Source organism: Pseudomonas sp. SJZ080, from assembly GCF_007828295.1.
Lineage (GTDB): Bacteria > Pseudomonadota > Gammaproteobacteria > Pseudomonadales > Pseudomonadaceae > Aquipseudomonas > Aquipseudomonas migulae_A.
The window spans coordinates 57672-114146 of sequence record NZ_VIUK01000018.1; the positions used below are offsets into that span (position 1 = coordinate 57672).

Consider the following 56475-nt stretch of genomic DNA (forward strand, 5'->3'; position numbering starts at 1 on the left):
GGTGGATGGTAGAGCAGCACGCAATGGCTGGCGGCGCTGCCTCGACCGACACGGCCGCGCAATTGGTGCAGCTGCGCGAGGCCGAGGCGTTCGGGGTTTTCGATGATCATCAGGCTGGCGTTGGGGACGTCCACGCCGACTTCGATCACGGTGGTGGCGACCAGCAGTTGCAGGTTGCCGGCCTTGAATTCGGCCATCACGGCGGCTTTCTCGACAGGCTTCATGCGGCCGTGAATCAAGCCGACCTTCAACTCACCGAGGGCGGCGGTGAGGTCCTCAAAGGTGGTTTCGGCGGCCTGGCAGGTCAGCTCTTCCGACTCTTCGATCAGCGTGCACACCCAATAGGCCTGGCGCCCTTCGGCACAGGCGCCGCGCACCCGTTCGATGACTTCGACGCGCCGGGTGTCGGTGACCAATACGGTGTTCACCGGGGTTCGGCCGGGTGGCAGTTCGTCGAGGATCGAAGTGTCGAGGTCGGCGTAGGCGCTCATGGCCAGCGTCCGAGGAATCGGCGTGGCGGTCATGATCAGCTGATGCGGGCACATCCGCCCGCCGACGCCTTTCTGCCGCAATGCCAGCCGTTGCTGCACGCCGAAACGGTGCTGTTCGTCGATGATGACCAACGCGAGGTTCTTGAACTGCACTTCGTCCTGGAACAACGCGTGAGTGCCGACCACCATCGGCGTGCCACTGGCGATCTGCTCGAGCGCAGCCACGCGGTTCTTGCCTTTGAGCTTGCCGGCCAGCCACGCGACTTCAATGCCCAGCGGTTCGAGCCAGCGCTTGAAGGTGATGAAGTGCTGCTCGGCGAGAATCTCGGTCGGCGCCATCAACGCGACTTGGTAACCCGCTTCCAGTGCCTGAAGCGCGGCGAGGGCGGCGACCACGGTTTTACCCGCGCCGACGTCGCCCTGAATCAGCCGCAGCATCGGTTCGTGCTGACTGAGGTCGTAGGCGATTTCGTTGCCGACGCGTTGTTGGGCGCCGGTCGGTGCGAAGCCGAGGTTGGCCAGATACTTGGCCGGAAGCGTCGTGGCTTTCGGCATCGCCGGCGCACGCAGTGAACGCATGCTCTCGCGCAGGCGTTGCTGCGACAGTTGATGGGTCAGCAGTTCTTCAAAGGCCAGACGGTGCTGCGCCCAGTGATGACCGAGGGCCAGTTCGTCGACGTCGGCATCGGCGGGCGGGTGATGCAAGTAACGAATCGCATCGGCCAGCGGCGCCAGTTGATAGTCCCGCGCCAACTCTGTCGGCAGCCAGTCGGGCAGGCTGGTCGGGCCGAGCATCGTCAGGGTTTGCATGCACAGTTGGCGCAAACGTTGTTGGGTCAGGCCTTCGGTGAGCGGGTACACCGGCGTCAGGGTTTCATCCACCGGCGGCGGCTCGTCGCCGGTGATGGCGCGGTATTCCGGGTGGTAGATCTCCAGCCCCGAGGCACCGGGCCGCGCTTCGCCGTAGCAGCGAATTCGCGTGCCGCGTTTGAGGCCTTCTTTCTGGGCGTTGCTGAAGTGGTAGAAGCGCAGGCTGAGCCCGCCAGTGCCGTCCTGCAAGCGCACGACCAGGCTGCGGCGTCGACCCATGACCACATCGGCGCCGCTGACGGTGCCTTCGATCACGGCGTCTTGCCCGGGGCGCAAATGACCGATCGGGACCACGCGGGTGCGGTCCTGATAACGCAACGGCAGGTGAAACAGCACGTCCTGGAGATTTTCCAGGCCGACCTTGGCCAGTTTCTCGGCCATGGCCTCGCCGACACCCTTGAGTGCCGTGACCGACACTTGCGACAACTCGGTCATGACAGCAGCTTAAGCCGCAACCACCGGCGCGGGCGGTTTTGCCACCGAGCACAGGCGAATGGAGTCAGCGAGAATTTCAATCGCCTTAGGACGCGGGAAGCTCGCGCGCCAGGCGATGGCCACAGTGCGGAACGGCACCGGTGCTGTGAGTGGGCGTACTTCGATCACGCCGGGGGCGTAATGATGGCTGTCCACTGCCGAGAGCGGCAGGATCGAAATCCCGAGCCCCGAGGCGACCATGTGGCGAATGGTTTCCAGCGAGCTGGATTCCACCGTGGTGTGCTTGGCGCCGTCGTTGCCTTTGGTCAGGGTCGGGCAGGCTTCCAGCACTTGATCACGGAAGCAGTGGCCCTCGCCGAGCAGCAGCAGGCTCTTGTCGTTGAGCAGGGCGGCGTCGATGGATTCTTTTTGTGTCCACGGGTGTTGGGCCGGCATCAGGACGTAGAACGGCTCGTCGTAGAGCTGCAAGGTCAGGACGTCGGCTTCGTTGAACGGCAGGGCGATGATGATCGCGTCGAGTTCGCCGTTGCGCAGTTTGTCGCGCAGCACGTGGGTGAAGTTTTCTTCGATGTACAACGGCATCTGCGGGGCGACCCGATGCAGTTGCGGAATCAGGTGCGGAAACAGGTACGGGCCGACGGTGTAGATGGCGCCGACTTTCAGCGGGGCGGTCAGCTGGTTCTTGCCGGCCTGGGCCAGTTCGCGGATGCCTTGGGCCTGTTCCAGGACTTTTTGTGCCTGGGCCACGATGCCTTCGCCGACCGGGGTCAGGCGCACGGCGCTCTTGCTGCGCTCGAAAATCAGCACACCGAGTTCGTCTTCAAGCTTTTTCACGCCCACCGACAGGGTCGGCTGGCTGACGTGGCAACGCTCGGCCGCGTGGCCGAAGTGCTGCTCTTGGGCGAGGGTAACGATGTAGCGTAATTCTGTAAGAGTCATAGCGAGCGTCCATGAAGTTGCGGGCCAAGCATACCGGCTGCAATCGATAGACGCACGTTATCAGAGAGAGTGTGTCGAGTGACACCGGGTAATGCCGGTTTGCCGCTGGCGGATATGCGAAAGGCACCTTTCGGGTGCCTTTTGCAGGTATTTCGCTCGCTGAAGATCTCCTGTGGGAGCGGGCTTGCTCGCGAAAGCGGTGTGCCATCCAACATTGATGTCATCTGATACGGCCCCTTCGCGAGCAAGCCCGCTCCCACCATGGTTCAGCGGTGGATTAGCGGCGACGTTCCAGCGAATAAACAAACGGTGCAACAATTTCGATGGAACCGTTGTTCAGCATGTCGGCCGGGGGCTTGGGCAGCGGCTGGGCGCGTCGGATCATTTCCAGGGTCGCCCGGTCCAGATCGGCGTTGCCGGAGCGGCCCACCAGTTCGAACGACAACACGTTGCCTTCGCCATCCACCACGAAGCGCAGTCGGTTCAAACCTTCCTTGCCCCGCGCCTGAGCACTGGCCGGGTACTTTTTGTACTTGGCCAAGTGCGCAAGCAGGGCCCCTTGCCAGCTGGCCTTGGCCGCTTGCTGCGCGGGCGATGGGCCCGGTGCCGGTTGTGCGGATTTCTCCGTCGGTGCCTGGGTCGGTTGCGCGTCGCTCGGTTTTTCCTCGGACGGTTTCTCCTTCGGCGGCTCCGGCTTTTTCTCCACAGGCTTGGGCGGTTGAGGCTTTGGCTTGGGTTTGACCGGCTTCGGTACGGTGATTTCTGCCTTCGGCACTTCAGCCAGTTTCGGGATCGGCAGTTCTTCCACCGGCGCAGGTGGCTGCGGTGGCGTTATCACCTTCGGCGGGGCTGGCGGTGGCGGGGCCGGAACCGGCGCCAACTCAACCATCATCGCCTGCGGCGGCAGCTCGATGGGTGGCTGCGCGGTCCAGTTCATTGCCAGTGCAATGGCCAGCGCATGGACGCCCAGCACCACGGCCAGGCTCCCGCTGTAACGCGTCAGCTTATGGCGCGTCGTGATCATTTCTTGACTGCCGTCTCGAGTCCTACCAGACCCACCTTCAGGTAGCCCGCGGAACGCAGGTTATCCATCACGCTCATCAGGTCGCCGTAGTCCACGCCTTTATCGGCCTGGAAGAAGATCGTCGTGTCTTTCTTGCCATGGGTTTTGGCGTCCAGAGTGGCGCCGAGTGTTTCGGGCTTCACTTCGTCTTCGCCGAGGAACAGGCGCTGGTCAGCCTTGACGCTGAGGAACACCGGTTTCTCCGGCCGTGGCGCCGGTTTGGCGCTGGAGGCGGGCAGGTCGACCTTGATGTCCACGGTGGCCAATGGCGCCGCCACCATGAAGATGATCAACAGCACCAGCATCACGTCGATGAACGGCGTGACGTTGATTTCGTGGTTCTCGGCCAGATCGTCGTCTGCGCCTTCTTTCAAATGCAGGCCCATGGCCGATTACCCCACTTTCACCATGTGCGGTTGCGAGCTGCGCTCAGGCTGGTGGTCGAGGTCGCGGCTGACCAGCAACAGGACTTCTGCAGAGGCGTCGGACACTTGCGCCTTGTAGCCGGCGATGGAGCGGGCGAAGACGTTGTAGATCACAACGGCTGGAATTGCAGCCACCAGGCCCAGCGCCGTGGCCAGCAGGGCTTCGGCGATGCCGGGAGCAACGACGGCGAGGTTGGTGGTCTGGGTTTTGGCGATGCCGATGAAGCTGTTCATGATGCCCCACACGGTACCGAACAGACCCACGAACGGCGCGGTGGAGCCGATGGTGGCGAGTACGCCGGTGCCGCTGCTCATGTTGCGACCGCAGGCGGCAACCAGGCGCTCGAGGCGGAAGGCTACGCGTTCCTTGATGCCTTCTTTCTCGCGGCTGTTGGTCGACAGGCGCATTTCTTCCAGCGCGTCATGAACCAGCAGGTTGGCGAGGGTGCCGGCCTTGGCGGCAGAAGCGCTGGCTTCCTTGAGGGTGGTGGCTTTTTTCAGGTGAACGATTTCGTTGCGCAGGCGACGCTTGGCGCCCATCAGCTCGAAGCCCTTGGCGATCCAGATGGTCCAGGTGATGATCGACGCGATGGCCAGGCCGATCATCACGATTTTCACGATGATGTCGGCGTTCTGGTACATGCCCCACGGCGACAGGTCATGGGCCATGCCCAGGGAGTTGTCGGCTTCGAGGACTTGCGGAGTGTCTTCACTGGTAGTGTCGACTGCCAGGGTAGGTTCGGTAGCAGCCGGTGCGGCTTGCTCGGCTGGAGCGGGCGCGGTGGCGGCAGGGGTGGCGGGTGCTTGTGCGTCAGCGAAAGCGGCGGTTGGCGCCAGCATCAGGCTGAGCAACAGGGCAGCAACCGCGCCCCAGGCGCGAGGTCGATTGGTTGGCGAAGCGGGGAAATGATTGCGTGTCATGCTGGCCGGACCTGAGAGAAAAAGACGGTAGATGTTCTTCCAGGCCTCGAAGGCCGAGAACAAAAGTGGTGGGCATTATTGCAAGTAATTCTTGTTAACAAAAGTAATAGAGTATCTTTTTTTCCTGCATTACTAGCCGCTCGTCCATTGTCGGCGCTAGTCTGTGGCTTTCCGATAGGAGTTTTTCGATGTCCGCGCCTTCTGTTTTGATCGCCGGCTGCGGTGATGTCGGCAGTCGTCTGGCCACACAATTGCTGGCTGCAGGGTGGGAGGTCCATGGCTTGCGGCGTGACGTCTCGCGCCTGCCCAAGGGAGTGATCGGTGTTGCCGGCGACTTGTTCAACAAAGACTGCCCGGAAACCTGGCCGGTTGGTGCGGTGGATTACCTGGTCTATTGCGCGGCCGCCACCGATCACGATGAAGCCGGTTACCGTGCTGCATATGTCGAGGGCTTGCAGCATGTGCTTGAGTGGCTGGACGACTACGGACAGGTGCCCAATCGCCTGCTGTTCGTTTCCAGCAGCAGTGTGTATGGCCAGCAGGAAGGCGAGTGGGTCGACGAAACATCGCCGACCATCGCTGCCGGCTATTCGGGTCGACTGATGCTCGAAGCCGAGCAGATCGCCCTCAATAGCGGCATCCCGGCGAGCATCGTGCGTTTGACCGGCATTTATGGCCCGGGCCGTGAATGGCTGCTGACTCAGGTTCGTCGCGGATACCGGGTGGCGATTGATCCACCACTGTACGGCAACCGCATTCACGCGGATGACGCGGCGGGGTTGTTGGCGTATCTGCTTGAAGCCGATCGGCGTGGTGTGGCGCTGGATGACGTTTACATCGGCGTCGACGACGCGCCTGCACCGCTGGCCGAAGTGGTGGATTGGTTGCGTGAATACCTGGGCGTGACTGAATGGGCCGAGGATGCGAGCGTGCGACGCACGGGTAGCAAACAGTGCTGTAACGCGCGGGCGAAGGCCCTGGGCTGGACGCCAAGGTACCCAAGTTATCGTGAAGGTTACGCCGCCATTCTTGAAGGGCGCTGCTGACACTCATCACACTGTAGGAGCCGGCTTGCTGGCGATGAGGCCATAACATCCAACATCTTTGTTGGCTGATACGCCGCCATCGCCAGCAAGCCGGCTCCTACAGTTGTGTGTGGGCCTTAAGAGCTGGTTACTGCTTCTCGAGCAACCACTTGCGTTCACCCGGCGTGAACGATGGCATTTCGTCCGCCTGCGCGGTGTTCACGGCTTGCAGAATCTCCATTTCCTTGCCCTTGCGAGCAAAGATCCAGGTGTTGCCCTGGCCGTTCTGTTGCAGCCACATGTTGTCGTTACCACTGCTCATCGACGCGCAATCGCCCGCCAGGCACAGTGCATAGCGATCCGCACCCGGCAGGCCGGTCACCTGGCCGTCGGCCTGGAATTGCACGGTGCTGCCTTCACCGGGGCCGCTGACGACTTTCCAGCTGCCACCCATGTAGGCCGAATACAGCGCGCGTTCGAAGCTCGCGCCCATCGGTGCGCCATCCGGCACGGGAATCAGCGCCCGGTCGAAGACCTGCTCTGGCTCATTCTCGCTGGCAGCCTGGGTCAATTGCTTGCCATCACGCTTCAGCTCGCTGGCAGAACTGCCATAAAAGTCGACTTTCCAGGCGCCGGACGCTTCGCCCAACAGCTTGCCTTCGACATTTTCAAAACCGTTGGTGTAGCGGGCCTGGCCGGCCTTGGTGTTGACGTCCCATTCCAGGTTCGGGCCATAAGCCTGGAGCGCTTCACGCAGGGGGCCGCCTTTGGACGCAGCGTCGATCGCCACCTGATTGATCCAGGTGCCGCTGATGTCACGGTCGGCAGGGTTGCTGGCACATCCGCCCAAGAGTAGGGCGACCAGCGAGAGGGCTAGCGCTTGGCGCATGGTGGAATCCTTTCAAGACAGAATCGGCGCAGCCCTGGGACTGCGCCGGACGTATTACTCGATGACCAGAATGGCATCCATTTCAACCTGCGAACCCTTTGGCAGGGCGGCTACGCCGATGGCGGCGCGGGCAGGGTAGGGTTGGTCAAAGTACTTGCCCATGATCTCGTTGACCTTGGCGAAGTGGCTCAGGTCGGTGAGGAAGATGTTCAGTTTGACGATGTCCTTGAACGAACCGCCAGCGGCTTCGGCCACGGCTTTCAGGTTTTCGAACACCTGAACGGTCTGGGCTTCGAAGCCTTCAACCAGTTCCATGGTTTTTGGGTCCAGAGGAATCTGACCGGACATATAAACGGTGTTACCCGCCTTGATCGCCTGGGAATATGTACCGATGGCGGCCGGGGCTTTGTCGCTGGTGATAACAGTCTTGGTCATGAATGACTCCTTGTAATAGGTTGGCTTAGGCACGCATGCGGGTGATGCGAATCACCCCGGTCAGTGCGCGCAGTTTCTTGATCACGCGGGCCAGATGCACGCGGTCGTGCACGCTGACCACCAGTTGGACCACGCTGATGCGACCGTCGCGTTCGTCCATGCTGATTTTTTCGATATTGCCGTCGGCCGCGTTGACGCTGCTGGCCAACAGAGCGATCAAGCCGCGCTGATGTTCCAGCTCGACGCGCAGCTCGACGTTGAATTCGCCGGTGACATCCTTGGCCCACGAGAGCTGGATGCATTTTTCCGGGTTGTGGCGGATTTCGCTGATGTTGCGGCAGTTGTCCAGGTGCACGACCATGCCTTTACCCGCGGACAAATGACCGACAATCGGGTCGCCCGGGATCGGTGTGCAGCATTTGGCGTAACTGAGGACCAGGCCTTCGGTGCCGCGAATCGCCAACGGCCCTTCCGCGCTTGGCAATTGTTCCCCTTCGCCGAGCAGGCGGCGGGCGACCACGTAAGCCATGCGATTGCCCAGGCCGATGTCTTCGAGCAGGTCTTCGATCAGTTCGAGGCGGTACTCGGTGAGCATCGCCTTGACGCGCTCGGCCGGGACTTTTTCCAGCGAGCTGTCGAAGCCATTCAGCACTTTGTTCAGCAGGCGTTCGCCCAGGCTGATGGATTCGGAGCGGCGTTGCAGTTTCAGCGCATGGCGGATATGGGTCCGCGCCTTGCCGGTGACCACGAAATTGAGCCACGCCGGGTTTGGCCGCGCACCGGGTGCGCTGACGATCTCGACCGTGGAGCCGCTTTGCAGCGGTTCGGACAGCGGTGCGAGGCGACGATTGATCCGACAGGCAATGCAGCTGTTGCCGACGTCGGTGTGCACCGCGTAAGCGAAATCGACCGCCGTGGAGCCTTTGGGCAGCTCCATGATCCGGCCTTTGGGTGTGAACACGTAGACCTCGTCCGGGAACAGGTCGATCTTCACGCTCTCGATGAATTCCAGCGAGTTGCCGGCGCGTTGCTGCATCTCCAGTACGCCTTTGACCCACTGGCGGGCGCGGGCGTGAGTGCCTTTGGGCTGCTCGTCACCGCTGGATTTGTACAGCCAATGGGCGGCGATGCCGTTGTTGGCCATCTCTTCCATTTCGCGGGTGCGGATCTGGATTTCGATCGGAACACCGTGCATGCCGAACAGCGTGGTGTGCAGCGACTGATAGCCGTTGGCCTTGGGGATCGCGATGTAATCCTTGAAGCGACCCGGCAACGGTTTGTACAAATTATGCACAGCACCCAGCACGCGATAGCAGGTATCGACCTTGTCGACGATGATCCGGAACGCGTAGACGTCCATGATCTCGTTGAAGGCCCGACGCTTGCCGCGCATTTTCTTGTAGATGCCGTAGAGGTGTTTCTGACGACCGCTGACCTCGCCCTGAATGCCGTCGATGGCCAGGCAGTGGCTGAGGGACTCTTCGATCTTGTTGACGATTTCCTTGCGGTTGCCCCGGGCGCGCTTGACCGCCTGGTTGATCCGCGCGGAGCGCATCGGGTGCATCGCCTTGAAGCCGAGGTCTTCGAATTCTATGCGGATGGCGTGCATGCCCAGCCGGTTGGCGATGGGCGCATAGATTTCCAGGGTTTCCTTGGCGATCCGTCGGCGTTTTTCGCCAGACAGGACTTCCAGCGTGCGCATGTTGTGCAGGCGGTCGGCGAGCTTGACCAGGATCACGCGAATATCGCGCGCCATGGCCATGGCCATTTTCTGGAAGTTTTCGGCCTGGGCTTCGGCTTTGGTCTCGAAGTTCATCTGGGTCAGCTTGCTGACGCCATCGACCAGTTCGGCCACGGTTTCGCCGAACTGCGCTTGCAGCGCTTCCTTGGCGATACCGGTGTCTTCGATCACGTCATGCAGCATCGCAGCCATCAAGCTCTGATGGTCCATGTGCATGTCGGCAAGAATATTCGCCACCGCAAGAGGATGCGTGACGTACGCCTCACCGCTACGGCGGCGTTGGCCGTCGTGAGCTTGTTCGGCGTAGAAGTACGCTCGGCGGACCAGATTGACCTGGTCCTTGCCGAGGTAGGTCGATAAGCGATCGGCGAGGGCGTCTATGCTCGGCATGATGAAACCTGCCGTTCGCTGTGACCCCGCGCCGTGCTACGTCGACCAGGCATGGCTTAGACGGCCTCGTTGGACTCGTCCTCGAACGCTGCGAACAGCGGTTCGTCTTCGACGATTTCAGCATTGGCGATGAACTCGTAGCTCATCAGGCCTTCAGCGATTTCACGCAGCGCTACGACGGTAGGCTTGTCGTTTTCCCACTGAACCAGGGGCTCTTTGCCGCCGGTGGCCAGTTGACGGGCACGCTTGGTAGAGAGCATGACCAGCTCAAAGCGGTTTTCCACGTGTTCTAGGCAATCTTCAACGGTTACGCGGGCCATGGTATTCCTCGGAGCGAATGCAATATGCGCGCTGCCCGGTTGGGCGAGCGGACTCAACAGTTTAAAAAATCACCAGCGATTAGGGAAGCGCTGATTTTTTGACCAGGCCCTTCAACGCGCTGCAAGTACCAATGTAAAGCCCTTGCAGCGGTTTTGGGAAGAGCTGTTTCAGCCCAGCAATTCAGCCAACAACATGCCGAAACGCACCTGTTGGCGCTTCTGTTGCAATTGATTGGCACGGAAAATCGCCTTCAGGTCATCCAGTGCGTGGGAGAAATCGTCATTGATGATCAGGTAGTCGTACTCGACATAGTGGCTCATTTCGTTGACGGCTTCACGCATCCGGCCAGCAATGATCTCGTCGCTGTCCTGGCCACGGTGGGTCAGGCGCTGGTGCAAGGCTTGCAGCGATGGCGGCAGAATGAAGATCGAGCGCGCCTGAGGCATCAGCTTTCGCACTTGTTCGGCGCCTTGCCAATCGATTTCCAGAATCAGGTCGTGACCTTCGTCCAGCGTTTGCTGCAGATGGCTTTGCGAGGTGCCGTAGAAGTTGCCGAATACTTCGGCGCGTTCCAGAAAATCGCCGTGTTCGCCCATCTTCACAAAGGCTTCGCGGCTCACGAAGTGGTAGTTCACGCCGTCCACTTCACCCGGGCGCATGGCGCGGGTGGTGTGGGAAATCGATACGCGGATCTCCGGGTTGGTGTCGGTCAGGGCCTTGACCAGGCTGCTCTTGCCCGCGCCCGAAGGGGCGGAAATGATGTACAGGGTGCCGGTGCTGTGGGTCATGTCGGGTTTGCCTTACTCAATATTCTGCACTTGTTCGCGCATCTGCTCGATCAACACTTTGAGGTTGACCGCTGCCTGTGTGCTGCGCGGGTCGAAGGCTTTGGAGCCCAGTGTGTTGGCTTCGCGGTTGAGTTCCTGCATCAGGAAGTCCAGGCGCCGACCGGCAGCACCACCGGACTTGAGCACCCGGCGAACTTCGATGATGTGAGTGCTCAGGCGATCCAGTTCTTCGGCGACGTCGCTCTTCTGAGCGAGCATGACCATTTCCTGTTCCAGGCGTTGCGGGTCCATCTCGGCTTTCATGTCGGCGAAGCGGTCGAGGACTTTCTGGCGCTGGGTGGCAAGCATCTGCGGGACCAGTTCGCGCAGGGTCACCACGTCTTCTTCAATGGAGGTCAGGCGATCATCGATCAACCGTGCCAGCTCCGCGCCTTCGCGCTCGCGACCGGCCTTGAGTTCTTTCAGGCCTTCGTTGAACAGTGACAGAGCTTCGGCATTCAAGGCTTGCGGGTCGGTGGCGTCGCCGACCAGTACGCCGGGCCAGGCCAACACTTCCAGCGGGTTCAGCGCCGCCGGATTCTTGATCAGGCTGGCGATGGTCTCGGCGGCTGCAACCAGTTGCGCGGCGCGCTCGCGATCCACTTGCAGGGGTTTGTCGGTGTTTTCTTCGGTGAAGCGCAGGGTGCACTCGAGTTTGCCTCGGGAGATGCCCTGACGCAGTGCCTCGCGGACCGCGCCTTCGAGGTCGCGAAACGACTCGGGCAGGCGCAAGTGCGGTTCCAGGTAGCGGCTGTTGACCGAGCGCAATTCCCAGCTCAGGGTGCCTTGGGCGCCGGCTTTTTCGACGCGGGCGAAGGCGGTCATGCTGTGCACCATGGAGGTACCTCGCAATGCAGGTTCATGCGTTACCAAAGGTTTCGCAGACCCGATCTAGATGAATTAAAGCCAAGAGGCAGCAAAGGCGCAGGATTGTAGCGCAGTGGGGCGGATGCGCCCAAACACACGGTGTGACAAAGGGCTGCAGGCCGTCGGTTAGGCGCTGTTCCAGGCTCAAGCCAGGGCCTTCAATCGTCGGGCGGATTTTTTAGAAGTGCCCAGGCTCGACGCGCGGCTCTATAATGCTCGGCAGTTTTCCGTCCCCCGTACAGGTATTCCCTATGAAACGTCCAAGTGGTCGCGCTGCCGATCAGCTCCGCTCGATCCGCATTACCCGCAACTACACCAAACACGCCGAGGGATCCGTACTGGTCGAGTTCGGTGATACCAAAGTCATCTGCACCGTCAGCGTCGAAAACGGCGTACCGCGTTTCCTCAAAGGCCAGGGCCAGGGTTGGTTGACTGCCGAATACGGCATGCTGCCGCGCGCCACCGGCGAGCGTAACCAGCGTGAAGCAAGTCGCGGCAAGCAAGGCGGCCGGACCCTGGAAATCCAGCGTCTGATCGGTCGTTCGCTGCGCGCTTCGCTGGACATGTCCAAGCTGGGCGACGTCACCCTGTACGTCGACTGCGATGTGATCCAGGCAGATGGCGGCACCCGCACCGCGTCCATCACCGGCGCCATGGTTGCGCTGGTCGACGCCTTGAAAGTGATCAAGAAGCGTGGCGGCCTGAAAGGTGGCGACCCGCTCAAGCAAATGATCGCGGCCGTTTCGGTCGGCATGTATCAGGGCGAACCTGTGCTCGACCTCGACTACCTGGAAGACTCGGCTGCCGAGACCGACCTGAACGTGGTCATGACCAGCACCGGTGGCTTCATCGAAGTCCAGGGCACTGCCGAAGGCGCGCCGTTCCAGCCTGAAGAGTTGACCGCTATGCTGGAATTGGCGAAGAAAGGCATGAGCGAAATCTTCGAACTGCAGAAGGCTGCACTGGCCGACTGACCGGAACCAATCCAGGCAAGGAGGACATCATGAGTGACGAGCAAGAGCTGCTTCCCGTCCCGAGCAAAGAAGTTCGGCAGTGGGCGATGTTTTGTCACCTGTCCGCCTTGCTGGGGATATGGATTCCGTTCGGTACGCTGATCGGCCCGCTGATTCTCTGGCAGATGAAGCGCGAGATGGACCCGTTTGTCGATGCGCAGGGCAAGGAGGCGCTGAACTTCCAGATCACCGTCGCCATTGCCTCCGCCATCTGCTTCTTGCTGATGGTGGTGATCATCGGGTTTTTCCTGTTTGGTCTGGTGGCGATTGGTGCGTTGGTGTTGACGATCATTGCGGGCGTGAAAGCCAATGAGGGTGTGCCGTACCGGTATCCGTTCACGTGGCGGTTGATCAAGTAGCGAGCAGTGTGTAACTCGTGTGGGAGCGGGCTTGCTCGCGAAAGCGGTATGTCAGTCGACATCGTCGTCGGATGACACACCGTTTTCGCGAGCAAGCCCGCTCCCACATTGAAGTATCAGTGCGCATGACAATATCGACAGTCATCAGGCTTTGTGCAAAACGCAGTTCACCGAAACTTGTAATTAATTACCCTGCCTTGTAGGAATTTTCTTTTTAAAAGTTAGAACTTTCCCTCGCCCTAAAAGCTGAATGCCTGACAGCCTAAGCCACTGTTCAGATTCTCACTTGTACAATTTTTTCCTACACGTCTAGTCACAACTACACAGCCTCAGCGCGGTGTATGAGCTTGGCAATGAGACTTCGCGGTTGATAAAGTTGCCCCAAGTAATATTCCTTCAGAAATATTTCGATATATTCAGACCATTGAAGGTCCTTGAATTTAAAGCAAGTCAGTGTTGAGAAGATCAACCTGTTCAAGTGGCGTGTCCAGGTAAAAAGTTCGCCCCTGAATACATATCAAAGAACAATGCCTATGATTCAGCTCGATTTTTACGGAACACTTGTGGCCGCCTCGTTAGTGCTGTTACTGGGGCGCGGGCTGGTTGCACGAGTTGGTTTTTTACGTGCCTACAATATCCCTGAGCCAGTAGCCGGTGGTCTTGTCGTCGCCCTGGTTCTCTTGGCGTTGCGGGGGCTGGATATTGAAGTCCGCTTTGATACTTCCCTGCAGACGCCCTTGATGCTGGCTTTTTTTGCCACCATTGGCTTGAGTGCAGATTTCGCAAGTCTGAAGAAGGGCGGACGCGTAGTCGGGATTTTCCTGCTGGCAGTCATCGGGCTTTTGGTGGTTCAGAATGCCATGGGCATTGGGCTGGCGACGGCGTTGGGGCTTGATCCGTTGATGGGCTTGTTGACGGGTTCGATTACATTGTCTGGCGGTCACGGTACAGGCGCTGCGTGGGGATCGACGTTCAGTGAAAAGTACGGTCTGGCTTCCGCCTCTGAACTCGCTCTGGCCTCTGCGACCTTTGGCTTGGTGCTGGGTGGTTTGATTGGTGGTCCGGTCGCTCGCTTGCTAATCAAGCGCGTCCAGGCGCCCGGCCTTGAGCAAGACAAGCCGAGGCTGCCGAAGGGCTTTGAACAGCCCAACAAAGAGCGCTCGATCACGCCATTTTCGTTTATCGAGACACTCGCCCTGATCGCCGTCAGTCTGATGGCTGGCTCCCTCTTGAATGGCCAGCTTCACGGAACTGCACTTGAGCTGCCGACGTTCGTTTGCGTCTTGTTCGTGGGGGTGATTTTACGGAACGGGCTTTCAGCGCTTGGCTTGTATCAGGTGTTTGAGCGTGAAGTTTCCGTGTTGGGGAATGTCAGCTTATCGCTGTTTCTGGCGATCGCCCTGATGTCGCTCAAGCTGTGGGATCTGGCAGCTCTGGCTTTGCCGATCTTCATCATCCTGGCTGCGCAAGCGTTGGTCATGGCGCTATTCGCGATTTTCGTGACCTTCAGAATGATGGGCAGCAACTACGACGCGGCGGTTCTGGCGGCAGGGCACTGCGGTTTCGGACTGGGTGCAACACCAACTGCCATTGCCAACATGCAAGCGGTGACACAACGTTACGGACCTTCGCAGATAGCGTTCCTGGTGGTGCCAATGGTGGGTGCTTTCTTCATCGACATCATTAATGTCGTCGTGATCAAGTTGTACCTTGCACTACCGTTTTTCGCTGCTGCTTGAGGGGATAGTCCATAAGAAAAATGCCCGTATCTTGCGATACGGGCATTTTCTTTAACTGACCAGTACAAATTAAATGGTCAGCGTCCAGTCATAATCCACGATCAGCGGAGCATGCTGCGAGAACCGTGGCTGACGTGGCAAGCGCGCACTGCGTACAAAGCGGCGCAGGCCCGGGGTCAGTATCTGGTAATCGAAGCGCCAGCCCAGGTTGAGCATCTCAGCCTGTTCGTTGTCCGGCCACCAGCTGTACTGGTCACCTTCACGGCTCACTTCGCGCAGGGCATCGACATAACCCATGTTACCGACAATCTCGTCCATCCAGGCACGCTCAGGTGCCAGGAAGCCCGGGGATTGCTGGCTGTCGCGCCAGTTCTTGATATCCAGCTTCTGTTGCGCCACGTACAGCGAGCCACAGTAAATGTACTCGCGACGTTTGCGCCGCTGTTTATCCAGATAACGGGCGAAGTCGTCCATTAGCTTGAACTTCTGGTTCAAGTCTTCATCGCCGTTCTGCCCCGAAGGGAGCAGCAAGGTCGCGATGCTGACCTTGTCGAAATCGGCTTGCAGGTAGCGCCCGTAGCGGTCGGCTGTCTCGAAGCCGAGACCGCTGATGACTGCCTTCGGTTGCAGCCGCGAATACAAAGCCACGCCACCTTGGGCGGGAACTTCGGCTTCGCAGGCATAAAGGAAGTAGCCATCCAGTTGGAAAGCTGGATCGTCCAGTTCAAAGGCGGAGGCGCGGGTGTCCTGCAGGCAGATGACGTCGGCATTCTGTGCTTGCAGCCAACTGAGCAAACCTCGCTCCACTGCAGCCTGAATACCATTGACGTTCACACTGATGATCCGCATAAATGGCCCCAAAAATCGCGTGCGTGTATGATACACGGCGTCAACCTAATTAGCTAAATCCGTGGTATTTGGGGTTTTTTTCATGCAAGCGTATCAGCGCGATTTCATTCGTTTTGCCATCGATCGCGGCGTTTTGCGCTTCGGTGAGTTCACCCTGAAGTCCGGGCGCACCAGTCCATACTTCTTCAATGCCGGCCTGTTCAACTCGGGTTCCGCCCTGGCGCAGCTGGGTCGATTCTATGCGGCGGCCATCGTCGAAAGCGGCATTTCGTTCGACGTTCTGTTCGGCCCGGCCTACAAAGGCATTCCGTTGGCGGCGACGACAGCAGTGGCTTTGGCTGAGCATCACAACCGTGATTTGCCATGGTGCTTCAACCGTAAAGAGGCCAAGGCCCATGGCGAAGGCGGCAGCCTGGTTGGCGCGCCATTGACCGGCGAAGTGCTGATCATCGATGACGTGATCACCGCTGGCACTGCGATCCGCGAAGTGATGCAGATTATCGCTTCCCAGGAAGGCGCCAAGGCGGCGGGCGTGCTGATCGCCCTGAACCGTCAAGAGCGTGGCAACGGCGAGTTGTCGGCGATCCAGGAAGTGGAGCGTGACTTCGGCATTCCGGTGATCAGCATTGTTTCGCTGAATCAGGTGCTGGAATTCCTGGCTGACGATCCGCAGCTCAAGCAGCACCTGCCAGCCGTAGAAGCCTACCGCGCCCAATTCGGCGTCTAATTCTGTAGGAGCCGGCTTGCTGGCGATTATTGCGACGCGGTGTTTCAGGCGCGGCGCCTTCGCCAGCAAGCCGGCTCCTACAAAGTGTTTGCGCACAAAAAAGGCCTCTCTGGATCATCCGGAGGGGCCTTTTTGTAAGCAGTGTCTCGTTATCGCAGGTTTCTCCATTTGAGAGCGAGTTGGAAGGCCAATTTCAGGTTGACCAACATAAACGCCAGCAAAGCCACGACGACCATCACATAAAGCGTGCAATCCACGTCGAAGTCCCAAAGGTCCAGCGTGCTGCTGCCCATGATTTTCACGGCGGCAGGCAAGTTGACGTAAAACAGCGCCAGGAAGGCGCTGGACAGGGGGAGGGCGCAGCCGAACAAAACATTCACTACCTTTTTCCGACTGCGTTTTCTGGCGAGCGAGCCAGGTTGGCTTTCATCTAGCGCCAACGCTTCATGCAGCCTCGGCCACGCCAGGTTGAACATGAAGGTGGTCAGGGTCAGCAGCAAGCCACTGACCGCGACGACGTCACTGAACGGCATTCAGGCCCAGTGTCTGGCACAACAGCGCGTGAGAGTCTTCGCTGATCTCGAACTGCCCGGCACTGCCTTTACGTTTGATGATGGGTTTGAAGGTCGGCTCGTTCTGTGTGATCAGCATGTTCAGCTCATCGCGAATAACGTCAGAACTGATCACCACCAGATATACCGTCTGCGCGTGTTCTGCAGATTCGATCACGGTACGCATGCTGTGCTGCAGAATCTCGTCCAGTTGATTGCGAAAGCGCGAAACCGTGTTTTTCAGCAGAGTTTTGCTTTGGCTTTGGGTCAGCTGGAAAATCGTCGATATCTGCGATTCGGTCGGCAGGGTTTGCCCGAAGTAGCTTTGAATCAAGTACAGCAAGCGGTCTTGTTTCGCTTCATCGGCGCGGCTGGGCATGCCGCCTTCTACCAGCATTTTCAAGTATTCGGTCAGGCTTGCCTTGGCGATACGCTGTAGGGCATGAGCGATTTCATTGTCTGAAATCTTCAGCGTCTTTTTGACCGGTTCCTTTTGCTCCTGTTCGAAAGCCTGGGCGTCGATCGTGAACGAGATCTGCATGGTTCAGTCTCCCGTGGTTACTTGGACGGCTCGCTCGGGTACGGATCTTCGACGGCGTCACCTTGGCCTGTCAGGATTTTCCAGCCATTGAGGGTGTGGGTGTCTGGTTTGAAGTCCGGGCACGGCGGAAGTGAAGTCTTCGACTGATTGGTGTATTCGCGTCCGCAGTCTGCGCACTCGTAAGTGCCTGCTGATACATCGCTGCCGTAGGGGACGTGGTCTTTTTGCATGGGGATGATCTCCAGTGGATTCACGGAAGATCCTAAGCGGATGGATGCTGGCGGGATGTCGGAAGTTTCGCTTAATCAGGTCAGGCATTTCCTGCGCGCATAAAAAAGATCGCAGGCTTCGTCAGCTCCTACGGAATATTCTTACATCCGTAGGTGCTGCTGAAGGCTGCGATCTTTGACGTTCTTGAATCAGTGACGCTTGCGGTTACTGATCAAAGTACCAACGCCGGTGTCGGTGAAGATTTCCAGCAGAATCGCATTCGGCACCCGACCATCGATGATCAACGAGCTGCCCACGCCGCCCTGAACCGCCTCCAGCGCGCAACGGATCTTGGGCAGCATGCCGCCGTAGATCGTACCGTCGGCAATCAGGTCGTCGACTTGCTGGGTACTCAGGCCGGTCAGGACCGTGCCCGACTTGTCCATCAGGCCGGCGATGTTGGTCAGCAGCATCAGCTTCTCGGCTTTCAGCGCTTCGGCGACCTTGCCGGCCACCAGGTCAGCATTGATGTTGTACGACTCGCCGTTCTCGCCGACGCCGATTGGCGCGATCACCGGGATGAAGTTGCCTTTGACCAGCAGGTTCAGCAGCTCGGTGTTGATCCCGACCACTTCGCCCACCTGACCGATGTCGATGATTTCCGGTTGGGTCATCTCCGGGGTCTGGCGGGTGACGGTCAGTTTTTTCGCACGAATCAGCCCGGCGTCTTTACCGGTCAGGCCGATGGCGCTGCCGCCATGACGGTTGATCAGGTTGACGATGTCCTTGTTCACCTGGCCGCCGAGGACCATTTCCACCACGTCCATGGTCTGCGCGTCAGTCACGCGCATGCCATCGATGAAGTGACTCTCGATCGACAGTCGTTTGAGCAAGTCGCCGATTTGCGGGCCGCCGCCGTGAACCACCACCGGGTTAATCCCGACGGCTTTCATCAGCACGATGTCGCGGGCGAAGCCGGTTTTCAGCTCCTCGCTTTCCATCGCGTTGCCGCCGTATTTGATCACCAGCGTCTTGCCGACATAGCGGCGGATGTAAGGCAGCGCTTCGGACAGGACCTTGGCGGTGTTGGCGGCGGCTTCGCGTTCGAGGGTCATTCAGGGCTCCGGGTGAATCAGAACGGTAGTTGGAGATCAGGTGCAACACGCTTCAACTGGACTTTGAAAACGTCCTTGATGCGCTGCAATTCAGCCTCGTCATCGGCCTCGAAGCGCAGCACCAGCACCGGTGTGGTGTTGGACGCGCGCACCAGGCCCCAGCCTTTGGCATAGTCGACTCGCACGCCGTCGATGGTGGTCAGGTCGGCGCCTTCGCCCCACTTCGCGTCGTGCAATGCATCAATGATGCTGAATTTGCTCTCTTCGGTCACATGGATATTGATTTCCGGCGTAGAAATATCATTCGGGAAGGTCGCAAACAGCTCTTCCGCGGTGGATTTTTCCTTGCTGAGGATTTCCAGCAGCCGTGCGGCGCTGTAAATGCCATCGTCGAAACCGAACCAGCGTTCCTTGAAGAAAATGTGCCCACTCATTTCGCCGGCCAACAGCGCACCGGTCTGTTTCATTTTCTTTTTGATCAACGAGTGACCGGTCTTCCACATTAACGGGCGACCGCCGTATTCCTTGATCAGCGGCGTCAGGCGACGGGTGCATTTGACGTCGAAGATGATTTCCGCGTCCGGGTTGCGCGCCACCACGTCACGGGCGAACAGCATCAGCAGGCGGTCCGGATAGACGATGCTGCCGGTGTTGGTCACCACGCCAACGCGGTCGCCGTCGCCGTCAAAGGCCAGGCCGATGTCGGCGTTGGTTTCCTTGACCTTGGCGATCAGGTCGACAAGGTTTTCAGGCTTGCCCGGGTCCGGGTGGTGGTTCGGGAAGTTGCCGTCGACGTCGCAGAACAGCGGGATGACTTCGCAGTTCAGCGCTTCGATCAGTTGTGGGGCGATCACGCCGGCCGCGCCGTTGCCGCAGTCGACCACGACTTTGAGGCGACGAGCGAGTTTGATGTCCTGGACGATTTCTGTGTTGTAGCGGTCAAGGATTTCTACTTTGGTGATGCTGCCCTTGCCACTGCTCAGGTTGTTGGTCTTGAGGCGGTCGTGCAAGGCCTGGATTTGTTCGTTGGCCAAGGTATCGCCGGCGATGACGATCTTGAAACCGTTGTAGTTCGACGGGTTGTGGCTGCCGGTCAGCATCACGCCCGATTTGCCGGCCAGTACGTTCGCGGCGTAATACAGCGCCGGCGTTGGCACCAGGCCCACATCACTGACATGGCAACCGGCGTCGGCCAAGCCTTTGATCAGTTGCTCGACCAGCTCCGGGCCGGACAGGCGGCCGTCGCGGCCAACAGAGACGTTGGGTTCGTCCTGGGCCAGGCTTTGGGCGCCGATGGCGCGACCGAGCCAGTAAGCGGTCTCAGCGTTCAGAAATTCCGGGACGGTACCGCGAATGTCATAGGCGCGGAAAATGCTGTCGGGAAACGTGGGTGCGACTTGGGCTGGGGTGTTCATCTGTAGGAATGCTCCATCTCGAAAGTGGCTGGACCTGCACGCGAAGAACGCTTCGGCGGGTTCGAACTGAAGGGTATGACGGCGTTTTCCACAGAGAGTTCGTGGTGCGAAAAGGCCATGACACCGGTTTCACTTAGCATTTGACGGGCCAATGCCTTGTTTTCCAGTAGTAAACCTTCCAGATGACGGCTGTGCAATTTGTCGCGAGAGCGCTTGGCTCCCGCTTTCCCTGCAGGAGCTGCCGAAGGCTGCGATCTTTTGATTTTCGATTCCAAGATCAAAAGATCGCAGCCTTCGGCAGCTCCTGCAGGGAGGACATCTATCGGATCAATGGCTGCCGGAGTGGCCGAAACCGCCCGTGCCGCGTTGGGTTTCAACGAATTCTTCGACCATCTCGAAGTGCGCTTGAACCACGGGAACCAAAACCAGTTGGGCCAAACGCTCGCCGACCACCATGTTGAAATCGGTCTGGCCACGGTTCCAGCACGACACCATCAGCGGGCCCTGGTAATCGGAGTCGATCAGGCCGACCAGGTTGCCCAGCACGATGCCGTGCTTATGGCCCAGGCCGGAGCGCGGCAGAATCAGCGCGGCCAAACCTGGATCGCCGATGTAAACGGACAGACCGGTCGGGATCAGCACGGTTTCACCCGGCTTGATCACGGTGTCTTTTTCCAGCATGGCGCGCAGGTCGAGGCCGGCGGAGCCTGGCGTGGCGTACTGCGGCAGCGGAAATTCGGTACCGATGCGGGGGTCGAGGATCTTGGCTTGCAAAGCGTGCATGTAAATTAAACCTGGTTCAGACGTTCGGCGATAAAAGTGATCAGCTGGCGAGCAATCTTGCTCTTGCTGGTCTGGGCGAAAAGTGTGGCGTGTAGCTCGCGGTCGATCACGCTGCAGGCGTTTTCTTCGCTGTTGAAGCCAATGCTCGGGTTGGCGACGTCGTTGGCGACGATCAAATCGAGGTTCTTGTCTTTCAACTTGCGCGCAGCGTAGTCGAGCAGGTGTTCGGTTTCGGCGGCGAAACCGACACTGAACGGACGGTCGGGGCGTGTGGCAATGGTGGCGAGGATGTCTGGGTTGCGCACCATTTGTAGCAACAAGCCGTCGCCGTTCGTAGGGTCTTTCTTGAGTTTCTGTGGGGCAACGACTTCCGGGCGGTAGTCCGCGACCGCTGCGGAGGCAATGAACAGGTCGCAAGGGATCGCGGCTTCGCAGGCGGCCAGCATGTCGCGGGCGCTGACCACGTCGATGCGCGTGACGCGATCCGGGGTCGGCAGGTGCACCGGGCCGGTGATCAGGGTGACACGGGCGCCGGCTTCAACCGCCGCTTCGGCCAGGGCAAAGCCCATTTTTCCGGAGCTGTGGTTGGTGATGTAGCGCACCGGGTCGATGTTTTCCTGGGTCGGGCCGGCGGTGATCAGCACGTGTTTGCCGGTCAGTGCCTTACGCTGGAAGCAGTCTGCCGCGCACTGGGCCAGTTCGACGGCTTCGAGCATGCGGCCCAGGCCAACGTCACCGCAGGCCTGGCTGCCGGAGGCCGGGCCAAAGGCTTTGATGCCGCGGCTTTCAAGGGTTTGCAGGTTGGCTTGGGTCGCCGGATCGCGCCACATGGCCTGGTTCATTGCCGGGGCAACGGCAACCACGGCGTCGGTGGCCAGCACCAGCGTGGTCAGCAGATCGTCGGCAATGCCTTGGGCCAGACGAGCGATCAGGTCCGCAGTGGCGGGGGCGATCAGCACCATGTCGGCCCACTTGGCCAGTTCGATGTGGCCCATTGCGGCTTCGGCTGCCGGGTCCAGCAGGTCCAGATGAACCGGGTGGCCGGACAACGCCTGCATGGTCAGCGGGGTGATGAACTCTGCGCCGCCACGGGTCATGACCACGCGCACTTCGGCGCCCTGGTCGATCAGGCGGCGAACCAGATCGGCGCTCTTGTAGGCAGCAATGCCGCCGCCGACGCCCAGAACGATGCGTTTCCGATACAGCCGCTGCATAGGTCTGCCTTTCATTTCGTTGATGACTGCGTAGCGAACCCCCCTCCCCAGGAGTGAAATCGCCCGCAAAAAAGATGGGCTACGATATCACAGCGACCGCTACGGAACAGCGGCGCCCACAGACCAGGGAGGTGTTATGAGTATTCGGGATTGGCCGGCGGCCGAGCGGCCGCGGGAGAGGCTATTGGAGTTGGGCTCGGCCAGCCTTTCGGACGCAGAGCTGCTGGCGATATTTTTACGCACCGGGGTGGCCGGCAAAAGTGCGGTGGATCTGGCGCGGCATTTATTGAGTCAATTTGGCAGCCTGCGTTCGCTGCTGGAAGCCGATCAAGCAACATTCAGCAGGCAATTAGGGCTCGGTCCGGCGAAATTCGCTCAGTTGCGGGCGGTGTTGGAAATGGCCCGTCGGCATCTGGCTGAACGCTTGCGCCACAGTTCAGTGTTGGAGAATCCGCTGGTTGTGCGTGATTACCTCAAGTCGATGCTGCGACACGAGCCTCATGAGGTATTTGGCTGCCTGTTTCTGGACTCGAAGCATCGAGTTCTGGCGTTTGAATCACTGTTTCGTGGTTCTATCGACTGCACCAGCGTTTATCCGCGTCAGGTGGTCAAGCGCGCTTTGGCCCATAACGCCGCAGCTTTGATCCTTTGCCATAATCATCCGTCAGGCAATCCCGACCCCAGCCAAGCTGATCGAAAATTGACCAAGCGCCTCCAGGATGCGCTGGACCTGATCGATGTGCGAATACTCGACCATTTCATCATCGGTGACGGAGATCCGCTGTCGATGGCTGAATATGGGTGGATGTGACGGGATAAACGCTCACTCTGTAGGAGCCGGCTTGCTGGCGATCCGGACAACGCGGTGTGGCTGATTAACCGCGGTGACGCCATCGCCAGCAAGCCGGCTCCTACAGGGTTTTGTGGTGAGGCAGCTACTTGAGGTTGACCTTGGAGTAGTCCTGACGACCGAAGGGGCTCACCGCGTAGCCCTCGACTTCTTTGCGCATCAGCGCGAAGGCAGTCGGGTGGGCCAGCGGCAACCACAGCGCCTGCTGCTGAATCTGCGCCTGCGCCTGTTCATAAAGCTTGGTGCGTACACCCTGCTCGGACGTGGTCTTGCCGGCGCTGATCAGCTTGTCCAGATCCTGGTTGCAGTAACGGGCGAAGTTGGTGCCCGGCTTGACCGCGGCACAGGAAAACTGCGGTGTGAGGAAGTTGTCCGGATCGCCATTGTCGCCGGCCCAGCCCATGAACAGCAGGTCATGTTCACCGGCCTTGGCGCGACGGATCACTTCGCCCCATTCGATCACGCGTATCTCGGCTTGAATGCCGATCTCTGCGAGATCCGATTGCAGCATCTGCGCGCCGAGGCTTGGATTCGGGTTCAGCAGGCTGCCGGTAGGACGGGTCCAGATGGTGGTCTGGAAACCGTCCTTGAGTCCGGCTTTAGCCATGAGTGCCTTGGCCTTTTCAACGTCGTACGTATAACCGGGCAAGCCTTTGGCGTAACTCCAGGTATTAGGCGGGTATGGGCCGTTGGCAGGTTCGGCGGTGTCTTCGAACACGGCTTTGACATAGCTGGCCTTGTCAAACGCGAGATTGATGGCTTGCCGCACCTCAGGCTTGTCCAGCGGTGGATGCTGGCTGTTGATGGCGACGAACGCAGTCATGAACGCGTCGGTCTTTTCCACTTTCAACGTCGGTTCTTTCAGTGCGGCTTGTACGTCCAGTGGCTTGGGCGACAGAGCGATCTGACACTCGTTGCGGCGCAGTTTCTGCAAGCGCACGTTGGCGTCCGGGGTGATGGCGAAGATCAGCGGGTCCACCGAAGGCTTGCCGCGGAAGTAGTCCGGGTTGGCCTTGTAGCGAATCGAAGCGTCTTTCTGGAATCGCATGAACACAAAGGGGCCGGTACCGATCGGCTGGCTGTTGAGCTTCTCCGGGGTGCCGGCCTTCAGCAGTTTGTCGGTGTATTCGGCGGAGTAGATCGAGGCGAAGCCCATGCTCAGGGTCGGCAGGAACGTCGAGTCCGGGTGATCGAGGGTGAAGCGCACGGTCAGCGGGTCCAGCGCGTCGATCTTCTTGATCAGCGCCGGCAACTGCATCGATTGCGCGTGCGGGAAGCCGCTCTGCGCCACTTTGTGCCAAGGGTTGGCCGGGTCGAGCATGCGGTCGAAGCTGAATTTCACGTCTTCGGCGGTCAGGTCGCGCGTCGGGCTGAAATATTCGGTGTGGTGAAATTTCACCTGCGGATGCAGCTTGAACACGTAGGTCAGGCCGTCAGGGGTGACTTCCCAGCTGTCCGCGAGGCCGGCGACCACTTTGCCGCTGGCCGTGTCGAAGTCCACCAAACGGTTCATCAGCACGTCGGCCGAGGCGTTGGTGGTGGTCAGCGAGTTGTATTGCACCACGTCGAACCCTTCCGGGCTGGCCTCGGTGCAGACGCTCAGGGCGGCAGCATGGGCGAGCGGGCTCAGTAGAAGCGGGGCGAGCAACAGCGGTAGGGCAGCGAGGCGCATGGTCGGATTCCTTTACAGAACGAAGGCCCATCTGCAAGTGCAGTCTGGAAAAGGCTTACCCTAGTGGGCTCTTTTGCAAATGACTATCCCCTTTTTCAATTTAAGAGGACTATGTGCGATCGTTTTCGGTGAACGCTGCCTGCGGAAAACCCTGAATTGGCCGGTTGGCCGATTTTCTGCGACGAGTGGTCTTTATCGACGATAGCCTTTATCCAAGGCACTCGGAGCCAGAAAAGCAGGGTTTTTATCAAGCCTGTGCACACGGAATGTTGTTGCTCTCTAGTCTTTCTGGTATAAAGCAGCGCTCTTTTCTAGGGGCCCGGTTCCTTCACTGTAGGTGTAGCCGGTAAGACCTCTAAAGAAACGCGGCGCCTGGCGCCAAATGACTGAGAGATTAAGCGGCCAACCCATGCCGGGTTGGGCATGTGGTTTTAGAGGGCTGAGGCATGTCGAGAGTATGTCAAGTTACCGGTAAGGGTCCGGTGACTGGGAATAACATTTCCCACGCAAACAACAAAACCCGTCGTCGTTTCCTGCCGAACCTGCAGCATCACCGCTTCTGGGTTGAAGAAGAGAAACGTTTCGTGCGTCTGCGCGTATCTGCCAAAGGCATGCGTATCATCGACAAGCGTGGCATCACTGTCGTGCTGGCCGAAATCCGCGCCGCTGGCAAGATCTAAGGGAGCTAATCATGCGTGAATTGATTCGTTTGATTTCGAGCGCCGGTACTGGTCACTTCTACACTACCGACAAGAACAAGCGCACTACTCCGGACAAAATCGAGATCAAGAAATTTGATCCGGTTGTTCGCAAGCACGTGATCTACAAGGAAGGCAAAATCAAGTAATTGATTTTTCCCTCTTACGAAAAAGGCCCGTATCGCGAGATACGGGCCTTTTTTGTTGCCTGCGGGTTATGTGTTGCCTGTTAGTGCCCCTTCGCGAGCAAGCCCGCTCCCACATTGGATCGCGGTCTAATGTGGGAGCGGGCTTGCTCGCGAAAGCGTCGGCCCAGACAACAAAAATCCTTAAGCCTTCTGTTCAAACGCCACATAAATCTTGCGGCACGTTTCCAGCACTTCCCAGGTGCCACGGAACCCGGCCGGGATCACGAAGCGATCACCTGCACGCACGGTTTTGCTGTTGCCATCGTTATCACGCAGCACCGAAACGCCTTGGACGATTTCGCAGTATTCGTGCTCTGTGAAATTCACATGCCACTGCCCGACGGCGCCTTCCCAAACACCTGCATTCAATTGGCCGCACGGGCTGTTGTAGTGGTTGTAAACCACCTGCTCCGGGTCGCCCTTCAGGATTTTCGCCTGGTCCGGTCTGTAGCGCTCGGGCTCGGTAGTGGCCTGGCTGAAGTCGACGATGTTCTGGATGCTCATTGTTGTAATCCCCCGTGATTGCGGCGCGAGTGGCTGGAAAGGTGCAGAAAAGCCCAAAGTCTATGTTTATTAAAATGAACACCGCAAGGCCGTTTACCGACCTTATGTCAAATATATTGAAACAACCCCGGCCACTGGTTTAGGGTGGCGGTTGCCTTCGGCCGAATTGCAGGCTGGCCGGGCAGAATTCCTGGGGACGTCCGCGAAGAACGCGGGGCGCTCGTATTCAATAAGAGGAGGACACTCGAATGACTACCCTGACTCGTGCCGATTGGGAACAACGGGCTCGCGATCTGAAGATCGAAGGCCGTGCCTACATCAATGGCGAATACACCGATGCCGTCTCCAGCGAGACCTTCGAGTGCATCAGTCCGGTCGATGGCCGTCTGCTGGGCAAGATCGCCAGCTGTGACGCCGCCGATGCCCAGCGCGCTGTTGAAAATGCTCGCGCCACGTTCAATTCCGGCGTCTGGTCGCGCCTGGCGCCGACCAAACGCAAAGCCACCATGATCCGTTTTGCCGGCCTGCTGAAACAGCACGCCGAAGAGCTGGCCCTGCTTGAAACCCTCGACATGGGCAAGCCCATCAGCGATTCCCTGTACATCGACGTTCCCGGTGCGGCGCAAGCCTTGAGCTGGAGCGGCGAAGCCATCGACAAGATCTACGACGAAGTGGCCGCGACCCCGCATGATCAGCTGGGTCTGGTGACCCGCGAGCCGGTCGGCGTTGTCGGCGCCATCGTGCCGTGGAACTTCCCGTTGATGATGGCCTGCTGGAAACTCGGCCCGGCGCTGTCTACCGGTAACTCGGTGATCCTCAAGCCGTCCGAAAAATCGCCACTGACCGCCATCCGTATCGCGGCGCTCGCCGTTGAAGCCGGCATCCCGAAAGGCGTACTGAACGTGTTGCCGGGCTACGGTCACACTGTCGGCAAGGCCCTGGCCCTGCACAACGATGTCGACACCCTGGTGTTCACCGGTTCGACCAAGATCGCCAAGCAATTGCTGATCTATTCCGGTGAATCGAACATGAAACGCGTCTGGCTCGAAGCCGGCGGCAAGAGCCCGAACATCGTGTTCGCCGATGCCCCGGACCTGCAAGCCGCAGCCGAAGCGGCAGCCGGTGCCATCGCCTTCAACCAGGGCGAAGTTTGCACCGCGGGGTCGCGTCTGCTGGTCGAGCGTTCGATCAAGGACACCTTCCTGCCGCTGGTGATCGAGGCTCTGAAAACCTGGAAGCCGGGCAATCCGCTGGACCCGGCGACCAACGTCGGCGCGCTGGTCGATACCCAGCAGATGAACACCGTGCTGTCCTACATCGAGTCCGGCCACGCCGATGGCGCCAAACTGGTCGCTGGCGGCAAGCGTACGCTGCAGGAAACCGGTGGTACTTACGTTGAACCGACGATTTTCGACGGCGTCAGCAAAGCGATGAAAATCGCCCAGGAAGAAATCTTTGGCCCAGTGTTGTCGGTCATCGCTTTCGATACCGCCGAAGAAGCCATCGCGATTGCCAACGACACGCCGTACGGCTTGGCCGCTGCGGTGTGGACCAAGGACATCTCGAAGGCTCATCTGACCGCCCGTGCGCTGCGCGCCGGTAGCGTGTGGGTCAACCAGTACGACGGCGGCGACATGACCGCGCCATTTGGTGGCTTCAAGCAGTCGGGCAACGGTCGCGACAAATCGCTGCATGCGTTCGACAAGTACACCGAGCTGAAGGCGACCTGGATCAAGTTGTAAGCCAGTGAAGGAGCCCGTTGGTAATCCGGGCTCCTGAACGACGCAGATCCCTTGTGGGAGCGGGCTTGCTCGCGAAGGCGCCGTAACAGCCAACGATGATGTTGGATGTGATGGCCTCTTCGCGAGCAAGCCCGCTCCCACATTTGTTTTGTGTTGTCTGAAAAATAATATCCACAGGAGCGTGGAACATGCGTTGGGCGACTTATTTCGCCGTGTTGGCGTCTGTCTTGAGTGTCGGCCTGGCCCTGGGCGTCAGCATGCCGCTGGTATCGTTTCGCCTGGAAGGCTGGGGCTACGGTTCGTTTGCCATTGGCGTAATGGCCGCGATGCCGGCGATTGGTGTGTTGCTGGGTGCGAAAATCTCCAGCCATCTGGCGGCGCGTCTCGGCACGGCCAATCTGATGCGCCTGTGCTTGTGGGCCGGGGCGGTATCCATCGGGTTGCTGGCGCTGTTGCCGAGCTATCCGGTGTGGCTGGTGCTGCGATTGATGATTGGTGTGATCCTCACACTGGTCTTCATTCTTGGCGAAAGCTGGATCAATCAGCTGGTGGTCGAGCAATGGCGTGGGCGCCTGGTGGCGCTGTATGGCAGCAGCTATGCGCTGAGTCAGTTGGCCGGGCCGCTGCTGCTGGGCGTTTTGGGCACTGAACATGATTATGGGTTCTGGGTCGGCGTCGGGCTGCTCACGGCGGCGCCGTTTCTGCTGCTGGGCCGCAGCGGCGCGCCAACCAGTGAAGCCTGCAGCGTGACCTTCAGCGACTTGTGGGGCTTCTGTCGAGGACTGCCGGCGATTGCCTGGGGCGTGGCGCTGTTCGCCGCGTTTGAAGCGATGATCCTGACCTTGCTGCCGGTCTATTGTCTGCGTCAGGGCTTTACCACGGAAATCGCCTTGGCGATGGTCAGCACGGTGGTGGTCGGTGATGCCCTGCTGCAACTGCCGATTGGCGCGCTGGCGGATCGCTTGTCGCGACGTACGTTGTTCACCGGTTGCGCTGTGGTGCTGATGCTTTCGAGCCTGGCGATTCCGTTGTTGATCGACACGTTGCTGATCTGGCCGTTGTGGGTACTGTTTGGCGCCAGTGCCGGGGGGTTGTTCACCTTGTCACTGATCCTGATCGGTGAACGTTATCGCGACGACGCGCTGGTGCGCGCCAATGCGCATATCGCGCAGCTGTGGGGCATTGGTTGTCTGGTCGGGCCGTTGGCTGCCGGGGCTGGCAGTCAGTGGATCAGCGGGCATGCGTTGCCGTTGCTGATGGCGGCCGGCGCGTTCGGGTTGGTGATTTTGCTGTCACGCCAAGGTGCATTCGGTACGGTCGCCGAGCCGGCTTGACGCCGAGGGGCCAGCCAACCAGACCCCCTGTGGGAGCGGGCTTGCTCGCGAAAGCGGTGTGCCAGTCGCCATCATCGTCGGATGACACACCGCTTTCGCGAGCAAGCCCGCTCCCACAGGGGAGGGTGTTGTCTGTCAGAGCATCCGCTCCAGGCCCACTGCGGTACTCATCCACGCATTGAAATGGCGCCACCAGCTTCCCGGCTCCTCGGTCAGCGTGTGCATTTTGCCGTCGTCCTCAGTCACCCAGACGATCCGGTCGTTTTCCAGCTTCACCTGATAACTCAGGGGCGGCGCCATACCTTCCAGCGCCGCTTTGCGCACATAGACAGCGAGTTCCGGACTGTCGACCAGCACCCCGACTTCGGTGTTCCACAACACCGAGCGCGGGTCGAAGTTAAACGAGCCGATGAATGATTTCTGCTGGTCGAAGATCATCGCTTTGCTGTGCAGGCTCGAATCGGAGCCTCGATAGGACTTGCTGTAGAAAATATGCGGTCCGCTGCCGCCGCCTTCACCGGGTTGGCGGCGTAATTCGTACAACTTCACGCCATGTTCCAGTAGCGCCCGGCGATAGGGCGCGTAACCGCCATGCACCGCCGGGACGTCGGTGGCTTCCAGCGAGTTGGTCAGCAGGCTGACGGAGACTCCGGCATCGGCGCGGCCGGTGAGGTAAACCAGCCCCGGCTGCCCCGGCACGAAGTACGCCGAGATCATGATCAGCTCTTTGCTGACCCCGGAGAGCTCAGGCGCCAATTGCGTGGTCAGCAGCAATTGCGGATCTGGCTCGCCGTCCGACAAGACCTTGCTCGGTGCGTCCCACAAGGCCTGGTTCCAGGCCCAGATCAGCTCCCGGCGCCAGATGTCCATGCGCGGGTTTGTGGTGTACGTCATCAATTGTTGATACAGCGCGTGATTCTGTTTTCGCGTGTCTTCCAGCGATTCTTCCAGGCGTGTGCGGGTATTTTGCAGGTCCTTTTGCGACGGTTTGCTCGACAGAAATTCATCGATCGGCTTGCTCAGCGCACTGTTCCAGTACTGGTCGAAACTGTGGCCAAGCTGCTCGGCGACCGGCCCGACGCCGAGCATGTCGATGTCGGTGAAATTCAGGTTGGGCTCGGCATCGAAATATTCGTCCCCCAGGTTGCGGCCGCCGACGATGGCAGCGCTATTGTCGGCCAGCCACAATTTGTTGTGCATGCGTCGGTGTTGCAGCGACAGGTTCAACAGTCGGCCCATGGTCCGGGTCGCGCCAGTGCTGCGACCCAGGTGCAACGGGTTGAACAGGCGGATCTGGATCTGCGGGTGTGCCGCCAGCGTGGCGATGATCCAGTCGAGGCCGTCGCTGGTGGTGTCGTCGAGCAGGATTCTTACGCGCACGCCACGGTCGGCCGCCTTGAGCAGTTCGTCCACCAGCATGCGCGTGCTGATGCCGTCATGGACGATGTAGTACTGCAAGTCGAGGCTGCTTTGGGCGTTGCGGATCAACTCGGCGCGGGCCATGAAGGCTTCGCCGCTATTGGACAGCAGGCGAAAACCGGACTTGCCCTCATGGGGCGCGGCCTGGGCCTGGATCGAGCGACCGAATGCCGAATCACTGGCGGGCAGCGCCTGGCTCGGTTCGCGCCGAACGTCGAAGCCGGCGCAACCGCCCAGGAGCGAGGCGAGTAGCAGAAGAGCGAGCAGGGGCTGTCTGACTCTCACGTAGGATCGTTCCGATTGGCGGCAGGTGTCGGCATATGGACGCTGAAATCCCGTTAAAAGTCAGTCGCAGAGGCTGTCATTTTCCGCCAGCAGTTTGATTGCCGCGGCGCCGACCTTGCGCACCGCGTCTTCGATCTGTGGTGTTGGCTTGGCAGCGTAGTTCATTCGCAGGCAATTGCGGTACTTGCCTGAGGGAGAAAAGATGCTGCCGACGGCAATCTGTACGCCTTGGTCGTGTAAGGCGCGATTCAGTTTCAGGGTGTCGAAACCATCCGGCAGTTCGACCCAAAGCATGAAACTGCCTTGCGGCCGACTGGCGCGGGTGCCGGCGGGGAAATAGCGGGTGACCCAATCGATCATCAGGTCGCGATTGCGCTGGTATTGCGTACGCACCCGCCGCAAATGCGGTTCGAAGTGACCGGCCTTGAGGAATTCGGCGATGGCAATCTGCGGTTGCGGCGCAGTGGAGCCGGTGCTGATGTATTTCATGTGCAGCACCCGCTCCAGGTACCGGCCCGGTGCAACCCAACCGATGCGCAAACCCGGCGCGAGCGTCTTGGAAAATGAACTGCAGAGCAGGACGCGGCCGTCTTCGTCGAAGGATTTTATCGTGCGTGGTCGCGGGTAGTTGTAGGCCAGTTCGCCATACACATCGTCTTCGATGATCGCCACGTCAAAACGCTGTGCGAGCGTCAACAACGCACGCTTGCGCGATTCCGGCATGATGTAGCCCAGCGGGTTGTTGCAGTTGGGCGTCAACTGTATGGCCTTGATTGGCCATTGTTCCAGGGCCAGTTCCAGCGCATCGAGGCTGATCCCGGTCAGCGGGTCGGTGGGGATTTCCAGAGCCTTCATGTTCAGGCCCTTGAGCGTCTGCATCGCGCCGTGAAAGCTCGGCGAGTCCACGGCGACGATGTCGCCCGGCTCGCAGATCGAGCGAATGCTGGTGGAGAGCGCTTCGTGGCAGCCGGTGGTGATCACCAGGTCGTTGGCGGTCAGTTGGCATCCGGAATCCAGCATCAAGCGCGCGATCTGCTCACGCAGTTCCAGGGTGCCGTGAATGTTGTCGTAATACAGACCGGGCATGTCCTGCCGCCGGCTGATGCGGGCGAGGTTGCGCAGCAACGGTTTCATGGTCGGCGTGGTGATGTCCGGCATGCCGCGGCCCAGTTGCACCACGTCCTTGCGCGGCACAGCGCGAATCAGCTCCAGCACCTGGTCCCACTGCGAAATATCCACCGGACGTTGGGCCGGGCGACCGATCGCGGGCAATTCCGGCAGTTCACGACTGACCGGAACGAAGTAGCCGGACTTGGGTTTCGGCATGGCCAGGCCGCTGTCTTCAAGCACCCGATAGGCTTGTTGAACCGTACTCAGACTGACGCCGTGCTCGACGCTCAATGCCCGCACTGACGGCAGCCGGTCGCCGGGGCGATAGAAGCCCTGTTCAATCCGCGTACCGAGCAATTCGGCGAGGTTGACGTAGAGGGTCATGGCGCAGTCTCGATGTGGATGATTCGGTTGACCAGTACAGATGAGGCAAAAAATTGTGATTCAGAGGTTAAAATGCGAAATCTGTATGGAGTTAATACTGACAAGTTGAATCTGTAATGCTTTTCGCCGCCCACGCATCATGAAAGCTCTGGCTACCCAAGTAAACAGGAGCAATCAAAATGAACGGCTTGAGCGATGTGCGGCTGACGTTACGCAGTCAGGAACTGGCGGCAGGGCAAAAAAACGGTGCGCGGGAAGCGGTCATGCGCAATGCGCCGTCCGGCCTGGGTCGTTGGGATCTGTTCTGGCATCGTCTGCACACGCGCAAGGCGTTACTGGAGCTGACGCCGGAGCAGTTGAAGGATGTCGGGTTGAGTCTTGACCAGGCGCGGGAGGAGGGGCTTAAGCCTTTCTGGCGGGTCTGAGTTTTGGGGTGTTCTTTAGATCCATTCGCGAGCAAGCCCGCTCCCACATTTGATCGTCGTCGAACACCCAATCTGTGTTCGCTGAAGACCTAATGTGGGAGCGGGCTTGCTCGCGAAGGCGTCCGCAAGAGCGCCAAAAATTCTTCAGACCAACTCTTTCATCCGATGCCACAACATCCCCAACGCCAACAACGGCGAGCGCAAATGCTTCCCGCCGGGGAAGGTGATATGCGGCACTTTGGCAAACAGATCGAACCCACCACTCTGCTGCCCAGTGATCGCCTCGGCCAGCAACTTGCCCGCCAGGTGCGTGGCATTCACCCCGTGACCTGAATAAGCCTGGGCGTAATACACGTTCGGCTGATCCTTGAGCCGGCCGATCTGCGGCAGGCGGTTAGCACCAATGCCAATCATCCCGCCCCATTGATAATCGATTTTCACCCCACTCAGTTGCGGAAAAACATCCAGCATTTTCGGCCGCATGTACGCAGCGATGTCCTTCGGGTCGCGACCCGAATAGTGGCAAGCGCCACCGAACAGCAAGCGTCGATCCGCCGAGAGCCGGTAGTAATCCAGCGCCACTCGTTGATCACACACCGCCATGTTCTGCGGCAGCAGTTCGTGCGCCTGTTCTTCGCTCAAGGGTTCGGTAGCAATGATATAGCTGCCGGCGGGCAACACTTTGCCGCTGAGTTCCGGGTTGAGCTGGTTGAGGTAGGCATTGCAACCGAGCACCAAAGTCTTTGCGCGCACCGAACCCTGAGACGTATGGACCTTCACCTCCGGGCCGTAGTCGATGCGGGTCACTGCCGACTGTTCGAACAGCTTGACGCCCAATTGCTGCGCAGCGGCGGCTTCGCCCAGTGCCAGATTCAGTGGGTGCAAATGGCCCGAACCCATGTCGATCAGGCCGCCGACGTAGCGGTCGGAACCCACCACCGAGTGCATTTCGTGGGCTTGCAGCAAGCGGGTTTCGTATCGGTAGCCGAGGCTGCGCAGTTCTTCGGCGTCTTCGGCGAAGCCTTCCAGGTCGCGGGGTTTGTTGGCGAGATCGCAGTAGCCCCACGTCAGGTCGCAAGGGATCTGAAAACGCTCGACGCGCTGTCGAACGATTTCCACCGCTTCCAGGCCCATGAGTTTCATCTGACGCACACCGTCTGCACCGATCACGCTGGCGAACTGATCGAGACCATGGCCGACGCCACGAATCAGCTGCCCGCCATTTCGGCCACTGGCACCCCAACCAATCTTGTGCGCCTCGAGCAGCACCACGCTGAAGCCGCGTTCGGCCAGCTCGAGCGCCGTGTTCAGCCCGGAAAACCCGCCGCCGACCACGCACACATCGGCCGCCAGATCCTCAGTAAGCACCGGATGATCAGGCTGCGGCAGGCTGCTGGCCGCGTAATAGGAGGCAATGTGTTGGGCGCGGGCATTCATGCGCATCATCCTGATTTTTGTGTCTGGAAAATTTGACGGAGCATAAGCCGGACCTTTCGGCGCGGGCAACACTGGTCGGTTGTGGCTGTCTGGATCGGCGTTTTTGCTGCAGAATCCCGCTTTATTCCGCTTTGGGTCACCGTTTCGATGAGCTGCAACAGTCAGAAAATCCGCACGCTGCGACAGCAGATTCCCTCGTTCGAGTGCGTGCCCGGCTGCCACGACTGCTGTGGGCCGGTGACCACCTCACCCGAAGAAATGTCCCGCCTGCCGCGCAAGACCCGCGCCGAGCAGGATGCGGCGATGGATGAGCTCAACTGTGTGCACCTTGGGCCGAACGGCTGCACGGTGTATGACGAGCGGCCGCTGATTTGCCGGTTGTTTGGCACGACCAAGACGCTGCCTTGCCCGAATGGGCGGGGGCCGGTGGAGCTGATTCATCCGCGGGTGGAGAAGCAGATTCATGAGTACATGGCTTCTACACGGCAGGTCCTCGTCTAAGTCGAGACCGAGTCGCTTTCATTCGCGAGCAAGCCCGCTCCCACATTGGAATGCATTTCATCCTGTGGGAGCGGGCTTGCTCGCGAAGGCGTCCGAACAGGCGGCAACCGACTCAATCCGGAATCGGCAAACTCAAACTCTCCTTCACCTCTTCCATCACGATATAGCTCTTGGATTCGCGCACATGCGGCAGCTTGAGCAGGATGTCGCCCAGCAACTTGCGGTACGAGGCCATCTCGGAAATCCGTGCCTTCACCAGATAGTCGAAATCCCCTGATACCAAATGACATTCCAGCACATGGGGCAGTTTCAGCACCGCACGTCGGAACTCTTCGAAAGTATCGCCGGATTTGTAGTCGAGGCTGATCTCGACGAACACCAGCAGACTACCCTTGAGGTGCTGCGGATTCAGTCGGGCGTTGTAGCCCATGATGATCCCTTCGCGCTCCAGGCGCCGAACCCGCTCAGTGCAGGGCGTGGTCGAGAGCCCGACCTTTTCCCCAAGCTCGGTGAAGGATATACGCCCGTCTGCTTGCAGGATCCGCAGGATGTTGCGGTCGATCTTGTCCAGCTCACGTTTGGTCTGAGTGTTGGTACGCATAGGGGATGCGCCTCCGTGAAAAGCGTTTTTGCCGAGAATTGTCGCCAAATATAGGTGCTTATATAGTGAAAAGCACTGGCTAATCTTTTTTAAACTGCCCACATCTACGGTCTGAACTACAAACGTCAGCGGCACGCCGCGATGAGGGATATGAAAATGCGCGTTATGGTCTTGGGTAGCGGCGTCATCGGTACCACTAGTGCTTATTATCTGGCGCGTGCCGGGTTCGAAGTGGTGGTGGTGGACCGTCAGCCGGCTGCGGCCATGGAGACCAGTTTCGCCAACGCCGGGCAGGTATCGCCAGGTTATGCCTCGCCGTGGGCCGCGCCGGGTGTGCCGCTCAAGGCCATCAAGTGGCTGCTGCAGCGCCACGCACCGCTGGCGATCAAGGCCACCGCCGACATCGACCAATACCTGTGGATGGCGCAGATGCTGCGCAACTGCACCGCCAGCCGTTATGCGGTGAACAAGGAGCGCATGGTCCGTCTGTCCGAGTACAGCCGTGACTGCCTCGACGAATTGCGCGCTGAAACCGGTATTGCCTACGAAGGCCGTAGTCTCGGCACGACCCAATTGTTCCGCACCCAGGCTCAACTGGATGGCGCCGCGAAAGACATCGCCGTGCTGAAAGAGTCCGGCGTGCCGTTCGAACTGCTCGACCGCGCCGGCATTGCCCGCGTTGAGCCGGCCCTGGCCAGCGTCACCGACATCCTTGCCGGTGCCTTGCGTCTGCCGAACGACCAGACGGGCGACTGCCAGATGTTCACCACCAAGCTTGCAGAAATGGCCGTGAAGCTGGGCGTGGAGTTCCGTTTTGGCCAAGACATTCAGAAGCTCGACTTCGCCGGTGACCGCATCAACGGCGTATGGATCGACGGCAAGCTGGAAACCGCAGACCGCTACGTTCTGGCACTCGGCAGCTACTCGCCGCAACTGCTCAAGCCGCTGGGCATCAAGGCGCCGGTTTATCCGCTCAAGGGGTACTCCCTGACCGTGCCGATCACCAACCCGGCGATGGCCCCGACTTCGACTATCCTCGACGAGACCTACAAGGTCGCGATCACCCGTTTCGACAACCGCATCCGCGTCGGCGGCATGGCGGAAATAGCCGGTTTTGACCTGTCGCTGAACCCGCGTCGGCGCGAAACCCTGGAGATGATCGTCAACGACCTCTATCCTCAGGGCGGCGATCTGACCCAGGCCAGTTTCTGGACCGGTCTGCGTCCGACCACCCCGGATGGCACGCCAATCGTGGGTGCCACCCCGTTCAAGAATCTGTTCCTGAACACCGGTCACGGCACGCTCGGCTGGACCATGGCATGCGGCTCCGGTCGCTTGCTGGCTGACCTGATGGCGAAGAAAACGCCGCAGATCAGCGCCGAAGGCCTCGATATCTCTCGTTATGGAAGTAAAACCCAGGAGTCCGCAAAACATGTCAATCCAGCGCCAGCTCACCAATGAGCGCATGAGCCAGATCGTTGCCCACAGCGGCACCGTTTATCTGGCAGGGCAAGTCGGCGACGACATGAGTGCCGGGATTGAACAGCAGACCCGTGAAACCCTTGCCAACATCGAGCGTTTGCTGGATCTGGCGGGCACCGACAAGCATCACTTGCTGTCGGTGACGATTTACCTGAAAGACATTGATGCGCACTTCGAAGGCATGAACGCGGTGTGGGACAAGTGGCTGCCAAAAGGCGTCGCCCCGGCCCGTGCGACGGTTGAATCGAAGCTGTGTGAACCGGAAATCCTGGTGGAGCTGTCAGTTGTAGCCGCTCTGCCATAAGCCTGTCAGAAAGATCCCTCTCCCGGTGCCGTTGGCGGTTAACGCCGTCAGCCAGCGCCGGTTTTTATTCCCATGACTGTCTAGAAGCCTGCCGCCATGCGTCCAGCCCGTGCCCTGATCGACCTTCAAGCCCTGCGCCACAACTACCAAATTGCCCGTGAAGTCACGGGTGCCAAGGCCCTCGCGGTGATCAAGGCCGATGCCTACGGGCACGGCGCGGTGCGTTGCGCCCAGGCGCTGGAAGCCCAGGCGGATGGTTTCGCCGTGGCGTGCATTGAAGAAGCACTGGAGCTGCGGGCTGCGGGCATTCGTGCGCCGGTGTTGTTGCTGGAAGGCTTTTTCGAAGCTGATGAGTTGGCGCTGATCGTCGAGCATGACTTCTGGTGCGTGGTGCATTCGCTGTGGCAGCTTGAAGCCATCGAGAAAGCCGCGCTGAGCAAGCCGATCACGGTGTGGCTCAAACTTGACTCAGGCATGCACCGGGTTGGTCTGCATCCAAAGGATTACCAGGCGGCCTATCAACGGCTGCTGGCCAGCGGCAAGGTGGCGAAGATCGTGCTGATGAGCCACTTCGCCCGTGCCGACGAGCTGCACAGCCAGGCCAGCACCGAGCAGGTGGCGGTTTTTGAAGCGGCACGCCAGGGCCTGTCCGCCGAGATCAGCCTGCGCAACTCACCGGCAGTGCTCGGTTGGCCGCAGATTCCAAGCGACTGGGTTCGCCCGGGCATCATGCTCTACGGTGCCACGCCGTTCGAAGAAGCCAACGCCGTAGCATCCCGCCTGCAACCGGTGATGACCCTGGAATCGAAAGTGATCTGCGTGCGTGAGCTGCCGGCTGGCGAGCCGATCGGTTACGGCGCGAAATTCATCACCCAGAAGCCAATGCGCGTTGGCGTGGTGGCGATGGGTTATGCCGATGGCTATCCGCGTCACGCGCCGACCGGTACGCCGGTGCTGGTTGCCGGGCAGCGCAGCCAATTGATTGGCCGGGTGTCGATGGACATGCTTTGTGTTGATTTGACCGATGTGCCGCAAGCGGGCCTCGGCTCGACCGTCGAGTTGTGGGGCAAAAATGTGCTCGCCAGCACGGTTGCGGAAGCGGCTGACACGATTCCTTACCAGATCTTCTGCAACCTGCGCCGGGTGCCGCTGCTCTATTCCGGGGCTTAGGCCCAGGCACTGCGCACCGGAAGTCGGCTCGCCGAACAGGATTCAGGCCAAAGTGTTGTAAATACTGAACGCTGTCGCCATGATAACGCTCAATATTCCTACAACCTGAATCCTGGAGGCGCAAGCTTGGACGTCGGTGAACGACTGCAATCCATCCGTAAGCTCAAAGGTCTTTCGCAGCGTGAGCTCGCCAAACGCGCGGGCGTCACCAACAGCACCATTTCGATGATCGAGAAGAACAGCGTCAGTCCCTCGATCAGCTCGCTGCGCAAGGTTCTGGGCGGGATTCCCATGTCCATGGTCGAGTTCTTCTCCGAAGAGATCCTGCAGGAAAAACCGACTCAGATCGTCTACAAGGCTAACGAGCTGATCGATATTTCCGATGGCGCAGTGACCATGAAACTGGTCGGTCGGGCGCACCCGAGCCGCGCCATTGCCTTCCTCAATGAAATCTACCCGCCAGGCGCCGACACCGGTGACGAGATGCTCACCCATGAGGGCGAGGAAACCGGGATTCTGGTGGAAGGACGTCTGGAGCTGGTGGTCGGGCTGGAAACTTTTGTGCTTGAAGCGGGTGATAGCTACTACTTTGAAAGTACCAAGCCACACCGTTTCCGTAATCCGTTCGATGCGCCGGCGCGACTAATCAGCGCAGCCACGCCAGCGAATTTCTAAGAGACGAGGCGTCCTGCCAGCACGGCAGCGACACTCGAAGGGTTTTTCCGCGGCGCAACAAGACCCCTTCGACTTTGGGGTTGTTTCAGTGCGGCGGGCTTACCGCTATACTTGCGCCCGCCTGCGAACCGTGGCCGTAGGCGTGACTAGCCACCATTGAGGGTGAACGCGTGAACCTAATTATGAAAATGCTGGCTGCACCAGCAACCGTATTGGCCCTATGGGCTGTCAGCGCTCAAGCTGCGACTAACGACGATATTGCCAAACGCCTTGAGCCAGTTGGCCAAGTCTGTGTGACGGGTCAAGAGTGCAAGGGGATGGAAGTCGCTGCCGCTACTGGCGGTGGTGGTGCCAAGGCACCTAAAGATGTGATTGCAAAACATTGCAATGCTTGCCACGGCACTGGCTTGCTGGGCGCGCCGAAAATCGGCGACAAGGCTGCCTGGAAAGAGCGCGCCGATCATCAGGGCGGCCTCGACGGCATCCTGGCCAAGGCCATTACCGGTATCAATGCGATGCCGCCTAAAGGTACCTGCGCCGACTGCTCCGACGATGAGCTGAAAGGTGCGATCAAAGAGATGTCCGGCCTGTAACACGCCCGCATCTTTCGCGAAAAGCCGCTTTCGAGCGGCTTTTTTGTGCCTGTCGTTCACGGACCTGTCGGCGCCGGCTTGCTGGCGATGAACGATCACACGGTTTAGCTGGTTAACCGCGGCGCCTGGATCGCCAGCAAGCCGGCTCCTACAGGTTTTGGGCAAATCACCGCCCGAGGCTGTTCATTGCAGCAAAGACCCGGCAAGCTCGGTCCAACCCCAATTCACGGAATGTAAGGGAGGATCAGATGGTGCAGCTGTGTTCTATCGAACAGGCGGTCGATGATGTGTTGGCGCGGTTGCCGGCGCACATCCACATGGGCCTGCCCCTCGGCCTGGGCAAACCCAACCACTTCGTCAACGCGCTGTATCAACGCGTTGCGCAACTGCCCGAGCGGCAGCTGACGATCTACACAGCGCTGTGCCTGGGTCGTCCTTCTCTGGGTGACGGTTTGCAAAAGCGCTTCCTTGAACCCTTCATCGAACGGGTTTTTGGCGACTATCCGGAACTGGATTTTCTCGCGGGCCTGCACAAGGACAACCTGCCGCCCAACATCCACGTTCATCAGTTTTTCATGCAGCCAGGCAGCCTGCTGCATAGCGCATCCGCTCAGCAGGATTACGTCAGCAGCAACTACAGCCACGCCGCGCGGGACATCAATGCCGCCGGTTTGAACCTGGTCGCGCAGCTGGTGGCCAGCCACAGCGAGCATCCCGATCGGCTAAGCCTGAGCTGTAACCCGGACATCACCCTCGACCTGTTCCCGATGATCGAGAAACGCCGGGCAGCGGGGGAGACGATCCTGCTCGTGGGCCAGGTGCACAACGACTTGCCGTACATGCCCGGCGACGCCGAAGTCGGCATCGACGCCTTCGACCTGCTGATCGACGAGAAAGACAACACCACATTGTTCTCCACCCCGAATATGCCCGTGGGTTTCCAGGACCACTTCATCGGCCTGCACGCCAGCACGCTGGTGCGCGATGGCGGCACGTTGCAGATCGGCATCGGTGCCATGGGTGACGCGCTGACGTCGGCGTTGCTGGCGCGGCAGGCTGACAACGAGGGTTACAAAGCACTGCTGGCGGACGTGAATCTCAGCCAGTGGGCACAGTTGATCGACCGTGAAGGCGGAATCGAACCCTTCGCCAAGGGCCTTTACGGTTGCAGCGAAATGTTCGTCAACGGCTTGTTGGTGCTGGCCGACGCCGGGATCGTGCGGCGCAAGGTCTACCCGGACGTGCCAACCCAGCAACAGGCGAATGCTGGCATGCTGGATGAGGCCGCGCAGACTGACGGCATTTCAGTGCATGGCGGATTTTTTCTCGGGCCACGCAGCTTTTACGAACGTCTTCGAGAGCTGCCCCAGAGCAAGCGGCTCGAATTCAACATGACCCGTATCAGCTACATCAACGAGCTCTACGGTCAGGAAGAGCTCAAACGCTTGCAACGACTGGATGCGCGCTTTATCAACACCGTGTTCACCATGACGTTGCTCGGTGCCGGCGTGGCCGATCAGCTCGAAAACGGGCGGGTGCTCAGCGGGGTTGGCGGGCAGTACAACTTCGTCGCACAGGGCCATGCGCTGGAGGGCGCGCGTTCGATTCTGTTGCTGCGCAGCTGGCGCGAGGCGGGCGGGGAGGTCAGTTCCAACATCGTCTGGGAATACGGTCATTGCACGATCCCGCGGCATCTGCGGGATATCGTGGTCACTGAGTACGGCATCGCCGATTTGCGCGGCAAGACCGATGCGGCAGTGATCGAGGCGTTGCTGAACATCAGCGACTCTCGGTTCCAGTCGGGGTTGATCGAGCAAGCGCAGAGCGTGGGCAAATTGCCGAAGAATTTCCGCCTCGATCCGCGTTTTGCGGACAACAGTCCGCAGCGATTGCAGGCGATTCAGGCGCGGCATCCGCAGTTGTTTCCGGAGTATCCGCTGGGGTGTGATTTCACGGCGCAAGAGCGGGACTTGTTGCGGGCGCTGAACTGGCTGAAGAGCAAGTTCAAGCTGGCGGAGATTCTGGAGTTGGGCAAGGCGGCGCTGGATGCGCCGGAACCGGCAGCGTTTCCCGAGCATCTGGAGCGCATGCAGCTGACCAACCCGGAAGGGTTGAAAGAGGACCTGTTTCAGCGACTGCTGCTCACCGGCCTCAAGGCCACCGCGCAATAACTGGCCACCCAAAAGCAACTGTAGGAGTGAGCCTGCTCGCGATTGAGGTGGATCAGTCGCTGATGACGTCGACTGACACGCCGCCTTCGCGAGTGGGTTTCGCTGTTTACAGCAACATTTGGTGACGCAGGAGGTTTCGCACACAGCTTCTAGCCCCTTCCTACATCGTTCTTTCCCGTGCGCTGATAGCTTTTCGGATTCTTGCGACTCGCTCACACCGTAACAAGCGCGTCGTAACCTTTTTTATCTCTCTGCTCAAGGATGGGCTAAAAAAGCAAAAGGATAAGCGCATGCTCGCACCCGCCAATGCCCCTCAATTCATCCTAACGATCCCCAACGTTCCCAACGATTTTAAAGTCCTGGCTTTTGAAGGCACTGAAACCATCAGCGCGTTGTATTCAATCAGCGTCGATCTGGTCAGCGAATACCCCGATATCGATCTGGAGAGCCTGCTTCACCAACCTGCATTTCTGCAATTCGGCCATAACGGCGAAGGTATTCACGGATACATCGAAGGTGTGTCCGAAGGTGATGTTGGTAAACGCCTGACCCGTTATCGAGTGCACCTGGTGCCGGCGCTGCACTACCTGCAGTTCAGTCAGGATCAGCGGATTTTTCAAAATCAGACCGTGCCGCAAATCATCGCTCAGGTCCTCAAAGGGCACGGCATTCACACCGATGCATTCACTTTCCACGTCAAAGCAAATCCCCCGCGTGAATACTGCACTCAATATCGGGAAAATGATTTGGAGTTTGTCCAGCGACTCTGCGCCGAGGACGGCATTGCGTGGCATCACCAGCACTCTTCGCAAGGCCATATGCTGGTGTTTACCGACGACCAGACATACTTCCCCAAACTGGGCGAAACCCTGTATCAGCAAGACTCCGGCATGGTCGCGGAGCATCCGGTCGTCAGCCTGTTTTCCATGGGTTTCAAAACCCGGCCCAGCATCGTTAGCCGCCGTGACTACGACCTGAAACGCCCGAACGCGTTGCTGGAAAGTCGCTTTACCGCTGAGTTCAGTCCCGAGCTGGAAGACTATAGCTACCCGCTACCATTAGAGAGCGAAAAACGCGGCAAAGAACTGGCCCGGCAGGCGCTGGAACGGCACCGAGTCGATTATCAGTTGGCCGAGGGCAAAAGCGACCAGCCAACACTGCGCAGCGGCCACTTTTTCAGCCTGACTAACTCCCCACACGAAACGTACAACGATCTCTGGCTACTGCTGAGCGTCACTCACACCGGCAAGCAACCTCAGGTGCTCCAGGAGTTCGCCACCAACACGACCAAAACTGAGGACGGCTTTGTTGAGGGCTACCGCAACAGCTTCAGTGCGATTCCCTGGGATGTGTTTTATCGGCCACCGACGCCGGCACCAAGACCCCTGCTGAATTGCCAGACCGCGCGCGTCACCGGGCCCGTCGGTGAGGAGATCTACTGCGACGAGTACGGCCGCGTCAAAGTCAAATTTCACTGGGACCGGTCTGAGCGCAACAACGAAAACAGCAGTTGCTGGCTGCGGGTAGCGTCAGGCTGGGCGGGGGATAACTTCGGCACTGTGATCATTCCGCGTATCGGAATGGAAGTGATCGTCACCTACCTCGAAGGCAATCCCGATAATCCGTTGGTAACCGGCTGCTTCATCAACAGGGTCACACTGCCGGCATACCCATTGCCCGAAAATAAAACCAAAACCGTACTTCGAACCCACAGCTCCCCCACCACGGGTGGCTACAACGAACTGTCGATGGACGATCGTGCTGGCGATGAGTTGGTGCACTTGCGTGCTCAGCGGGATATGGAGCAGAAGGTTGGAAATGACAGCCGGATTGAGGTGGGCAACGATCGGCGGGAAACCGTCAGGGGCAACAGCGTTACGGTGGTAGAAGGTGAGGAGCATCGAACTATTGGCGCAGACAGCAAGGTTCAACTCAACGCGAATGAATACCGGCAAGTTGCTGGGGACACTCATACGAAAGTCGGCGAAACGTTCGTTCTCGAAGTCGGCGAAGCAACGCACATCAAGGCGGGTACAAATATTGTGCTGCGTGCGGGAGCAACTCTTACGTTGGAGGCCGGGGGTCAAAGCGTCACAATCACTTCGGACGGCATTTTCAGCAGCAGCGGAATTCAGATGCGCAGTTTTCCAAATCCGGAAATGCCTGCTCAGATCGTACTGCTAAGCGATGGCACGGGCACGTTAGTTTCCAAAGAGGCTCCGCCCCCGGAAGTCCAAGACTCAGACGAACTGGAGGAGGAAGAAGAAGAGGTCGAAGCAGAAGAAGGGATTACTTTGCGGATTGGCGTGTTCTTTGATGGCACCGGGAATAATCGGTCCAACAGTGAAATGGTTGCCGGTTGTTATGCCAAGGATGTGAATCTGCTGGAGGAGGCTGAAGATATTCAGCAGTTTTGTCAGGCGAATGGGTATGACGGATTGGGGAATACGCCGGATAGCAGTTATGGGAATGACACGAGTAATGTGGCGAAGCTGTATACCCTGTACACCGATGACGGTCAGCGGCAACTGGCCGATGACGAAACCATAGGTTTCATCCCAGTTTATCTGGCTGGCATCGGTACTAGCAGTGGTGAAGGGGATTCACCTTTTTCACTAGCGACCGGCGCAGGTGCCCATGGCGTGCTGGCGAGAGTTGAGCAAAGTCCCTCGCTCATAAGACAAAAGCTTCGGCGGTTTCAGCTGATCAACCCTGGACGAAAAATTGAGCGTGTGGAGTTCGATGTTTTTGGCTTCAGTCGAGGAGCCGCCGCGGCTCGGCACTTCGCGAATGAAGTCATGAAGGGCAACCAAAGTACTCTGGCTTCGGCCCTGAAAGATGCACCCGGTTTTGTTGAGGGTTTTAACTGGCGCGCCAACACGGATGTCTCCATCAATTTTATCGGCATTTTCGACACCGCCGCCGCAGTAGGCAGCATGGCTGACGGCGACTTTAGCGTCCACGACGCCAATAACCCCGGTGTCAATTTGTACTTGGCGCCCGATGTGGCAAAAAAGGTCGTGCATTTGGTGGCGCGGGACGAGCGGCGCCACAACTTCTCACTCAACAGCGCGGGGACTGCCGATATCGTGATGCCTGGCGCCCACTCTGACTTGGGTGGCGGGTATGTCCCAAACTTCATCGAACGAATTCTGCTGAGCAAGCCGCGCTGCAGCCTCGATGTAGATTTTCACGTGCCTTCTACATCGTCAGCCGCGTATCGCTGGGCCCAGCAGGAGCTGGGTCGCCTTCAGGATCAACTCAATCTGTACGGGCTATCTCTGGACGTGAAAACCTGGGCGGTAGAGATTACTAGCAACGCTAAAGGCGACAGATCCAAATCGAAAAATGTTTATGCGGCAGTCCATAGCAAGCGGACTGTGTACAACGAACTGGCGTTGGTTTACCTGAGAATCATGCGCGAGTTGGGGTCCAGGCACGACGTCCCGTTCGCGGTAATTGACGAAGAGGACCAAACGTACGCGTTACCAACAGAGCTGAAACCGATTGCCGAAAAACTGATGGTTTATGCGTTGGGCGAAACACGTCGCGCCAGCTTGAGCCTCGACGAAGAGGAGCTGCTTTACCGCCGCTACATCCATCTGTCTGCCAACTGGAATGCGGCCAAAGGCTGGAACAACAGCGACCTGAACATCGTATTCATCAATCGCCCCGCCGATAACTATGAACGCGGGGTGCATCCCAATGAGTAAGCGCCCGTGGATGTTCAAATTAGGCTTTGCGCTGCTAACTGCGTTGTTGGAAGGATGTGCCTCTGTCGAGAGCAGATCATTACCTTACGATGCTTGGAGCCTCGATTTTTTTGCTCCTGACTATATGGAGGTCTGGATCGAAACTGCGGATGTCGTTGATATCAATGAGCAGGTGTTCAAGGGGGCGGGCAGCGGTATACCGGCTATGGGGTATCCGCGCGCGCTGAGCAAAGGCATACCGTCTGAGTTCAGAGGAAAACCAGCGGGATGGCGAGAAAATCCGGGAGGAAAGGGGCGGCATGTAACGGGGGCTGATCTACCCCGGTTGGTCTACGTACGTTGGCAGTCTATGGCCGAACCGCAAACCTACGAAGCCTACATCGAGATTACAGACCCAGTTAGACAGTTAATGCGCAAACGCGAGGAGGTATTTTGCGCGTTTGACGGCAAGGTCATAACGGACTATCGAGAACTGCTGGTGGTAGGCTTGGCCCCTGGAGGTATCGCCAAAGTCTGGGTAGGGGGACCCTGTTTGACGGCGATCGAAGTTACCCGTGCCCAAGGTACGATTAGTCCCAAAGGCCCCTACGGGGGGACGTCCAATGGAAAACATCGGCCGCTTTCAGAAGAGTCCAAAGCCTATGTCGAAAAGTTCGGAATCCCCTATGGAAGTTGGTAAGGGGTGCCAAGATCCCAATGATTAAACATCGCCTGAGAGTGCTTGTTTAAAAACCCTGTAGGTAACGTCGTGAAAGCTACAACACCTTGCGTCGTTGCCTACAGCTACGCCAGAATCCGCCGGCTTGTGCGCTTTGGGGTCGGTCGGTAACTTTATTCCTGTCACTGCTCATCAGTGATCGGGTTTAGTAGCCCGTTGCTGCCAAGTCGCACTATGCCTCTATCAGTCAGGATTCTTCCTGCACTCGATGGCGGCTGTGCGCAGGGCGCCCTCGGGCGCGCCGATTTCTTGGCTCATCGGTCTACTAACCTGTGCACAGCTGCCTCCCTTTCGTTTAGTAGCGAACGGGTTGCGGCCTCACCTTTAGAGGTTAGAGCCAATGGTCAAGATCACTCCAAATCCCCCGGACACCGACTCGGTGACTCAGGGTGAAAGCCCCGATTCAACTTTTAGAAACGATGCCGCCGAGCACGGCCGTCATCAAACCTTCTCACCATCCGAACCAACGTCACCAAAACGCAACGGTGACCTCTTCTGCGTCTCTCCAAACATCAACACCGAAGCCCTGCTCGCCAACGCATCGGAAGACCTGCTATCCATCAGCGCCATCGCCGCCGACCTCGCTGACGACGTGGACGGCTCACGCCGCTCTAAAGCCCTGGCGCTAAGCCGAATGGCCGACGGCGTGCATTTGTTGGTGGAGCGCGCGCTGGATCATCTGGACGATCCGGAGATGGCGGCAATCTTCGCCAAGCAACAAAGCCAGACCAACTGACGCGTAACTCAGAAAACCCCGATGGATGTCACCCCCATCGGGGTTTATGCCTGACAACGGTGAAACCACTCAGATGCGAGGAGTTGCCAAAAAGCTTCCGCCTCGATCCGCGTTTTGCCGACAACCGACCAGAACGTTTACAGGCGATTCAGGCGCGGCATCCGCAGTTGTTTCCGGAGTATCCGCTGGGGTCTGATTTCACGGCGCAAGAGCGGGACTTGTTGCGGGCGCTGAACTGGCTGAAGAGCAAGTTCAAGCTGACGGAGATTCTGGAGTTGGGCAAGGCGGCGCTGGATGCGCCGGAACCGGCAGCGTTTCCCGAGCATCTGGAGCGCATGCAGCTGACCAACCCGGAAGGGTTGAAAGAGGACCTGTTTCAGCGACTGCTGCTCACCGGCCTCAAGGCCACCGCGCAATAACAGCCAGCCCCAAACAACTGTAGGAGTCGGCTTGCTGGCGATAGCGGGGGATCAGTCAATATCGATGTTGGCTGATACCGCTATCGCCAGCAAGCCGGCTCCTGCAGTAGGAAGTTGTGTCAGCAAATTATTCGATAAAGGTCACAACGCCATCGGCCAGCGACTTGACGCGAGCCAACGACTCAACCCGATAACCCTGCGCATCCAGTTCCGCACGTCCGCCCTGGAACGACTTCTCGATCACAATCCCCAAACCGGCCACGGTCGCGCCGGCCTGTTTGATGATCGAGATCAGCGCTTGCGACGCCTTACCGTTGGCCAGAAAGTCATCGATGATCAGCACGCGGTCGCTGCTGGTCAGGTGGCGCGGGGAGATCGCCACGGTGCTTTCGGTCTGTTTGGTGAACGAGTAGACGGTCGCCGACAGCAGGTTTTCGGTCAGGGTCAGGGACTGGTGCTTGCGGGCGAAAATCACCGGCACGCCCAGATTCAGACCCGTCATGATCGCCGGGGCGATGCCCGAGGCTTCGATGGTGACGATCTTGGTGATGCCCGAGTCCTTGAACAGTGCAGCGAACTCGTCGCCGATCAGCTTCATCAGGGCCGGGTCGATCTGGTGGTTCAAAAAGGCGTCGACCTTCAGGACCTGATCGGAAAGCACGATGCCTTGTTCGCGAATTTTCTGGTGCAGTGCTTCCATGAAGCGTTCCTCTACTGGCGCCGTGTGCGCCTAGCTTGTCAAAAATGCTTGATTAAAAAGTATTCGGTTAAAAAGTGCTCAATTCTAGCGCTTTAACATCGCCCGTATATCAGCCAATGCGGTATTGCCGCGAACGGCTTTGACTTCGACGGGTGTGTCGTCGGTGCCTTCCCAGGCCAGGTCGTCCGGCGGCAATTCATCGAGGAAGCGGCTCGGCGCGCAATCGATGATCTCACCGTATTGCTTGCGCTTGGCCGCGAAGGTGAAGGCCAGCGTCTGACGTGCGCGGGTAATTCCGACGTAGGCCAGACGGCGTTCTTCTTCGATGGTGTCGGCTTCGATGCTGGAGCGGTGCGGGAGGATTTCCTCTTCCATGCCCATGATGAACACGTAAGGAAATTCCAGTCCCTTGGAGGCGTGCAAGGTCATCATCTGCACGCCTTCGGCACCGTCTTCCTCTTCCTGCTGACGTTCCAGCATGTCGCGCAGGACGAGTTTGCCGATGGCGTCCTCGACGGTCATCTCGCCTTCTTCGTCTTTCTCCAGGGTGTTTTTCAACGCCTCGATCAGGAACCAGACGTTACCCATGCGGTAGTCGGCGGCCTTGTCGCTGGAGCTGTTGGTGCGCAGCCAGTTCTCGTAGTCGATGTCCATGACCATGCTGCGCAGCGCCGAGATCGGATCTTCGCCGGCGCACTGCTCGCGGACCTTGTCCATGAAACGCTTGAAGCGCGACAGGCGATCGGTGAAGCGCGTGTCCAGATGCTCGCCCAGGCCGATCTCGTCGGTGGCGGCGTACATCGAGATTTTGCGTTCGGTGGCGTAGTTGCCGAGCTTTTCCAGGGTGGTCGAACCGATCTCCCGGCGTGGGACGTTGATCACTCGCAGGAAGGCGTTGTCGTCATCCGGGTTAACGATCAGGCGGAAGTAGGCCATCAGGTCTTTCACTTCCTGACGTCCGAAAAAGCTGTTGCCGCCGGACAGGCGATACGGAATCTGGTGGTGCTGCAGCTTCAGCTCGATCAGCTTGGCCTGGTAGTTACCGCGATACAGGATCGCGAAATCGCTGTATGGCCGGTCGGTGCGCAAGTGCAGGGTCAGCAGTTCCACGGCCACGCGCTCGGCTTCGGCGTCTTCGTTGCGGCAACGGATGACGCGGATCTCGTCGCCATGGCCCATCTCGCTCCACAGCTGCTTTTCGAATTCGTGCGGGTTGTTCGAGATCAGCACGTTGGCGCAACGCAGGATGCGGCTGGTGGAGCGGTAGTTCTGCTCCAGCATGACGACTTTCAGGGACGGGTAATCGTCCTTGAGCAGCATCAGGTTTTCCGGACGGGCGCCGCGCCAGGCGTAGATCGACTGGTCATCGTCGCCCACCACGGTGAACTGGTTGCGCGTGCCGATCAGCAACTTCACCAGCAAATACTGGCTGGCGTTGGTGTCCTGGTATTCGTCCACCAGCAGGTAGCGGACTTTGTTCTGCCACTTTTCAAGAATGTCGGCGTGTTCCTGGAACAGCTTCACCGGCAGCAGGATCAGGTCGTCGAAGTCCACCGCGTTGAACGCCTTGAGCGTGCGCTGATAGTGGGTGTAGACGATGGCGGCGGTCTGCTCCTTGGGGTTGCGCGCGTTTTCCAGGGCTTCGGCCGGCAGGATCAGGTCGTTTTTCCACGAGCCGATCATGTTCTTGATCTCGTCGACGCCGTCGTCGCCGGCGTATTCCTTCTGCATGATGTCGGTCATCAGGGCTTTGACGTCGGTCTCGTCGAAGATCGAGAAGCCCGGTTTGTAGCCCAGCCGCACGTGTTCCTTGCGGATGATGTTCAGGCCCAGGTTGTGGAAGGTGCACACTGTCAGGCCACGGCCTTCGCCGCCCTTGAGCAGGGTGCCGACGCGTTCCTTCATCTCGCGCGCGGCCTTGTTGGTAAAGGTCATGGCGACGATGTACTGGGCGCGGATGCCGCAGTTCTGGATCAAGTGCGCGATCTTGCGCGTGATCACGCTGGTCTTGCCGGAGCCTGCGCCGGCGAGCACCAAAAGAGGGCCGCCGACGTAGCTCACGGCTTCTTGCTGCCGGGGATTGAGTCGGGACATACGTAAATTCAGGAGTCAGTCACGAAATGGGCCGGCATTTTAACAGGCTCAGCGAATTGTGCTGCTCTCTCCGACTTGTGACGCAACACGCTATCTATATTTGCCGGTTTTGTTACTTTCACGCAGGATGCGCGATGAATTTGCGTCTAATGTTCGTAATTCCGGATACAAAGACCTCGTTTGATAACTGATGTCATTTGGTCATTGGTTATCGGCACGGCATAATGCCCGCCGCCTACATCATTGCAGAGTCTAGGGAGCTAGCTTGTCTACGCCTGTCGAACCCTTGCGTTTGCTGCTATTGGCCAATGAGCCAGATTGGGCAGCGTTGTTGCGCGAGTGTCTGGCTCCGATGGGGAGCTCGGCCGTGCTCATCAGCGCTCCGAGCTGGGAATCGGTCAGCACTCTGTTCGATGACAACCGCAGCGCGGTGTTGTTGACGATCCCGGCCCTTCAGCCGGCGCCGGGCCGTTGCAATTTGCCGACGGTGTTGCTGCTCGAACACGAGCCGCTGTTGCCGCCCGATGGCGTGAGCGACTGGTTGGTGCGCGAGCATCTCGACCCGGGCATGCTGCGCCGTTGCCTGCGGCATGTGCGTGAGCGCGGCGTGCTGGAGAACACTCTGCAGCGCCTGGCCGAGCAAGACCCGCTGACCGGCATCGCCAACCGCCAGGGTTTCCAGACCCTGCTGGCTGCGCGACTGGCAGAAAACGAAGGGCGCGGCCTGGCCCTCGGTCACCTTGACCTCGACAACTTCCGCCACGCCAACGACGCCCTCGGCCATCAGGCTGGCGACCGGTTGATACTGCAAGTGGTTGCGCGGCTGAAAAGCCAGCTCGAGGCTGGCGATCAATTGGCGCGGCTGGGCAGCGATGAGTTCGCCCTGCTGATCGACACCCGCCGTGCGCCACAACGCGCCGAGTGGATGGCCGAAAGAATCACCGAGGCGCTGGCCGAACCCTATTGGGTCGACGGCGAAAGCCTGTTGATCGGTTCCAGTCTGGGCATCGCCCACGCCCGCGCCCAGGCCGGCGCCGATCCGTTGATGTGGCATGCGCACATCGCCATGCAGCAGGCCAAGAGCACTCAAGGCTGCACCTTTCACATCTTCAACGAACGCATCAACCGTAATGCCCGCAGCATGGCCGATCTCGAAAGCGAGCTGCGCCGGGCATTGCGTCGCGATGAACTGGAACTGCATTACCAGCCACGCCTGAATCTCGAAGACGGCCAGATTGTCGGCCTCGAAGCCCTGGTGCGCTGGCGTCATGCCGAGCGTGGCTTGCTGCCGCCGAGCGAGTTCGTGCCACTGGCCGAGCAAAGCGGTTTGATCGTACCGCTCGGTTACTGGGTTATTTCCCGCGCGTTGCGCGACATGCAGGCGCTGCGTGAGCGCGGTTTGCCGGCGTTGCACATGGCGATCAACCTGTCATTCCGGCAGTTTCAGGACAGCCAGTTGCTCTCGACCCTGAGCCGGCTGATTGCCGAACGGGGCGTCGAGGCGCAATGGCTGGAATTCGAACTGACCGAAACCGCCGTCATGCGTCGCAGCGATCTGGTGAAGCAAACCATGGATGCCCTCGGGCGTCTGGGCGTGCGCTTCTCCCTCGACGACTTTGGCACCGGTTTTTCTTCGTTCGTGCACCTCAACAGCCTGCCGATTGCCTTGCTGAAGGTCGACAAGAGCTTCGTCGGCGGGATGGAAGGGCGCGAAGAGAACCGCAAGCTGGTCCACGCCATGATCAACCTGGCGCACAACCTCAACCTTGAAGTGGTCGCCGAGGGCGTGGAAACGCCCGAGCAGCTGGATCTGTTGCGCGGGTTTGGCTGTGATCAGGTGCAAGGGTATCTGATCAGCAAGCCGTTGCCGTTGGTGGAACTGGTGGATTATCTGACGTTTGGCAGCAGCCAGCAGCCGATGATGGAAATCGTGAGCTGACCCCGCACAAATGTGGGAGCGGGCTTGCTCGCGAAGACGGTGTGTCAGTCAACGTTGATATCAACTGACACGGCCCCTTCACGAGCAAGCCCACTCCTACAGGGATCTTCAGTCTGGCTGAGCGACCTCGAAACGCTGCGAAGATGGCTCCCGCCGAATCATCCGCTTCATCTTCCACTCAAACGCCAGTGTCAGGCTTACCGCCGCGCATGCCAGTCCCAGCGCCAACCCCCACCAGACGCCCGTCGGCCCCCAGTTCAAATGGAAGGCCATCCACCATGCGGCAGGCGCGCCAATCAGCCAGTAGCAGCCCAGCCCGACCAGGAACGTGGTCTTGGCGTCCTTGAGTCCGCGAATGCAGCCCATGGCGATGGTTTGTGTACCGTCGAACAGCTCGAACCACGCCGCCACCGCCAGCAGGCTCACAGCCAGTTCGATGACGGGCCGGAAAGCCGGGTCGTTGTGGTCCAGGAACAGGCCGATCAACTGATTGGGTAGCAGCCAGAAGACCATCGCGAACCCGAGCATCGCCGCCGCGCCGAACGCGATCCCGACCCGTCCGGCCAGTCGTGCATCCAACAGCTGCCCGGCGCCGTAATGCTGGCCGATGCGCATGGTGATCGCGTAGGAAAGCCCCGCCGGAATCATGAACGCCACCGAGACGATCTGCAGCGCAATCTGGTGCGCGCCCAGTTGCGTACTGCCCATGGTGCCCATGCACAACGCGGCGAAGGCAAACAGTCCGACTTCCACGGCATAGGTGCCGCCAATTGGCAGGCCCAGGCGCCACAACTCTTTCAGATACTGCCGGTTAGGCCGCGACAGGCCCTGGCGCAGCGGATACGCGTCGTACGCCGGATGCCGCCGAATGTGCAGCGCCAACGCCAGAGCCATGAGATTAGCGACAATCGCCGTGACCAGACCGATGCCCACCAGGCCCATTTTCGGCAGGCCGAACATTCCGGTAATCAACGCATAGTTGAGTACGAAGTTGGCCACCGTACCGCCGAGACTGATGACCATCACCGGCGTCGCACGGCCGATGGCGCTGGTGAAACCGCGCAGGGCCATGAAGCTCAGGTAGCCGGGCAGGGCGAACGGCAGGATCAACAGGAACTGACCGGCCGCCTGGACGTTGGTTTCGGTCTGGCCGAACAGCAACAATACCGGTTTGAGGTTCCACAGCAGCAAACCGGCGACCAGCGCCATCAGCCACGCCAGCCACAATCCGGCCTGGGTCAGCCGCGCCGCGCCGACGATATCGCCCGCGCCCTGACGGATCGCCACCAGGGTGCCGACCGCCGCGATGACGCCGATGCAAAAGATCGACACGAATGAATAGGTCGCCGCGCCGAGACCGCCGCCAGCCAATGCTTCGGGACTCAGGCGCGCCATCATCAAGGTGTCGGTGAGAACCATCAGCATGTGCGCCAACTGCGAGGCAATCAACGGCCCCGCCAGCCGCAGGATGGCCCAGAGTTCAATACGCGCTGGATGCTGCATGGTCATCACGCTCGATGGTCAAAGAGAACAGGAAAGCGTCGATTCTCGGCGCTCTGCGGGGTTTGCACAAAGGGATAAAAAGGATGGGTAGCATGATTAAAACTCATCCTGGGGAGATTCTGATAAGTTGACGCCATTGCGCTATAGGAGCTTTCCGCATGTCTCGTCGTCTTCCTCCCCTGTATGCCCTTCGTGCATTCGAAGCGGCGGCGCGGCATAGCTCGTTCACCCGTGCGGCCGAAGAGTTGTCGATTACGCAGAGTGCGGTCAGTCGACACATTCGTACGCTCGAAGAGCACTTTGCCTGTCGGCTGTTTCATCGCAGCGGGCGCAATCTGCAACTGACCGAGTCGGCGCGCCTGATCCTGCCGGGCATCCGCGAAGGCTTCACGGCACTTGAACGCGCCTGCAATACCTTGCGCGCCGAAGATGACATCCTGCGCATGAAAGCCCCGTCGACCCTGACCATGCGCTGGTTGCTGGCGCGGCTCAGCCGTTTCCGCCATCTGCAACCGGGCAACGAAGTGCAACTGACCAGCGCCTGGATGGACGTCGACTCGGTGGACTTCAACCATGAGCCGTTCGACTGCGCCGTAATCCTCAGCAACGGGCATTTTCCGCCGGACTGGGAGGCGAGTTTCCTGTTCCCCGAGGAGCTGATTCCGGTGGGCGCGCCGAATCTTCTGAAGGATCAACCGTGGGATGTCGCACGCCTGGCCAATGCCGAGCTCCTGCACCCGACGCCGGACCGGCGTGACTGGCGCAACTGGCTGGAGCGCATGGGGTTGACCGATCAGGTGTCGCTCAAGGGCGGGCAGGTGTTCGATACGCTTGAACTGGGGATGATTGCTGCCGCCCGGGGTTATGGCGTGTCGATGGGCGATCTTTTGATGGTGGCCGAGGATGTGGCGCAGGGCCGTCTGAGTTTGCCGTGGCCGACTGCCGTCGCCAGCGGTGAGAATTATTACCTCGTCTGGCCGAAAACACGCCCCGGAGGTGAACGTTTGCGCCGCCTCAGCGATTTCCTCCAGGGCGAAGCCCTTGCGATGAAATTGCCGGATGTCGAGCACCTGAGCTGAATCGTTAGAGCCATCGGGATAGAGGCTTTGTGCTATATCCCGGTTGATTACTCAAGTATTCAGGTTTGCCGCCGAAAATCTGCAGATGGAACCTTCGTGCAGGTTCGACGCAATTCCCATTATTAGAAAATTTGCCGAGCAGCCGATCAATGAAGATCCGGTCACTTGGCCAGGAGCTGTCATGTCTCAACCTCGTGCCCGGATTGCCTCACAGCTTGGTCTTGCACTCGCCGTCATTCTGGCGATTGTCATCAGCGGCAGCACCGTGTTTGCCTTGCGCTCGCTGGACTCGGCCAACCTCGCTACCCGCGAGGAGCACCTGGCCAGCGAAGCTCGTTTGCTGGCCGACCAGTTGAGTACGTTTCACGGCACGTTGCGTGAAAGTACCCAGCGTCTGGCCGGCCTGTTCGAGAAGCGCTTCAGCGCGGGTCTGAGCGTGCACCCGGACGAGCCGGTGGCCGTGGCGGGCACGCAGACCCCGGGCTTGCACCTGGGCAGTGAAGTGCTGAACAACAACTTCAAGGAAGTGGACGAGTTCAAGCAAATGACCGCAGGCGTTGCGACGGTGTTCGTGCGCAGTGGTGATGAGTTCATTCGAGTCAGTACGAACGTAACTAAACAAGACGGCAGCCGCGCCATTGGCACGTTGCTCGATCACGCGAACCCGGCTTACGCGCGCCTGTTGGCGGGGCAAAACTACGTGGGCCGAGCTTTGCTGTTCGAACGCTTCTACATGTCGCAGTACACGCCTGTACGTGACAGCAGCGGTAAGGTCATTGCCGTGTTGTACGTAGGATTCGATTACACCGACGCTCAGAACGCACAGTTTGCCAACCTCACACGCTTCCGCATCGGGCAGACCGGTTCTTTGGCATTGCTCGATGAGCAGAACAAATGGCTGGTACCCATTGCGGGGGTGCAAGCACCGGAGCAAGCGGTCAAGCCGATCAACAGCCTGGTCAAGACGCCGGGTAAAGGTGAATTCTGGAGCGACAAGTCCGAAGATTTCTACAGCATTGCCGTGCCATTTGAAGGCGGGCCGTGGTCGGTCGTGGCGAGCATGCCGAAAAGCGAAATCCGTGCTGTAACCTGGGCTGTCGGCATTCAATTGGCCATTGGCAGCCTGCTGGCGATGTTGATCGCTGTGGGCTCCGCCGTCTGGTTGCTGCGCAGTAAGCTCGCGCCGCTGGGCGATCTGGTGCGTCAGGCCGAAGCCCTGGGGGCTGGTGATCTGAGCGTGCGTCTGGACGTGTCGAGCAACGACGAAATCGGTCAGCTGGCCCGCGCTTTCAACCAGATGAGCCAGGCGCTGTCGACAATGGTCGAGCACATCCGCAAGGCCTCGCAAGAGGTCAACAGCCGTGCCCAGGCGCTGTCGGGTCTGTCGGGTGGCGCCTATGAAGGCATGGAGCAGCAGTCCGGCGAAATCACCAGCATGGCCGGCGCCGTGGAAGAGTTCAGCGCCACGTCGCTGAATATTGCCGACAACATGGGCAACACCCAACGCCTGGCTCAGGAAAATGCACAACAAACCCAGATCGGTCGTACATCGATGGACGAAGCGTCCTCGTCCCTGGAGCAGATTGCCGGTGCACTGAACAGCACTGCCACGGTGATCAACACCTTGGGTCAGCGTTCTCAGGAAATCGGCGGGATTGTCGGGGTGATCACTTCGATTGCCGAGCAGACCAACTTGCTGGCGCTCAATGCCGCCATCGAAGCGGCGCGTGCCGGTGAGCAGGGTCGTGGGTTTGCGGTGGTGGCTGACGAGGTGCGCAACCTGGCTTCGCGTACTCGCCAGGCGACCGACGAGATTTCCGGGATGATCCAAAGCATCCAGCAAGAAACCGGCAACGCCATCAGCACCATGGAGC

51 protein-coding genes and 3 pseudogenes (2 of these 54 running past the window's edge) are annotated in these 56475 nt (G+C 59.4%); 26 read left to right on the forward strand and 28 right to left on the reverse strand.

Annotation, left to right across the window (positions count from 1 at the left end; genetic code table 11):
- The 5 genes from recG to exbB all read right to left on the reverse strand — a co-directional run.
- Positions 1–1796 carry the 5' portion of an ATP-dependent DNA helicase RecG gene (gene recG, locus FBY04_RS21695; protein WP_084317756.1) on the reverse strand. 280 nt of this gene lie to the left of the window's left edge, so the window shows 1796 of its 2076 coding nt (coding positions 1–1796); the start codon lies at positions 1794–1796; its stop codon lies off the left edge, out of view.
- A gap of 9 nt (positions 1797–1805) precedes the next feature.
- Positions 1806–2735, reverse strand: coding sequence for a hydrogen peroxide-inducible genes activator (locus tag FBY04_RS21700; RefSeq protein ID WP_084317757.1), 930 nt, complete (start codon positions 2733–2735; stop codon positions 1806–1808).
- A gap of 277 nt (positions 2736–3012) precedes the next feature.
- A complete protein-coding gene (locus tag FBY04_RS21710) occupies positions 3013–3759 on the reverse strand; it encodes an energy transducer TonB (protein WP_145316815.1) in 747 nt (248 codons plus the stop codon).
- Positions 3756–4184 (reverse strand): TonB system transport protein ExbD, encoded by a 429-nt coding sequence (exbD, locus tag FBY04_RS21715; protein ID WP_084317759.1) that lies wholly within the window; start codon positions 4182–4184, stop codon positions 3756–3758. The genes FBY04_RS21710 and exbD overlap by 4 nt, the downstream gene beginning before the upstream one ends.
- Positions 4185–4190: 6 nt before the next feature.
- Positions 4191–5144 (reverse strand): tonB-system energizer ExbB, encoded by a 954-nt coding sequence (gene exbB, locus FBY04_RS21720; RefSeq protein ID WP_145316817.1) that lies wholly within the window; start codon positions 5142–5144, stop codon positions 4191–4193.
- Between the two features lie 188 nt (positions 5145–5332).
- On the opposite strand from exbB, the gene FBY04_RS21725 reads away from it, so the two are divergent.
- Positions 5333–6190 carry an SDR family oxidoreductase gene (locus FBY04_RS21725; RefSeq protein WP_145316819.1) on the forward strand — a complete coding sequence of 286 codons (858 nt, stop codon included), beginning with the start codon at positions 5333–5335 and terminating at the stop codon, positions 6188–6190.
- A gap of 127 nt (positions 6191–6317) precedes the next feature.
- Here FBY04_RS21725 and FBY04_RS21730 read toward each other — a convergent pair whose 3' ends face one another.
- The 6 genes from FBY04_RS21730 to FBY04_RS21755 all read right to left on the reverse strand — a co-directional run bounded on the left by FBY04_RS21730 (position 6318) and on the right by FBY04_RS21755 (position 11609).
- On the reverse strand, positions 6318–7058 hold the full coding sequence (locus FBY04_RS21730) for a hypothetical protein (RefSeq protein ID WP_084317761.1): 741 nt from the start codon (positions 7056–7058) through the stop codon (positions 6318–6320).
- 54 nt (positions 7059–7112) lie between these two features.
- Entirely contained in the window at positions 7113–7493 is a 381-nt protein-coding gene (locus FBY04_RS21735; RefSeq protein WP_003229509.1) for a RidA family protein, read from the reverse strand.
- A 25-nt stretch (positions 7494–7518) separates the two neighbouring features.
- Positions 7519–9624: a bifunctional GTP diphosphokinase/guanosine-3',5'-bis pyrophosphate 3'-pyrophosphohydrolase gene (gene spoT / locus FBY04_RS21740; protein WP_084317762.1), complete on the reverse strand. Its 2106-nt coding sequence runs from the start codon at positions 9622–9624 to the stop codon at positions 7519–7521.
- A gap of 56 nt (positions 9625–9680) precedes the next feature.
- Positions 9681–9944, reverse strand: a complete 264-nt coding sequence (gene rpoZ / locus FBY04_RS21745) for a DNA-directed RNA polymerase subunit omega (protein ID WP_003177259.1) — start codon at positions 9942–9944, stop codon at positions 9681–9683.
- 168 nt (positions 9945–10112) lie between these two features.
- A complete protein-coding gene (gene gmk, locus FBY04_RS21750; RefSeq protein WP_017341488.1) occupies positions 10113–10733 on the reverse strand; it encodes a guanylate kinase in 621 nt (206 codons plus the stop codon).
- A 12-nt stretch (positions 10734–10745) separates the two neighbouring features.
- On the reverse strand, positions 10746–11609 hold the full coding sequence (locus FBY04_RS21755; RefSeq protein ID WP_084317763.1) for a YicC/YloC family endoribonuclease: 864 nt from the start codon (positions 11607–11609) through the stop codon (positions 10746–10748).
- Positions 11610–11890: 281 nt separating this feature from the next.
- On the opposite strand from FBY04_RS21755, the gene rph reads away from it, so the two are divergent.
- The 3 genes from rph to gltS all read left to right on the forward strand — a co-directional run bounded on the left by rph (position 11891) and on the right by gltS (position 14750).
- Positions 11891–12613, forward strand: a complete 723-nt coding sequence (gene rph, locus FBY04_RS21760; RefSeq protein WP_084317764.1) for a ribonuclease PH — start codon at positions 11891–11893, stop codon at positions 12611–12613.
- Between the two features lie 29 nt (positions 12614–12642).
- The gene (locus FBY04_RS21765) at positions 12643–13011 is read left to right on the forward strand and encodes a DUF4870 domain-containing protein (protein WP_084317765.1); all 369 of its coding nucleotides are present in this window, start codon (positions 12643–12645) and stop codon (positions 13009–13011) included.
- Between the two features lie 533 nt (positions 13012–13544).
- Entirely contained in the window at positions 13545–14750 is a 1206-nt protein-coding gene (gene gltS / locus FBY04_RS21775) for a sodium/glutamate symporter (protein WP_084317766.1), read from the forward strand.
- Between the two features lie 69 nt (positions 14751–14819).
- Here gltS and FBY04_RS21780 read toward each other — a convergent pair whose 3' ends face one another.
- The gene (locus FBY04_RS21780) at positions 14820–15599 is read right to left on the reverse strand and encodes an exodeoxyribonuclease III (protein WP_008030595.1); all 780 of its coding nucleotides are present in this window, start codon (positions 15597–15599) and stop codon (positions 14820–14822) included.
- An 82-nt stretch (positions 15600–15681) separates the two neighbouring features.
- Here FBY04_RS21780 and pyrE point away from each other — a divergent pair, with 82 nt between their 5' ends.
- Complete coding sequence (gene pyrE, locus FBY04_RS21785; protein ID WP_084317767.1) at positions 15682–16326, forward strand: orotate phosphoribosyltransferase; 645 nt, start codon at positions 15682–15684, stop codon at positions 16324–16326.
- Between the two features lie 149 nt (positions 16327–16475).
- Here pyrE and FBY04_RS21790 read toward each other — a convergent pair whose 3' ends face one another.
- The 7 genes and pseudogenes from FBY04_RS21790 to coaBC all read right to left on the reverse strand — a co-directional run bounded on the left by FBY04_RS21790 (position 16476) and on the right by coaBC (position 22155).
- A complete protein-coding gene (locus tag FBY04_RS21790) occupies positions 16476–16859 on the reverse strand; it encodes a hypothetical protein (RefSeq protein WP_145316821.1) in 384 nt (127 codons plus the stop codon).
- A complete protein-coding gene (locus FBY04_RS21795) occupies positions 16846–17418 on the reverse strand; it encodes a hypothetical protein (protein ID WP_145316823.1) in 573 nt (190 codons plus the stop codon). The genes FBY04_RS21790 and FBY04_RS21795 overlap by 14 nt, the downstream gene beginning before the upstream one ends.
- 17 nt (positions 17419–17435) lie before the next feature.
- Positions 17436–17648, reverse strand: a complete 213-nt coding sequence (locus tag FBY04_RS21800; protein ID WP_145316825.1) for a hypothetical protein — start codon at positions 17646–17648, stop codon at positions 17436–17438.
- A 189-nt stretch (positions 17649–17837) separates the two neighbouring features.
- Complete coding sequence (gene argB, locus FBY04_RS21805; protein WP_084317769.1) at positions 17838–18743, reverse strand: acetylglutamate kinase; 906 nt, start codon at positions 18741–18743, stop codon at positions 17838–17840.
- A 17-nt stretch (positions 18744–18760) separates the two neighbouring features.
- A pseudogene (locus FBY04_RS21810) lies at positions 18761–20137 on the reverse strand (phosphomannomutase/phosphoglucomutase); the annotation flags it as partial.
- 348 nt (positions 20138–20485) lie between these two features.
- Positions 20486–20941, reverse strand: coding sequence for a dUTP diphosphatase (dut, locus tag FBY04_RS21825; RefSeq protein WP_017341480.1), 456 nt, complete (start codon positions 20939–20941; stop codon positions 20486–20488).
- Positions 20942–20946: 5 nt separating this feature from the next.
- Entirely contained in the window at positions 20947–22155 is a 1209-nt protein-coding gene (gene coaBC / locus FBY04_RS21830; RefSeq protein WP_084317772.1) for a bifunctional phosphopantothenoylcysteine decarboxylase/phosphopantothenate--cysteine ligase CoaBC, read from the reverse strand.
- Positions 22156–22291: 136 nt separating this feature from the next.
- Between coaBC and radC the strand changes: the two genes are divergently transcribed.
- Complete coding sequence (gene radC, locus FBY04_RS21835; RefSeq protein WP_145316829.1) at positions 22292–22966, forward strand: DNA repair protein RadC; 675 nt, start codon at positions 22292–22294, stop codon at positions 22964–22966.
- 124 nt (positions 22967–23090) lie between these two features.
- On the opposite strand, the gene FBY04_RS21840 is transcribed toward radC, so the two are convergent.
- A complete protein-coding gene (locus FBY04_RS21840) occupies positions 23091–24677 on the reverse strand; it encodes an ABC transporter substrate-binding protein (protein WP_145316831.1) in 1587 nt (528 codons plus the stop codon).
- 446 nt (positions 24678–25123) lie between these two features.
- Between FBY04_RS21840 and rpmB the strand changes: the two genes are divergently transcribed.
- Positions 25124–25357 (forward strand): 50S ribosomal protein L28, encoded by a 234-nt coding sequence (gene rpmB / locus FBY04_RS21845; RefSeq protein WP_003176907.1) that lies wholly within the window; start codon positions 25124–25126, stop codon positions 25355–25357.
- 11 nt (positions 25358–25368) lie between these two features.
- The gene (rpmG, locus tag FBY04_RS21850; RefSeq protein WP_007894709.1) at positions 25369–25524 is read left to right on the forward strand and encodes a 50S ribosomal protein L33; all 156 of its coding nucleotides are present in this window, start codon (positions 25369–25371) and stop codon (positions 25522–25524) included.
- 180 nt (positions 25525–25704) lie between these two features.
- On the opposite strand, the gene FBY04_RS21855 is transcribed toward rpmG, so the two are convergent.
- On the reverse strand, positions 25705–26067 hold the full coding sequence (locus FBY04_RS21855; RefSeq protein WP_084317775.1) for a cupin domain-containing protein: 363 nt from the start codon (positions 26065–26067) through the stop codon (positions 25705–25707).
- A gap of 248 nt (positions 26068–26315) precedes the next feature.
- Between FBY04_RS21855 and FBY04_RS21860 the strand changes: the two genes are divergently transcribed.
- The 3 genes and pseudogenes from FBY04_RS21860 to FBY04_RS32815 form a co-directional block, all read left to right on the forward strand.
- A complete protein-coding gene (locus tag FBY04_RS21860) occupies positions 26316–27809 on the forward strand; it encodes an aldehyde dehydrogenase (RefSeq protein ID WP_145316833.1) in 1494 nt (497 codons plus the stop codon).
- Positions 27810–27997: 188 nt separating this feature from the next.
- On the forward strand, positions 27998–29143 hold the full coding sequence (locus FBY04_RS21865; protein WP_084317777.1) for an MFS transporter: 1146 nt from the start codon (positions 27998–28000) through the stop codon (positions 29141–29143).
- Positions 29140–29262: pseudogene (locus tag FBY04_RS32815) on the forward strand (metal ABC transporter ATP-binding protein); the annotation flags it as partial. The gene FBY04_RS21865 and the pseudogene FBY04_RS32815, both read left to right, overlap by 4 nt.
- Before the next feature lie 16 nt (positions 29263–29278).
- Here the strand turns inward: FBY04_RS32815 and FBY04_RS21875 are convergent.
- Together FBY04_RS21875 and FBY04_RS21880 are read right to left on the reverse strand one after the other, a co-directional pair.
- Complete coding sequence (locus tag FBY04_RS21875; RefSeq protein ID WP_145316836.1) at positions 29279–30847, reverse strand: phospholipase D family protein; 1569 nt, start codon at positions 30845–30847, stop codon at positions 29279–29281.
- Positions 30848–30907: 60 nt separating this feature from the next.
- A complete protein-coding gene (locus FBY04_RS21880; protein ID WP_145316837.1) occupies positions 30908–32341 on the reverse strand; it encodes a PLP-dependent aminotransferase family protein in 1434 nt (477 codons plus the stop codon).
- A gap of 179 nt (positions 32342–32520) precedes the next feature.
- Between FBY04_RS21880 and FBY04_RS21885 the strand changes: the two genes are divergently transcribed.
- Complete coding sequence (locus FBY04_RS21885) at positions 32521–32766, forward strand: DUF1127 domain-containing protein (RefSeq protein WP_084317780.1); 246 nt, start codon at positions 32521–32523, stop codon at positions 32764–32766.
- A 144-nt stretch (positions 32767–32910) separates the two neighbouring features.
- Here the strand turns inward: FBY04_RS21885 and FBY04_RS21890 are convergent, their stop codons facing one another.
- A complete protein-coding gene (locus tag FBY04_RS21890; RefSeq protein WP_145316839.1) occupies positions 32911–34203 on the reverse strand; it encodes an FAD-binding oxidoreductase in 1293 nt (430 codons plus the stop codon).
- A gap of 147 nt (positions 34204–34350) precedes the next feature.
- Here FBY04_RS21890 and FBY04_RS21895 point away from each other — a divergent pair, with 147 nt between their 5' ends.
- Positions 34351–34704, forward strand: coding sequence for a YkgJ family cysteine cluster protein (locus tag FBY04_RS21895; RefSeq protein WP_007947437.1), 354 nt, complete (start codon positions 34351–34353; stop codon positions 34702–34704).
- Positions 34705–34816: 112 nt separating this feature from the next.
- Here FBY04_RS21895 and FBY04_RS21900 read toward each other — a convergent pair whose 3' ends face one another.
- Positions 34817–35305 carry an Lrp/AsnC ligand binding domain-containing protein gene (locus tag FBY04_RS21900; protein WP_003177284.1) on the reverse strand — a complete coding sequence of 163 codons (489 nt, stop codon included), beginning with the start codon at positions 35303–35305 and terminating at the stop codon, positions 34817–34819.
- A 156-nt stretch (positions 35306–35461) separates the two neighbouring features.
- Here FBY04_RS21900 and dadA point away from each other — a divergent pair, with 156 nt between their 5' ends.
- The 10 genes and pseudogenes from dadA to FBY04_RS21950 all read left to right on the forward strand — a co-directional run.
- Positions 35462–36766 carry a D-amino acid dehydrogenase gene (gene dadA, locus FBY04_RS21905; protein WP_145316841.1) on the forward strand — a complete coding sequence of 435 codons (1305 nt, stop codon included), beginning with the start codon at positions 35462–35464 and terminating at the stop codon, positions 36764–36766.
- On the forward strand, positions 36738–37091 hold the full coding sequence (locus FBY04_RS21910; RefSeq protein ID WP_084317782.1) for a RidA family protein: 354 nt from the start codon (positions 36738–36740) through the stop codon (positions 37089–37091). The genes dadA and FBY04_RS21910 overlap by 29 nt, the downstream gene beginning before the upstream one ends.
- Positions 37092–37187: 96 nt before the next feature.
- Positions 37188–38261 (forward strand): alanine racemase, encoded by a 1074-nt coding sequence (gene alr, locus FBY04_RS21915; RefSeq protein ID WP_084317783.1) that lies wholly within the window; start codon positions 37188–37190, stop codon positions 38259–38261.
- Positions 38262–38387: 126 nt separating this feature from the next.
- A complete protein-coding gene (locus tag FBY04_RS21920; RefSeq protein ID WP_007947433.1) occupies positions 38388–38936 on the forward strand; it encodes a cupin domain-containing protein in 549 nt (182 codons plus the stop codon).
- A gap of 182 nt (positions 38937–39118) precedes the next feature.
- A complete protein-coding gene (locus FBY04_RS21925; protein ID WP_084317784.1) occupies positions 39119–39529 on the forward strand; it encodes a cytochrome c5 family protein in 411 nt (136 codons plus the stop codon).
- A gap of 248 nt (positions 39530–39777) precedes the next feature.
- Entirely contained in the window at positions 39778–41700 is a 1923-nt protein-coding gene (locus tag FBY04_RS21930; RefSeq protein ID WP_145316843.1) for an acetyl-CoA hydrolase/transferase C-terminal domain-containing protein, read from the forward strand.
- A 290-nt stretch (positions 41701–41990) separates the two neighbouring features.
- Positions 41991–45413 carry a type VI secretion system tip protein TssI/VgrG gene (gene tssI / locus FBY04_RS21935; RefSeq protein ID WP_145316845.1) on the forward strand — a complete coding sequence of 1141 codons (3423 nt, stop codon included), beginning with the start codon at positions 41991–41993 and terminating at the stop codon, positions 45411–45413.
- The gene (locus FBY04_RS21940; RefSeq protein WP_256667113.1) at positions 45406–46092 is read left to right on the forward strand and encodes a DUF2931 family protein; all 687 of its coding nucleotides are present in this window, start codon (positions 45406–45408) and stop codon (positions 46090–46092) included. The genes tssI and FBY04_RS21940 overlap by 8 nt, the downstream gene beginning before the upstream one ends.
- A 379-nt stretch (positions 46093–46471) precedes the next feature.
- Positions 46472–46867, forward strand: coding sequence for a DUF6124 family protein (locus tag FBY04_RS21945; RefSeq protein ID WP_145316847.1), 396 nt, complete (start codon positions 46472–46474; stop codon positions 46865–46867).
- A gap of 80 nt (positions 46868–46947) precedes the next feature.
- Positions 46948–47286: pseudogene (locus FBY04_RS21950) on the forward strand (acetyl-CoA hydrolase); the annotation flags it as partial.
- 127 nt (positions 47287–47413) lie between these two features.
- On the opposite strand, the gene FBY04_RS21955 reads toward FBY04_RS21950, so the two are convergent.
- Positions 47414–47986, reverse strand: a complete 573-nt coding sequence (locus FBY04_RS21955; RefSeq protein ID WP_084317786.1) for a xanthine phosphoribosyltransferase — start codon at positions 47984–47986, stop codon at positions 47414–47416.
- Positions 47987–48070: 84 nt separating this feature from the next.
- Entirely contained in the window at positions 48071–50080 is a 2010-nt protein-coding gene (gene rep, locus FBY04_RS21960; RefSeq protein WP_017341457.1) for a DNA helicase Rep, read from the reverse strand.
- Positions 50081–50345: 265 nt separating this feature from the next.
- Between rep and FBY04_RS21965 the strand changes: the two genes are divergently transcribed.
- Positions 50346–52019, forward strand: a complete 1674-nt coding sequence (locus tag FBY04_RS21965; RefSeq protein ID WP_084317787.1) for a bifunctional diguanylate cyclase/phosphodiesterase — start codon at positions 50346–50348, stop codon at positions 52017–52019.
- A gap of 108 nt (positions 52020–52127) precedes the next feature.
- Here the strand turns inward: FBY04_RS21965 and FBY04_RS21970 are convergent, their stop codons facing one another.
- Complete coding sequence (locus FBY04_RS21970) at positions 52128–53522, reverse strand: NorM family multidrug efflux MATE transporter (protein WP_084317788.1); 1395 nt, start codon at positions 53520–53522, stop codon at positions 52128–52130.
- Positions 53523–53680: 158 nt separating this feature from the next.
- On the opposite strand from FBY04_RS21970, the gene FBY04_RS21975 reads away from it, so the two are divergent.
- Together FBY04_RS21975 and FBY04_RS21985 are read left to right on the forward strand one after the other, a co-directional pair.
- On the forward strand, positions 53681–54601 hold the full coding sequence (locus tag FBY04_RS21975) for a LysR substrate-binding domain-containing protein (RefSeq protein ID WP_084317789.1): 921 nt from the start codon (positions 53681–53683) through the stop codon (positions 54599–54601).
- A gap of 181 nt (positions 54602–54782) precedes the next feature.
- On the forward strand, positions 54783–56475 hold the 5' portion of the coding sequence (locus tag FBY04_RS21985) for a methyl-accepting chemotaxis protein (protein WP_084317790.1). It continues 284 nt past the right edge of the window; the window shows 1693 of its 1977 coding nt (coding positions 1–1693); its start codon is at positions 54783–54785; the stop codon falls past the right edge of the window.

Coding starts and splice junctions, on each gene's coding strand:
- FBY04_RS21700 (WP_084317757.1), bottom strand. CDS start 2,735: ATGACTCTTACAGAATTACGCTACATCGTTACCCTCGCCCAAGAGCAG.
- FBY04_RS21710 (WP_145316815.1), bottom strand. CDS start 3,759: ATGATCACGACGCGCCATAAGCTGACGCGTTACAGCGGGAGCCTGGCC.
- exbD (WP_084317759.1), bottom strand. CDS start 4,184: ATGGGCCTGCATTTGAAAGAAGGCGCAGACGACGATCTGGCCGAGAAC.
- exbB (WP_145316817.1), bottom strand. CDS start 5,144: ATGACACGCAATCATTTCCCCGCTTCGCCAACCAATCGACCTCGCGCC.
- FBY04_RS21725 (WP_145316819.1), top strand. CDS start 5,333: ATGTCCGCGCCTTCTGTTTTGATCGCCGGCTGCGGTGATGTCGGCAGT.
- FBY04_RS21730 (WP_084317761.1), bottom strand. CDS start 7,058: ATGCGCCAAGCGCTAGCCCTCTCGCTGGTCGCCCTACTCTTGGGCGGA.
- FBY04_RS21735 (WP_003229509.1), bottom strand. CDS start 7,493: ATGACCAAGACTGTTATCACCAGCGACAAAGCCCCGGCCGCCATCGGT.
- spoT (WP_084317762.1), bottom strand. CDS start 9,624: ATGCCGAGCATAGACGCCCTCGCCGATCGCTTATCGACCTACCTCGGC.
- rpoZ (WP_003177259.1), bottom strand. CDS start 9,944: ATGGCCCGCGTAACCGTTGAAGATTGCCTAGAACACGTGGAAAACCGC.
- gmk (WP_017341488.1), bottom strand. CDS start 10,733: ATGACCCACAGCACCGGCACCCTGTACATCATTTCCGCCCCTTCGGGC.
- FBY04_RS21755 (WP_084317763.1), bottom strand. CDS start 11,609: ATGGTGCACAGCATGACCGCCTTCGCCCGCGTCGAAAAAGCCGGCGCC.
- rph (WP_084317764.1), top strand. CDS start 11,891: ATGAAACGTCCAAGTGGTCGCGCTGCCGATCAGCTCCGCTCGATCCGC.
- FBY04_RS21765 (WP_084317765.1), top strand. CDS start 12,643: ATGAGTGACGAGCAAGAGCTGCTTCCCGTCCCGAGCAAAGAAGTTCGG.
- gltS (WP_084317766.1), top strand. CDS start 13,545: ATGATTCAGCTCGATTTTTACGGAACACTTGTGGCCGCCTCGTTAGTG.
- FBY04_RS21780 (WP_008030595.1), bottom strand. CDS start 15,599: ATGCGGATCATCAGTGTGAACGTCAATGGTATTCAGGCTGCAGTGGAG.
- pyrE (WP_084317767.1), top strand. CDS start 15,682: ATGCAAGCGTATCAGCGCGATTTCATTCGTTTTGCCATCGATCGCGGC.
- FBY04_RS21790 (WP_145316821.1), bottom strand. CDS start 16,859: ATGCCGTTCAGTGACGTCGTCGCGGTCAGTGGCTTGCTGCTGACCCTG.
- FBY04_RS21795 (WP_145316823.1), bottom strand. CDS start 17,418: ATGCAGATCTCGTTCACGATCGACGCCCAGGCTTTCGAACAGGAGCAA.
- FBY04_RS21800 (WP_145316825.1), bottom strand. CDS start 17,648: ATGCAAAAAGACCACGTCCCCTACGGCAGCGATGTATCAGCAGGCACT.
- argB (WP_084317769.1), bottom strand. CDS start 18,743: ATGACCCTCGAACGCGAAGCCGCCGCCAACACCGCCAAGGTCCTGTCC.
- dut (WP_017341480.1), bottom strand. CDS start 20,941: ATGCACGCTTTGCAAGCCAAGATCCTCGACCCCCGCATCGGTACCGAA.
- coaBC (WP_084317772.1), bottom strand. CDS start 22,155: ATGCAGCGGCTGTATCGGAAACGCATCGTTCTGGGCGTCGGCGGCGGC.
- radC (WP_145316829.1), top strand. CDS start 22,292: ATGAGTATTCGGGATTGGCCGGCGGCCGAGCGGCCGCGGGAGAGGCTA.
- FBY04_RS21840 (WP_145316831.1), bottom strand. CDS start 24,677: ATGCGCCTCGCTGCCCTACCGCTGTTGCTCGCCCCGCTTCTACTGAGC.
- rpmB (WP_003176907.1), top strand. CDS start 25,124: ATGTCGAGAGTATGTCAAGTTACCGGTAAGGGTCCGGTGACTGGGAAT.
- rpmG (WP_007894709.1), top strand. CDS start 25,369: ATGCGTGAATTGATTCGTTTGATTTCGAGCGCCGGTACTGGTCACTTC.
- FBY04_RS21855 (WP_084317775.1), bottom strand. CDS start 26,067: ATGAGCATCCAGAACATCGTCGACTTCAGCCAGGCCACTACCGAGCCC.
- FBY04_RS21860 (WP_145316833.1), top strand. CDS start 26,316: ATGACTACCCTGACTCGTGCCGATTGGGAACAACGGGCTCGCGATCTG.
- FBY04_RS21865 (WP_084317777.1), top strand. CDS start 27,998: ATGCGTTGGGCGACTTATTTCGCCGTGTTGGCGTCTGTCTTGAGTGTC.
- FBY04_RS21880 (WP_145316837.1), bottom strand. CDS start 32,341: ATGACCCTCTACGTCAACCTCGCCGAATTGCTCGGTACGCGGATTGAA.
- FBY04_RS21885 (WP_084317780.1), top strand. CDS start 32,521: ATGAACGGCTTGAGCGATGTGCGGCTGACGTTACGCAGTCAGGAACTG.
- FBY04_RS21890 (WP_145316839.1), bottom strand. CDS start 34,203: ATGAATGCCCGCGCCCAACACATTGCCTCCTATTACGCGGCCAGCAGC.
- FBY04_RS21895 (WP_007947437.1), top strand. CDS start 34,351: ATGAGCTGCAACAGTCAGAAAATCCGCACGCTGCGACAGCAGATTCCC.
- FBY04_RS21900 (WP_003177284.1), bottom strand. CDS start 35,305: ATGCGTACCAACACTCAGACCAAACGTGAGCTGGACAAGATCGACCGC.
- dadA (WP_145316841.1), top strand. CDS start 35,462: ATGCGCGTTATGGTCTTGGGTAGCGGCGTCATCGGTACCACTAGTGCT.
- FBY04_RS21910 (WP_084317782.1), top strand. CDS start 36,738: ATGTCAATCCAGCGCCAGCTCACCAATGAGCGCATGAGCCAGATCGTT.
- alr (WP_084317783.1), top strand. CDS start 37,188: ATGCGTCCAGCCCGTGCCCTGATCGACCTTCAAGCCCTGCGCCACAAC.
- FBY04_RS21925 (WP_084317784.1), top strand. CDS start 39,119: ATGAAAATGCTGGCTGCACCAGCAACCGTATTGGCCCTATGGGCTGTC.
- FBY04_RS21930 (WP_145316843.1), top strand. CDS start 39,778: ATGGTGCAGCTGTGTTCTATCGAACAGGCGGTCGATGATGTGTTGGCG.
- tssI (WP_145316845.1), top strand. CDS start 41,991: ATGCTCGCACCCGCCAATGCCCCTCAATTCATCCTAACGATCCCCAAC.
- FBY04_RS21940 (WP_256667113.1), top strand. CDS start 45,406: ATGAGTAAGCGCCCGTGGATGTTCAAATTAGGCTTTGCGCTGCTAACT.
- FBY04_RS21945 (WP_145316847.1), top strand. CDS start 46,472: ATGGTCAAGATCACTCCAAATCCCCCGGACACCGACTCGGTGACTCAG.
- FBY04_RS21955 (WP_084317786.1), bottom strand. CDS start 47,986: ATGGAAGCACTGCACCAGAAAATTCGCGAACAAGGCATCGTGCTTTCC.
- rep (WP_017341457.1), bottom strand. CDS start 50,080: ATGTCCCGACTCAATCCCCGGCAGCAAGAAGCCGTGAGCTACGTCGGC.
- FBY04_RS21970 (WP_084317788.1), bottom strand. CDS start 53,522: ATGCAGCATCCAGCGCGTATTGAACTCTGGGCCATCCTGCGGCTGGCG.
- FBY04_RS21975 (WP_084317789.1), top strand. CDS start 53,681: ATGTCTCGTCGTCTTCCTCCCCTGTATGCCCTTCGTGCATTCGAAGCG.